The following is a 57,671-nucleotide window of genomic DNA, read 5'->3' as shown; positions in this document are numbered from 1 at the left end:
TCTCCGTGAACCCCACAAGAGATGATGATGTTCTTCGTATCCTGAGTATAATTCGCAGGGATTACTTCTAATACACCACGCTGATAGAGTTTAAGTTTTACACCGTTAGAAAGCACCTGCTCCGCTGGTGCAACATCAATATGAACATCTAACGTGTCAGTTAAAAACGATTGGCGAAAGAGAGACTTCGTCATGCGTTACTCCTTAATAGCACGGCGGATATGTTAATAAATTGTACAAAGGATTTTTGTTGCTGCGATCTCACTTATGAGTAGAAATCACTATTTCCCTCGAAAATCCGATGCCTTTTCGCGCCAGGCACTCAAATCAAGCATTGAGGCGTTTAATTTTCAAACAATTACAAAGTGTTAGGGCTGTGAACTTTACCACAGCCCTGATTAAGATCATTATGATTTGATCAAATTTTTGTAGCTATAAAGCAGATTATGCATCAACACTGCGAAAAACTTAGCCGCGCTGTGCGAGCAAACGCTCAAACTCATCGACTTTTTCACGCACTAGCTCAACACTCTGCTGCCAAAACGTTGGCTGGGTTAAATCCATCGACAGGTGCTTTTCGACGACATCTTCCGCCATCATGCAGCCTGTATCGCGCAGCAAATTGATGTAATCGGTGTAAAACGCTTCGCCTTTGGTTTCTCGCTGTGCATAGATACCCTTGCTAAACAAGAAACCAAATAGGTATGGGTAGTTATAAAAGCTCACGCTATCAATAGAAAAGTGCAGCTTGCTTGCCCAGAAGTACGGATCCGGTTCGCTCATTACGTCGCCATACCATTCTTTCCAAGTTTCTGACATCAACTCACAGAATTCATCTGCGGTTAACTCTCCATCCTGGCGGCGTTCATAAAACGATTTTTCAAACTCGTAGCGAACCGGAATGTTGATCATTATAGCTAGCGCAGATGACAACTCTTCCCACAACATCTCGAGCTTTTCATCAACGCTCTCAGCTTTCGAAATCAAATGATCACGAACGATGTTTTCTGCAAAGATAGAGGCGGTTTCTGCTAACGTCATTGGGTAGTAAGTTTGGCAAAGTGGCAAATCACGAATAACCCAGTTATGGAACGCATGGCCAAGTTCATGTGCCAGAGTCATAAGGTCTGAACGGCTGCCACTCCAAGTCATAAACACAAGTGGTGTTCGCGTTGCTGGCAGTTTGGTGCAGTATGCGCCAAGACGCTTGTTAGCATTTGGCGCGGCATCAATCCAACCATTTTGTACCATCAAACGGACAAATTCCGACATCTCAGAGTTTACTGTTTCAAATGCTTCACAAATAACCTCAATCGCTTCATCAAAGTCGTAGACCTTCGCTTCACCGCTCAAGGCGGGCATAGCTGCCAGATGATTCCAAGGTTTCATCTCATCCAGACCATGTACTTGCGCCATCAATAAACCCGCTTTCTGACCAATAGCTCGACTGTCTTTGGCTACGGTCATCATCGCATTTAAAGTTTCAGCTTGGATTCGGCTACCATGCAAACTCGGCTCTAGGAAGTGAACTTCACGCTTCGTAGAACGCTTTTTGTTTTCAGTTAAGCGCCATCCTGCTAATGCATTCAAAATCGCAGCGAATGATTCTTGGTGCGTTTGCATTGCATCTTGTACGCCTCGCCACGCGGCTTCTTGACGCTCGAATTCAGAACCATAAAGAATGCTTACCGCTTGAGAAAACCCAAGCTCTTCACTATTACCATCTGTGTACTCAAGCTTCACTTTCAATGAGCCAGTCAGGTTATCGTATAGGTTACCCCAAGCCGATTTGCCATCCACACTCATCGCAGCCAGTAACTGTTCTTCTGCGTTGCTAAGACGAGTATCCGCCAACTTTCTAGAATTCAAGATAGAAAAAGCTTGCCCACTGATATCAGGATTCTCATGGTCTAACACGCGCAAGATAAACTCTTCGTCGGCATACGTTAGTGTCAAATCAAAGGGACTGAACGCTTGGGAAAGCTCCGAAAAGATGCGGGTCATTTTACCAAGTAACGATTTCGCTTCGGCGTTTGTTGCATCAACAGAAGCATAACAACTCGCAAAATTTGCAACTGTACCCGCTAAACGACTCGCGGCTTCATTGGTTAAAATCGCATTTTGCATGATCTCTACGTTGCCACAATCTGCTGATTGTTTATTCAAAAGATCAATACATTGTTCCACAAGAGCAATATCGTCTTGAATTCGTGGGTCAGAAAGGTCGTTATAAACGATGGACAAATCCCAACTCGGCGTTGTCATTTCTATATTTCCTTTTTATGTAACTGAGTCAATTTTCGCTTCCTGCACCTAGCAGATGGGCTTCCACTGACATCTTCCGTGACTATGCCCGTAAGCAATATCGTTCTGGGCATTTTAATATTTATAAATTAACGAGTTAAAAGAGGTACGCCAATCGAACGCACCGAGGCGTAAATTTGCTCATCTATGGTAATTGTTACATGCGTGACAGAAGCGTTTCCTATCGACAACGTCGAATACCACTTTGGGTTACGCCAATCTAACTCCAATACATGAGCAAGAATCATACGAATGACGCCACCATGCGTGACGATAAGGAGATTGTCATTGATATCGTTGATGATTTGAGACCAAACGCGACATATGCGCTCAGAAAATGTGCTTAAGCTCTCAGCATTCGGCAACGTATGTTGTGCTGGCGATTGCCAAAAAGCATCTAGCTTTTTCCACTGCTCAGTGAGCAGATCAAAAGGCATACCATCAAAATCACCAAATGCCATCTCTTGTAAAGATTCATCCGTCATTACTGGTAATAATTGCTGTTCAGCAATGATGTTTGCCAGTTCTTGACAGCGTGAAAGTGGAGAAGAAATTATTCCACCCACACCTCGTCCACTCTCAGCCCAAGCCCGAGCAATACTCTCTTGATCAGCAGGCGTAACTTTTACATCTGTTTGGCCATGGAGTCCTGGTGGAGCGTCTACTTTTCCATGACGCACAAGATAGATATTGAGTGTTTTCATTTTGTTCCATCCTACTCTTTAAGAACCAACGGCAAACCAGCAGCAACCAAGGTAACGCGATGGCAAACACTGGCTAGTTTTTGATTCATCCGTCCTGCATTATCCACAAAATAACGACTAACCGCCCCCAAAGGTACAATGCCCATTCCAACCTCGTTAGAGACGAATATTAACGTCGCATCTGAGCCACGCACCACCTGTATAAGCTTTTCAATTTCTGCTTCTAGCTTCTCATTGGAACATTCATCACCTAACTCAAATATCCAATTGTTGAGCCACAAGGTTAAACAATCGACCAATACAACATCGGTGGTAGAGAAATTTGTCAGTAACTCAGATAAATGAAGGGGGCATTCATGCTCTTGCCACTCGCCCCCGCGTTGCTTTTGATGATGCGCTATTCGCTCTCGCATTTCTTGGTCAAATGGCAGCGCGGTTGCAACATAGTGTAATGATCGATGAGAAGCGATCGATAATTGCTTAGCTGTTTTTTCTGCCAAATGCGACTTCCCAGAGCGCGCGCCACCGAGTATCAATTGCTTCATGAGGAGTGATACAACCCAATCATAGTGAGATAAATAAGCAGTTCCGACAACTGTTGCGCTGCGCCAAGGCAATCCCCCGTAAAGCCGCCAATTCTCTTGGTTAACCAACGTTTGAACATCAAACGAAATACCACGAGAACAAGCGATATCAAGATCGCATCCGCGATACCAAGCACAAGCAATGTTACGCCACCAGTAAACAACAAAATGGAGACTTCTAGAGAAGACTGGCGACTTGCTAGCGGTTTACTTTTCGACGTATCACTGTCACTAACATAAGGCATGTCATAAATAAGCGTCGCAGCTAGTGCTCGGCTTACGGTGTAAGCGACGACAATGACCAACCAAAAGTGCGGCAAGTTAGCCAATTCACTCCAAAAAACATACTTAGCCAATAACGCCATAATGAGAGTGGCGGCACCATAAGTGCCAATACGACTGTCTTTCATAATAGAGAGGCGTCGCTCTACGGTCATGCCACCGCCAATGCCATCCGCCATATCGGTCAAGCCGTCTTCGTGAAAAGCCCCAGTTAACAATAAGCTAAACACCATCGTTAATACTATGGCAACCGACTCTGGGAAAAGAATTGAGGTGAGCGAGAATACCAAAGCGCAAAGCGCTCCAAGCACGAGACCAACTAACGCGAAGTAACGGCCTGCCTGATTCATGCGTTCTTCACTGTAAGGCAACGCTTGGGGCACGGGTAAGCGGCTAAAAAAACTGGTAGCTAATAGAAATAACTCCCACTGGTATCTTAACGATGACGGCGTGACTTTCTCAGAATTATCAGGGACTGACACTAAACTGTAACTCCTGCACTCTCGAAGCTCGCCATTTTGTTGTAAAACTGGGCGGCAGCTTTTAACAACGGTAAGGCAAGAGCGGCTCCTGTTCCCTCCCCTAGCCGTAAACCAAGGTCGAGCAGAGGTTCTGCTTTAAGATGTTCCAATACAAATTTATGTCCATTTTCTTCAGAGCGATGGGCAAACAACATGTATTCACGCGTTTCTTCGTCTAACAACGTCGCAATATAAGCCGCTACCGATACGATAAACCCATCCACTAAAACTGGAGTTTTAAGCCGCTTGGCTTCTAAAAAAGCGCCCACCATTTGTACGATTTCAAAGCCCCCAACCTGTGCGAGAATCGCTTTGGTATCAAGACCTCGACATCGGTTTACCCCCTGTGCTACCAGTTTATATTTGCGGCTCAACTGCTGTTGATTGATTCCGGTGCCAACGCCAACACAATAATCAATATCTAATGAGCTCAGCGCCGATAACAGTGCTGAGGCCGAACTGGTATTACCGATGCCCATCTCGCCGAACATCAAGAGGTTTGAACCATGCAAAATGGTATGCTCAGCAATCTTCGCACCATATTCTAAACCTAACGCCACTTGTTCTGGGGACATCGCTGATTGTTTAGAAAAATTAGCCGTACCGTTACCCAACCGTTGTTCAACCAAGTTGGGATGGGATTTAAATTCTGGAACCAGCACATCGATAGGAGCCAACATGCCGCAATCTATTACTTTGAGTTGAATGCCATTAATGTCGCAAAAACAGTTGATGGCTGCGCCGCCAGCGAGAAAGTTAGCCACCATTTGCTGAGTGACTTCGCTTGGCGCAATGCTCACGCCCTCCTCTGCAACGCCGTGATCTCCAGCAAATACCAGCATGCTTGGTTTGCAGATAGCGATGGAATCAACTGGCTGAGGTTTATTCTGACTTTGAATAAGAGCTAACTGCAGTGCCACCTTTTCCAATAAGCCTAAAGAACCGACGGGTTTGGTTTTGTTATCTATGCGTGCTTGTATCTCCGCAGCAAAAGAGTCATCCATTTTTTACGTTCCTTTGATGTTGTCTGGGTGAGAGGTGTTCTGTTGTTCAAGAGGTCTTGTTCAGCGACAGTTTTTGCGCGCCCACTATTGTATACACTTGCATCCAATTGGGGCAGCGCTAATCAAGTTTATCTCAGGATAGTCTGCCGAGTTCGCAGAGCGTCTCACCTTTCTTGCACGAGATTATAAGTAACTCGTTGAAATCCGCTACAATAGCTTAGACTATGTTCCCATATAGGAGAAAAGATATGGATAACAACACCTGCGCAATCATCGCCGGTGCAACTGGCTTAGTAGGCTCAAAAGTCATTGCAAACCTCATAAATCAATCAGGTGTTGGAACATTATATTATCTTTCTCGCCGCCCACTCGATGGCGTCCTGGATGTGGACAACAAGCTTATTCCTCTCATTGATGCAGACCTTTCTATCCACCAATGGGATGAGAACCAACCAACACCAACCATCGGCTTTATCTGTTTAGGTACGACCCTTAAGCAAGCTGGTAGTAAGGATAATTTGCGTAGAGTAGATGTTGATCTGGTGTGTAAAGTCGCCCAACAGATGAAAACAATCGGAGTCAAACGCCTTGCGGTTGTTTCTAGCCTCGGTGCAAATAGTAAATCGCCATCCCATTACTTAGCTTGTAAAGGACAAATGGAGCAACGAATCGAAGCTATGGATTTTGAGGAAATCGTATTTGTTCGCCCAGGCCCGCTTGTTGGTCAACGTCAAAACCCAAGAATGGACGAGAAGTTAGTACAAACTCTGTTTAAGGTAATTCGCCCACTTATGCTTGGCAAACTGTCCAACTTTTTACCGATTCGAGCAGAAGATGTCGCCAAAGCGATGATTTATCAACTTTTCAGTTATCAAGAAGACTCGGTGGTTTACTTACAAAGGAAAGAAATGCGTGACTTACTGCATCACTACGAATAACCATTTTGTACAATTAACGTGCTAATTCACGCTCTCACGCGACTAAGATCTCGTTTTTATATTCATTTTAGATCTAGCTAATACCCGTTTGTCATTTTTAAAGTTATATCACGAGCGTTATCTTACGCTCCATAAATAAATCCGTATAAAACCCCGTATAAAAAACAACCGCCACTTCGGTTGGTTGATAAGGTCAAATTATGAATTTTGCAGTGATAGCCTCTCTAGCCGTCTTTGTTGGAATATTGTTCTTTCTATTTAATCAACAACAAAAGAAACACACTCTTTCACGTCTCGTTTTGATCGGTCTTGTTACCGGTTCTCTTTTTGGTCTTGCTTTGCAACTCATTCACGGTGAAGGTAACAGCGCAATTGCTCAAACACTTGAATGGGTAGGCATTGTAGGCAGTGGCTACGTTGGTCTACTGAAAATGGTCATCATGCCACTAGTATTGGTATCGATGATCTCTGCAGTTGTTAAGTTGGAGAAAGGTGGATCTTTAGGTAAAATTTCTGGCCTGACCATCTCTGTTCTTCTAGTAACGACTGCAATTGCTGCACTTATCGGTATTTTGGTGACAACGACATTTGGCCTGTCAGCAGAAGGGTTAACTGAAGGTGCGCGTGAAACCGCTCGTATCGCCGTTTTAGAAAGCCGTGCCGGTACAGTAAGTGACTTAACTATTCCTCAAATGCTAGTTAGCTTCATTCCAACCAACCCATTTGCTGATCTAACAGGTGCTCGCTCGACATCAATTATCGCTGTTGTGATTTTCGGCGTGTTAACTGGTATCGCCGCTCGTAAAGTGATGATGGAAAAAGCAGAGTTGGAATCACCGATTCGTACTTTCGTAGAAGCAGCTCAATCTATCGTTATGCGACTAGTGAAGATGATCATGGCCCTAACGCCATACGGCATCGCAGCACTGATGGCAAAAGTGGTAGCGACATCAAGCGCAGGCGACATCCTAAACCTACTTGGCTTTATTGTGGCGTCTTATGTTGCTATCGCACTGATGTTTGTTGTTCATGGCGTATTAGTCTCTTTTGTCGGCGTTAGCCCTGCGGAATACTTTAAGAAAATCTGGCCTGTACTGACCTTCGCGTTTACATCTCGTAGCTCAGCAGCAACAATTCCACTAAACGTAGAAGCGCAAATCACGAAGCTTAACGTACCACCAGCGATTGCAAACCTATCAGCATCGTTTGGTGCCACTATCGGCCAAAACGGCTGTGCGGGTATCTATCCTGCAATGCTTGCAGTGATGGTAGCTCCGACAATGGGCATCAACCCACTTGATCTACACTTTATCCTGTCATTGATTGCGATTATCACCATCAGCTCATTTGGTATTGCAGGTGTCGGCGGCGGTGCGACGTTTGCAGCCTTGATTGTTCTTCCTGCAATGGGCTTACCTGTGACCATCGCGGCACTGCTTATCTCTATTGAACCACTGATTGACATGGCACGTACCGCACTAAACGTTTCAGGCTCAATGACTGCGGGTACAATTGCTAGCCGAGTGCTGAAGTCACCAGAAAGTGAAGCAACATTGGAAGAAACACGAGCATAGAACTCAAATTCCTTCCAAAGCGATAAAACGTAAAATATCAAGCCGATGGTTCGCCATCGGCTTTTTTCATTTTCAAAAATTCAACTTGCATCTTTCGTTGCTAGTCAAGGCGTTGAATGGTCTAATACTGTCATCGGTTTTGTAAACGGTAAGCAGAATGCACCAAGATAATCAGCCCACTTTTTTCTTCTTTGATTATGAGACATGGGGAACCAACCCCGCGAAAGATCGCCCAAGCCAGTTTGCTGGTGTTCGTACAGATGAAAACTTTAATATCATCGGCGAGCCTTTAGTCATGTACTGCCAGCCACCTGCTGATTATCTTCCGTCTCCTGAAGCTGCACTTATTACTGGTATTACTCCGCAAAAAACGGTTCAAGAAGGCCTTTCTGAGCCAGAGTTTATCGCTAAGATTCACGCTGAACTCGCGAAACCCAATACTACCAGTTTAGGCTACAACAGCATTCGCTTTGATGACGAAGTGACCCGTTATACTTGTTATCGCAACTTTATCGATCCATACGCATGGAGTTGGCAAAACGGTAACTCACGTTGGGATTTACTCGATGTACTACGCGCGTGCCATGCCCTTCGCCCAGAAGGCGTAGAATGGCCAGAAAACGAAGATGGCTTCACTAGCTTTAAATTAGAACACTTGTCTGTGGCTAACGGCATAGAACATAGTAACGCGCACGATGCCATGGCAGATGTGGTTGCGACTATCGAAATGGCAAAGAAAGTAAAATCAGCGCAACCAAAATTGTTTGATTACTTTTTTTCTATGCGCCAAAAGCGCAAGCTCAATGATTTAGTCGACATCGTCAACATGACACCGTTGATGCACGTTTCAGGCATGCTAGGGCGCGAATGCCAGTACACTAGCTGGATTGTGCCTGTTGCTTGGCATCCAACCAATAATAACGCCGTTATCACCATCGATTTAGCGAAAGACCCTCAACCTATTCTTGAGCTATCCGCAGAAGAGCTGCACGAAAGACTCTACACGAAGCGCGAAGATCTTGGTGAATTGCTACCAGTGCCAGTTAAACTAGTTCATTTGAACAAATGCCCTATTCTCGCCCCTGCAAAAACGTTAACGGCTGAAAATGCAGAGTCTATTGGCATTGATCGCCAACAATGTCTCGCCAATCTCGCTTTGTTGCGCCAACATCCTGAAATTAGAGAAAAGCTGATTAGCCTCTTTTCAGTCGAGCGCAAATTCGATAAAAGTGATGACGTCGATACACAACTTTACGACGGGTTCTTTTCTCCAGCCGATCGCGCAGCTATGGATATCATTCGCGAAACCGATCCGAATAATCTTGCTGCATTAGACATTGAATTTGATGACAAGCGCATTAAACCTCTATTGTTCCGCTATCGTGCGCGTAACTTCCCAGGCACATTAGACGAGCAAGAACAAAGACGCTGGGCACTACACTGTCGAGAAGTGTTTGAAAGCCAAATTGAAGAGTACATGCTGAATTTAGAAAACTTAGTTCACGAACATGAAAGTGACGAAAAGAAGATTGCGATATTAAAATCCGTGTACCGTTATGTAGAGAGCTTAGCTTCCTAACTCCTCCTAATACAAGCGCACCTTATGGTGTGCTTGTTGTTTATATACTGTCAAAATGATTAAAGAACGATTCTTACAACTGATCCAACTGCTCATTTCAATCTTCCTCATCATGGGAGCACTTGGCATCGGAATTACCATTCAAAAGTTCACTGGCGTTTCCGTTCCAGGAAGTGTCATCGGTATGCTCGTACTGTTTTTCTCCATGACTCTTGGGCTTGTAAAAGTCGACTGGGTCAAACCGGGCGCCACGCTATTTATACGCTATATGATCTTATTGTTCGTTCCTATCAGCGTCGGATTAATGCAGCATTTCGATTTACTACTCGCCAATGCGCTCCCTATCATCGCTAGCGCGGTTGGCGGTTCACTCATTGTACTGGTCAGCCTCGCTTGGCTGCTGGATTACTTGCTACAGGAGAAACACTGATATGTGGTTAGTTGTTACCATTGCGGTTTTTCTTATCGCTCGCCAAATCGCAATCAAAGTGAACAATCCTCTAGCAAACCCTTTGCTGTTCAGTATCGCAGTGCTCATTCCTTTGCTTACTTACTTAAATGTGCCATTTGAAACGTATTATGCGGATAACGAAGGAATTAGCTTTTTGCTTCAACCTGCTGTAGTTGCTCTGGCTTATCCACTATATGAACAACTACCACAAATTAAAGCAAACTGGCGAATCATCACTTTCGCTTGCACAGTAGGCAGTGTGATGTCGATGATGACAACCACCTTGATCGCAGTCGCTTTCAAAGCGGATATCAGTTTAATCGCGAGTCTAGTGGGTAAATCCGTCACGACACCAATAGCGATGGAAATATCGAGTCACCTCGGTGGTGAAGCCGCCGTTGCAGCGATCTTGGTTCTGATTGTCGGTTTATTGGGCGCAATTTTGGCATACCCAATTTACAATTTGATTGGAATTAAACACCCGATTGCACGTGGTCTGACAATGGGTACAGTCTCTCATGCCTTAGGCACCGCTACTTGTGCAGAGAAACAGCCCATAGATGCCGCGTTCTCATCACTCGCATTGGTTTTATGTGGGATCATAACTTCTATTTTGGCTCCAAGCTTTTTTGCTTTGGCTGTCTGGCTATATCAATAGTTAAGCGCTCTCGGTCTGCCCTCCTTCCGGCAGGCCGTAGCCTTTCCGCTTCTTCCTTACCCTTTTCAAAACCCTATCTTATCTATCAACCTCACCCAGTAATATCGTGAAGGGACTTGATCGAGATATACATTCATAGCATTAGCATTCTAGGTGCTACCACTCGCTCTAGATTACGTAGGTATAAAGTAGCATAGCGGTAAAAGTCGCGTTAGTAACATACTCCTGCTCCTTGGTCATATGAATATATACTGATATGGTTAATTGTGAGACGGAGATAACGCTTCACACCTGTGCAATCGAATACATGTGTGAGCTCACTCTAATTATGTAACAGAATTATCAATTGCATTATTTATCGTGATCTAACGCACGGAACATTTCTATCTTTCACATAGAATAACTGTCCATGCAATAACAAGGATTCAACATGAAAAGTCGCATTGAACAGGCGCTAGCAGGCGCTCCAGAAGCACTTTCCAAACAACTTGCTCCTATCATCCAAGCTGATGATTTTGATGCTACGCTTTCAGTTCAACAATTTGAGCAGTTGCTTTCAGCTACCGGTCTATCAGACAAAGAGCTTCGTGTTGCGCTACTTCCTTTTGCCGCAGCGTACTCCTATGCTCCCCTTTCTGACTTTTATGTCGGCGCTATCGTTCGTGGTCTTTCAGGTCGCCTTTACTTCGGTGCCAACATGGAATTCTTTGGTGTACAGTTGGGCCAAACGGTTCACGCAGAGCAGTCTGCGATTAGCCATGCTTGGATGAAAGGCGAACGTGGTGTTAAGGATATCACTATCAACTTCAGCCCATGTGGTCACTGCCGCCAGTTCATGAATGAGTTATCTACCGCAAACGAGCTTAAAATCCAGCTCCCAGAACGTGAAGAAAAGTCACTTCATGAATACCTGCCTGAAGCCTTTGGACCAAACGATCTCGGTATCGAGTCCGGCTTAATGGCAGAAGTTAAACACCAATTCTCATGTGATGATGAAGACGCACTCATCCAAAGTGCAGTTGAAGCGATGAACATGAGCCACTCTCCATACACCAACAACTTGAGTGGTTTAGCATTAGAGATGACTAGCGGCCGTGTATTCCAAGGCGCTTATGCAGAAAATGCAGCGTTTAATCCTAGCTTGCCACCGCTACAAGTTGCGCTAATCCAAGTTTTACTTGCGGGTGAAACCTTTGACAGCATCAAAGCCGCTGCATTGGTAGAAAACTCTGAAGGTAAGATCAGTCACTTAGCCGATACGCAATCAACGTTGGAAGCGTTGAATCCAGATATTCCGCTTAGTTTTGTCAACGTATAAACGACAAATTCAACAAAAAGCTCTACAACATGTAGAGCTTTTTTATTACCTAAAAACCAAAAGCAAACGTTTGCTTTGTCATAAAACTTCAGTATGATCTCCTGCAATTTCTGTCTCATCACTCTATTTTGTAAGGGAACACTATGTTTGGCACTGCAACTAGCGCAAATGCTACCCGTGTATTACTTTTAGGCTCTGGCGAACTCGGTAAAGAAGTCGCCATTGAATGCCAGAGACTTGGTTTAGAAGTGATTGCTTGTGATCGCTATGCCAATGCTCCAGCGATGCAAGTCGCTCACCGTAGTTATGTTATCGACATGTTAGATGGGAACGCCTTAGAAGAAGTTATTACGAAGGAACAACCTACTTACGTCGTACCAGAAATTGAAGCCATCGCAACCGGCAAACTGGTAGAGCTTGAAGAAAAAGGACTGAATGTTGTTCCAACCGCTAAGGCAACCAGGCTAACAATGAATCGTGAAGGTATCCGACGTTTGGCAGCAGAAGAACTGGAATTGACGACTTCACCTTATCGTTTTGCAGATAACTTTGAAGACTTCAAAGCCGCGGTTGAACATGTGGGTATTCCGTGCGTGGTGAAGCCAGTGATGAGCTCTTCCGGTAAAGGGCAAAGTGTTATCAAGACTGAAGACGACGTTACAAAAGCATGGGATTACGCTCAGGAAGGCGGACGTACGGGTGCAGGTCGCGTTATCGTGGAAGGTTTTATCGACTTCGATTACGAAATCACTTTATTGACCATCAGAGCCGTTGACGGTGTGCATTTCTGTGCTCCAATTGGTCATCGTCAGGAAGATGGCGACTACCGCGAATCATGGCAACCGCAAGCTATGTCAGAAAAAGCAGTAAAAGCAGCTGAATACACGGCTGAGAAAGTGGTAAACGCGCTCGGTGGCTACGGCATCTTTGGTGTAGAGCTGTTTGTCAAAGGCGATAAAGTCATTTTCAATGAGGTCTCTCCTCGCCCTCACGATACGGGTATGGTTACAATGATTTCGCAGGAAATGTCTGAGTTTGCTCTCCACGTGCGCGCGTTTACCGGAATGCCAATTAATAATATTGTGCAATATGGCCCATCTGCGTCTGCTGTTATTCTTGGACAAGGGACTTCCACAAACATTCGCTTTGAAAACCTAAGCAAAGCTTTAGCTCAACCTCAAACACAAGTTCGTCTATTCGGTAAGCCAGAAATCGATGGTCGCCGCCGTTTAGGTGTTGTCCTTACGCGACGAAAAACCACCGAAGAAGCCGTTCAAGATGCTGTTGAAAGTGCTTCAAAAGTGAATATCATTTATTAAATACGAACCACTCATACAAAAATAGCGCAGCTCAAATTGCTGCGCTATTTCGTGTTCCAAACCGAAGAGAGCCTATTCACTCTCGATTAAGTACACTTCTTCAGAGAAGCGACTTAAGCCTTTTTTCGCAATTTTAGGATGATTCTCGTCAGCTTCATCTACGTTCAAACAAGTAACTTTGTAACCTGAAAATAACTGCTCAATCTCTTCGACCGGCACGCTAAATGGAGGCCCCGCCATCTCTTCTTGAGGATAGTTGAGTGTAACAAGCAAAATACGACCGCCTGGGTTCAAAAGTTGCTTGAGACGCTCTACATACTCCTCTCGCATATCTTGCGGTAAAGCAACCAACGCGGCGCGATCATAAATGATATCGGCTTGAGATACTGGTGCAGTGAAAAAGTCCCCAGTATAAATAGAGAGCTCATCAAATTGATAAAGCTCGTGCATGCCATTAAGAGGCGTTACCGTTGGCGTGTAAAAATGTTCAGCAAAAAAGGCACGCACAGCAATATGGCTTAGCTCAACGCCTTCAACCGAATCATGCTTCATCGCTAGCCAAATCAAGTCTTCTGACTTTCCACATAAAGGAACTAACACTTTATCTTCACGCTTTGGATTAGTGTGTTTCCAATATACTGGTAATAGCGGGTTTACATCTTCCAAGTGAAATCCGATTTGATTGCTGGCCCATTTGTTATGCCAAAATTCTTGGTCTCTCATTTTACTTTCTACTTGTCGGCTGTTTTCATTTTGAGAGGTAAGACTAACGTTTTTTTTCAATTTGTCTATGCCGTTCATCTTTGGTTAATACTGCGGTGATAGGATGTAATCGGTCTCATAGGAGACGCGCCTTTATCTGATAATCAGAATAAAGAAAAGAGAAATGGTGATCTAACGCACGATTCTACTTCAAGATAAAACTGAAACCTTGGAATCTTTCGTAATGGCCCCATTTATAAGTTAGTACCTGATTTGCCGAACTTAGCGACCTTTATGTTCCCTATTTTCTAAGTACAAGCAAGTTAAGGAGAGTGAATGAGCTTATTTCTTCGTACTACAGCATTGATGCTTTTGGTACTTAGCCGTGCACCGGCATTTGCCGCACTTCCAATTACCCCTGCGCCTAGTGGCGAACAAAATCGTTCAACCAGCCAAAACGAAGTTTGTTCGAAACTTTTTAAACACAGCCTTAGCGGTTTATATGGCATTCAGTCAATCGACACCACACCAACTCAGCCATATTCTGACTTCGACATTCTTTACAGCAAAGCTCACCAAGCACAATTTGAACTTGAAACTATCTGTAAGAGTACCGCACTTCTTAATGACGCTCAGCCATACTTCGCAGGCGTGAAATCCAAACAACGAGCAGAAGAAAAGATAGCTTTAGAGTTAGATGGGAAAGTTGAACGTATTACTGACCTAGCACGTGCAACGATTGTAGCTGAAGACGTCGCGAGCTTAGTCTCCATTTATGAAACGTTAGAGCGTGAAACAACGATTGTGAAAGTAAAAAATCGATTCAAAAAACCTGGCCCTTCAGGATATAGAGACTTGAACTTGCTCGTTCGTTTACCAAAAACAAACCTAGTAGCCGAAGTTCAACTGCACTTGAAAGCAATCGCAGATGTAAAAAGCGGTCCCGAACACGACCTATACGAAAAAATCCAGAAACTAGAACGTCAAGCGATGTTGGAAAAACGTGAGCTAAGCGAAATAGAGCTTGCCTCTATTCGCAACATGCGTACACAGTCTAAGAACTTGTACCAACAAGCATGGCAACCATACTTAACAACGCATCTAGAAGCGGCGTAACCGATATCATTAAGCGTCTCTCATAAACAGAAAAACCACCGCATTGCGGTGGTTTTCATTTGTATGCACACGAATTTTACGCAAAAAAAGACCACGCCTTAGCGTGATCCATTTATTCGGCTTACTGTACTTTCTTCAGGTTTTCTACACGAGCTTTTAACTTCTGACCCGGGCGAAAAGTCACTACACGTCGAGCAGTAATTGGAATATCTTCACCAGTTTTCGGGTTACGACCAGGTCGTTCATTCTTGTCACGAAGATCAAAGTTACCAAAACCTGACAGTTTTACCTGTTCGCCACTTTCCAGTGCCTTACGAATCTCTTCAAAGAACACTTCCACCGTTTCCTTGGCGTCCCGCTTACTAAATCCTAATTTATCAAACAGGTTTTCTGCCAGTTCGGCTTTTGTGAGCGCCATAAAACTTTCCTCAAAGCTATGTTAAACAATGCTACGTTAGTGTAGCGCCAGAGCAGTTTTACCCTACCAATTCAACAACATATCGGGGTTACATCAGGAAGTGTATGACAAGCTTATGATTTTCGCCAACTTTTTTCTTGGCGAACAAAAGGAATAGCACTACGTAAATTATTGTTAAACGCCAGAAATTTGATATTTTTGTTTTTGTTTCATCTTTATCAGGAAAAACATCCAGATTATAAAACTAAAAGTAGTTTAAATATCAACATTAAAAACTATTTAATAAAAATATCAGATATTGGTTATTTAACAGACACTTGACATAGAACTTGTCGTAAATTCAGTGATTTGTATGTAACTCGATACGTAACAATTAGATTAAAAGGTATGACCACCTGTACTTTGCAACTGTGCTTTGAAAGCTTGATTAAACCCACGCTTCTCGCTGTTTAACGATGACGCCATATATAAAGATTGATAATGTGGAAGTTCGTGTATTTCCTCATTGGCTTCTTACACTGCTTCTAGGCGACCATGATTAATCAAATCATAAATATTCTTTTCCCTGTTTTTGCTCTTGTCGGAGTTGGCTATTTGGTCGGTCGTTACATCAAGCCTGACTTTCGCCCAATAAACCGCATTAATATTGAGGTGTTTACGCCAGCACTGGTATTTTCGTCACTCGTTAGCATGCCGCTCGATTCAAATCAGGGGCCGCTTCTTTTGGCGGCAATTGTTGCGGTTTTAATTCCCGCACTACTCATGATCCCGGTATGTCGATGGACGTCACTCTCGTTTAAAACCTGGGCGCCACCACATATGTTTCGGAATAGCGGAAATCTAGCTATTCCTTTGTTTACCTATACGTTTGGAGAAATTGCGCTGTCGTCAGCAGTGCTTTTATTTGTCGTGTCAGCATGCTTGCATATCAGCTTAGGCGTAATGCTGCTTAGTCATGGCAACCCTTTTAAGCAAATAGTCAAGATGCCAATCTTTTTAGCAGCGTCGTTGGCTCTGTTTCTCAACGTGTCAAATGTGGGTGCATGGGCGCCTTTATACGAAGCCACTGCTCTACTTGGGCAAGCGGCCGTACCCGTGATGCTTTTATCTCTGGGGGCACAAATGTGTCATTTACGGTTGGACGGTTTAAAGATTGGTGTGTTGTGTACCGTGCAGTCACTGGCAACTGGTGCTGTCGCTTTTGCACTTATTTATTGGTTAATTCCCCTTCCAACGATGCAATTGCAAATGATGGTGCTCTTCACAATGCTGCCGCCAGCCGTCATGAATTACCTATTTGCGGAAAGACTGAATATAGAACCCATGAAGGTGGCGTCAATGGTACTATTTGGCAACTTTTTCAGCATTCTTACGCTGCCTCTTCTGCTTAGCTATACCCTCTCACTCGCTGCCTAACCGCCAATAAGCTATCGTTAGCGTGTATTAGCTGAAAAACAATACGTTCCTAATCTCGGGTAAGGGCCATCCCTAGTTTGGTCTAGTATTTTAAAATAATGAGGGGTGGTGCGAGCAGTAAGGAACTTGAACAACGATAAGGTAATCCTAAAAATAAAAAAACCCTGCCAAACTGGCAGGGTTTTCATTTCTTAAGAAGATACGTTACGCGAGATTAGTCACGTAGAGACGCACCAAACTTCTCAGAAACGTGAGCAACGATAGCGTCAACCGCACCAGCGATATCTGCATCTTCAAGCGTACGCTCAAGTGACTGTAGAGTCAGAGCGATTGCTAGGCTCTTCTTACCTTCTTCAACGCCTTTACCTACGTAAACGTCGAACAGTTTTGCATCTTTAAGGAACTCGCCACCTTGCTCTAGACAAGCGTTAACAATGTCACCAGATGCAACAGCTTCATCCACTACTACCGCGATATCACGACGGTTTGAAGGGAATTTAGAAAGTGCTACCGCTTCTGGGATCACTTTGCTGTTAATTGCAGACCATTCGATTTCGAATACGATAGTACGACCATTTAGACCGAACTTACGCTCAAGCTCAGGGTGAACGGTACCGATCACGCCCACTTCTTTGCCATCTACGATGATTGCCGCAGATTGACCTGGGTGAAGTGCTGGGTTAGCTTTTTTGCTTTCAGGTGACAGTGCAGCGAAAGAGTACGCTTTTTCGTTCGCAGATAGCTCTAGAATCGCTTCTAGATCGCCTTTAAGGTCGAAGAAATCAACCGTGTTAGTTTCGATATCCCAATGTTCTTCACCGCGAGTACCAGCGATAACACCCGCTAGCATAGGCTCTTGGCGCATGCCGTTTTCTGCAGATTCACATGGGATGAAACGTAGGCCGTATTCGAATAGACGAACGCGTGGCTGTTGACGCTTCTGGTTGTGAACAACCGTGTTCAGCAGACCTTGGATAAGACCAAGACGCATTGCTGACATGTCTGCAGAAATTGGGTTTGGAAGTACTAGAGGCTCAACACCAGGTACAACTAGCTTTTGCTGCTCAGGCTCAACGAAGCTGTATGTGATTGCTTCGTGGTAACCACGGTCAACAAGAAGATCACGAACGCGTTTCAGTGGAAGATCCGCTTCAACGTGGTTGTGCATCTTAAGTGCTGCTGCTGGGTGTTGGTTAGGAATGTTGTCATAACCGTAGATACGGCCAACTTCTTCAATCAGGTCTTGCTCGATAGCGATATCGAAACGCCATGTTGGCGCTACTGCCATCCAACCTTCTTCTGAAGCTTCAACAGTCAAACCTAGACGCTCTAGGATTTCTACTACGTCGCTATCTGCAATGTGGTGACCTAGCAGGTTGTCTAGCTTAGTACGACGTAGAGCAACTTTGTTTGGCTTAGGTAAGTCTGCTTCAGACTCTACTGCAACAACAGGTGCTACTTCACCGCCACAAATTTCAACAAGAAGCTGTGTTGCACGCTCCATTGCGCTTACTTGAAGTGCGTAATCTACACCACGCTCGAAACGCATTGAAGAGTCAGTGTGCAGACCGTAGCTGCGTGCGCGACCACGGATGTGGTCAGGTGCAAAGAATGCACACTCTAGTAGAACGTCTTTAGTCTCAGTTGTTACACCAGACTCTTCACCACCAAAGATACCTGCGATTGCAAGTGCTTTGTTGTGATCAGCAACAACTAGTGTATCTGCGTTTAGCTCTGCTTCGCTGCCGTCAAGAAGTGTTAGCTTCTCACCTTGCTCAGCCATACGAACTACGATGCCACCTTCGATCTTCGCTAGATCGAATGCGTGCATTGGTTGGCCTTGCTCTAGAAGAACGTAGTTAGTGATGTCTACTACAGGGTCGATAGAGCGAATACCACAACGACGCAGTTTCTCTTGCATCCATAGTGGCGTTTCAGCTTGAACGTTTACGTTCTTAACTACACGACCTAGGTAACGAGGACACGCAGCTGGCGCTTTCACTTCGATAGACACTTTATCGTCGATTGAAGGGGCAACTGCTTCTACTGATGGCTCAGTCACGTCAGCGCGGTTAAGTACGCCAACTTCACGAGCTAGACCACGAATGCTGAAACAGTCTGCGCGGTTTGCTGTTAGGTCTACGTCTACTGTTACGTCGTCTAGACCTAGGAATTCACGGAAATCAGTACCGATTACTGCGTCTTCTGCTAGTTCCATGATGCCGTCTGACTCAACGTCGATACCTAGTTCGGTGAATGAACAAAGCATGCCGTGAGAAGGCTGGCCGCGTAGTTTCGCTTTTTTGATTTTGAAATCGCCTGGAAGAACAGCACCAACTGTTGCTACTGCTACTTTCAGACCTTGGCGACAGTTAGGTGCGCCACAAACAATGTCTAGAAGCTCTTCTTCACCCACGTCAACTTTAGTTACGCGCAGTTTGTCTGCATCTGGGTGTTGACCACATTCAACAACGTGACCGACTTTAACGCCAGTAAAAGAACCAGCTACAGGAAGAACGTCGTCTACCTCTAGGCCGGCCATTGTAATTTGGTGAGTTAGCTCGTCAGTAGTAACCGCAGGGTTTACCCACTCACGAAGCCATGATTCGCTGAATTTCATGTTGATGAACCCTCTGGATTACTTGAACTGTTTTAGGAAACGAAGATCGTTCTCGAAGAACGCACGTAGATCGTTCACGCCGTAACGAAGCATTGTTAGACGCTCAACACCCATACCGAATGCGAAACCAGAGTATTTTTCAGGATCGATACCTACGCTACGTAGCACGTTCGGGTGAACCATACCGCAGCCTAGTACTTCTAACCATTTACCGTTTTTGCCTTTCACGTCTACTTCAGCTGAAGGCTCAGTGAATGGGAAGTAAGATGGACGGAAACGTACTTCTACTTCTTCTTCGAAGAAGTTACATAGGAAATCGTGCAGGATGCCTTTCAGCTGAGCAAAGTTTACGTTCTCATCAACCAGCATGCCTTCCACTTGGTGGAACATTGGCGTGTGAGTTTGGTCGTAGTCGTTACGGTATACACGGCCTGGTGCGATGAAACGGAATGGTGGTTTACCATTTTCCATCGTACGGATCTGTACGCCTGACGTATGAGTACGAAGCATCAAGTCTGGGTTGAAGAAGAAAGTATCGTGGTCAGTACGCGCTGGGTGATCAGCTGCGATGTTTAGCGCATCGAAGTTGTGGAATGCATCTTCGATCTCTGGTCCAGCCTCGGTGTTAAAACCAAGTTCGCCAAAGAACTTCTCAATACGCTCTACAGTACGAGTTACTGGGTGTAAACCACCGTTTTCAATACGACGACCTGGTAGTGTTACGTCGATTGTTTCTGCTGCTAGTTTTGCTTCAAGCTCAGCACGTTGTAGTGCATCTTTACGAGCTGCGATAGCTTGCTGAACTACGCCTTTCGCTTTATTGATCTCTTGACCAGCTTCACGGCGTTCTTCTGGTGGTAGTTTGCCTAGGCTTTGAAGTTGAGCAGTTAGCTCACCTTTTTTACCCAGATACTGAACACGCACTTCATCAAGTGCGACTAGCGATTCGGCAGCTTCAATTGCAGTGCTCGCGCTAGCAATGATCTCTTCTAGATGTTGCATCGTTTCCTCATCTACCTGTAGGTAGTGTCCATAAGGGAGTGATTGGTTTTTTGATAGCTGTACATAGTAGCCAAACCGGGCACCAATGCCAAATTGAATTACGAAAAGAAGAGGTTATTGAATAAAAAGAGCACAAAAACGTCAAAAATGTCATCTTTAGTTAATCTGCCGTTTAGTTGTGCCCTTTTGTTTTAGAAATAGTATTGAATAGATAGCTCGATAAAATCGTCATCTCTAGCGAAGTAGAGCAAATCATTTGGTGTTTCATTTTTAAACAACCAAGCATCAATTTGCCACTTAACGTGATTCGATATTCGGCTCGATGCTTCTAACTTAGCATTGTAAACATCATCGTTATCTAAATCCTTCGTAATTCCCGTCAATACTTCCGTTCCGTCCTCATCATTGAGCGCCCAACGAATACCTGCAAACACATCATTTTGACCGATAGTTTGTGCGTTGTTCCCACGACTGTCATAGAGGTACTCACCAATAACCCCCACATCCCAAACCGTGTCAAATGCACCGACGAAGGTATACTCAAAGCCCGTCACAAGACCGACATGATTATCAGCACTATCTCGATAAATACTTTCCAGTTTCCATAACCAATCGCCAACGATTCCTTGCACATCCAGACCGACATGACTCATCAGAGCGTAGTAAGGCTTTAATTCTCCGTACTCTAAACGAAAGTAAGGATCCCGGTTTGTTCCATATAAATAGCTTAGGCCTACGTCCCAATCGCCAAGCATTTTCGAATATCGAAAAGCCACATCTACGTGCTTCTCTTCTCTGCTTGATTCATAGATAGCATCATCAGAGACAACGGGTTCGGTTCGCAAGCGGCCATCTGTACCCGCAAACGTTCGTTCCCTAAAGTAAGGTAACAACATTGCGTGGACGGTGCCCCAGTCTTTGAAAGAGGTAAAATGTAACATCGGCTGACCGAGTTTATCTTCACCATCGACAGCTTCAATGGCATCTGTTTGGTTTACTACATCAACTAAATGGGCTGATTCAGTCACTCCCCAAAAGACCTTACTAATCCCAACTCGAAGCTCATAATCATCCCAATAAGTCAGATAAAGTGCCTCTCGTATGTCACCATGACTTCGCTCATCGTCTAGACCATCCAGACGATAGAAAGGTGTGAAAGTAAAGTTTGCATCACCATTTTGCATCTCCCAGTAAAATTCTGGCTGCAAAACCAATGACGTTTGCGCTTTGCTCTGACCCTGAGAGCCCATTTTAAAAAACTGACGATGCTCAATATTGACTTGTCCTGCGAGCTCGACGGCAGTCAGAGGCATCGAGTAAAAAAAGGCTGCTGCACTAAGCAACAACCCAGCATTTAATCGCTTCATTTTTCCTCCACTACCTCACTCGCTTCAACACATTCTTATGAAAGTCATTGTCTTGTAATCCAGTGTTAAAACGCATTTCGCTAGTCGTTAGCTCAGTACTTTTTCCTGTTTGATGGTTTGTCATCGCCATAGTGTGCGCTCGCCAATATTGGTTGAGATATTGCTTGTAATCGGAAAAAGAAAGCGTTTTTAACAAAGAGCCTTTGCGGTCGTAAAACTCAACTTTAAGTGGACGATAATGCGCTTTATCTAACCATACCGTTTGCTTGGTATAACCTGAATTCTTATCGGTCGGAATTTGCTCTACGACGAAAACATCTTGCCCGTTTATGCTGTCATCTTTTAGGTAGTTGAAACGGTATTTTTCAATCTCAAAGGAACTGAGATCCTCATACGCGAATTCACTGCCCATAAAAGGACCTGATTTGTTACGCGAGGAAATACGTTTCACACGTTTCAGTGCAGGAAGGTAAAGCCATTGGTCATCGGCACCCACCGTATGAGAATGGTTAAGAAACGCCGTGCCTTTTACATCTCTCGGTTCATCAAATATCGTGAGCCCTTTGTCACCATCACCATCAACTTCGAGTGATTGTAAGCGCATTAAACGTGTGCTGCTTTCTCCTTGCGCGTTTCGCAGAATCATTTGCATCGTAGCAACAGAATCCCCCCACCCTTCATCACGGGCTTTGCGCTCTTGAGCAATCTCTAATCCTTTCGCTTCATCCGCTAACACCGCATGACTCATAAAAAGCGAGACAGAAAGTGCAGATACTTTTAAGGCATTTTTTAGTAAATTCATGTTCAATCCTTTAATTCGTTATGACTGAGTAACAGTCTTGGTTTGAGAGTCAGTTGATTTAAGCTTATTTCGGCGCTCCACCTCGTCGTAGACGCCTTTGTCAAACAACATCAGTAGAGTCGGTAGAAAGATGAAATCCACAACAAGGGCAATAAAGATGACAATGGCACTCAGCTGTCCCATATCGGCATTTAAACGGAAGCTCGACATCGCCAGAACAGAGAAACCAGCAACAAGCACGACCGTCGTAATCCAGAGAGCGCGCCCCACGGTACGAAAGGCGTAGCGAACCGCTTGCTCCGCACTGTGGCCATCTTTACGAGCGTGTTGATATTTAGAAAGAAAGTGAACGGCGTCATCGACAACAACACCAAGCGTTAATGTCACAACGACAGACAATCCCAAGTTAATCTCGCCAGAAACCAGCGCCCAAATACCAAAACCAATAAGCGCAGGAGCAATATTCGGGACAAGACTAATTAAGCCAAGCTTGAACGAACGCAAGGCAAAGATCAGTAATGCAGAGATTAAGACAAGAGTAATGGGCAAGGTTGACAGCATGCTGGCCATATTCGTTTCACCAATATGCGCAAACATCAATGAAGGACTAGACGCAACAACATCATATTGAGGCGCGTTTTCGTTAAACCATTGGTAAATGCGATTTTCCAAATCAACAAGCTCGACGCTGCCCAAGTTCTCCACGGTGAGAACCATCTTGATCGACGACTTATCTACATTGATTTGGTTGTTCAAATCTAAACCATACGGTAGTGACATTTCATAAAGCAGCAGATATTGAGCCGCTAATTCTCTGTCTTGAGGGAGCGAGTAATAAGCCTGATCATCTCCATGCATGTTCTTGTTTAGGCGCTTATAAACATCGCTCAAGGTCGCAACATGGTCCGTTTCTGGCTGCAACCTTAGCCAGTCAGTAAATTTACCCACGGAATTGAGAAAATTAGGATCGGCAATGCCCTGCGATTCGTTGGTTTTTATCGCGATACTGATGTTCGCCATGCCACTGATTCGCTCTTCCATAAAATCAGCCGCTCGGCGAAATTCATTGCTATGGCCAAAGTACTCGACGGATTCATCATTGACTTTGTTCAGCGGAATCAAGCTCGCACTCGCGACAATAACAAGCACCGACAACGGCAATAAAGCATGTCGCTTTGACACCACGAAATCTCCTAAATGATCCATAAAGTGCTTTCTTTCATCAGAAGTATCCGACTTCACCGTAACCGGAAGGATATTAAGCAAGGCGGGAAGTAACGTGATGGAAAGGAAACAAGCAACCATGACGCCAAGGGCTGATAGGTTGCCGAAATCTCGCAGGATTGGAGAATCCGACATATTCATCATTAAAAAGCCGATCGCGGTGGTAATGGAGGTAATCAAGATAGGCATGAAATTGAGCGCAATACTTCGCTCAATAGAGTGGGCTTTACTAAAGCCGTTTTGCATAGACTGACGCATTGTCGCGATGATGTGTACACAGTCTGCGACGGCAAGCGTCATCACCAAGGTAGGCACATTAACGGTCGCCGTGCTTAAGAACATACCAGCCCATCCTGACAAGCCCATTGTAACCATAACCGAGCCGATAATAACGATGAGCGTCGCGATGACGCTAAGCAATGAGCGCAACATGATGGTCAGAAACACCAATATCACTAGTAACATAGTAGGCACTAATGTTGCGCTATCATCTTGGGCTGCGGTCATAAACGCGTAGTTCATTGCAATAATACCAGCCTTGTGGAATTCCGTGTCTGGGTACACTTGCTGATAACGTTCAATCATTCCGTTTATGTAAGCAACCACCTCTTGTACTTCAGCAGTTTTATCTATTTCAGGGAGTTGGACCGTAATGTTTACGACCGTGACATCTCCTTTTTCAGAAATCAGTGAACTTTTCAAAACCGGCTCACTCAACGCAATACTTTTGACTTTCTCTATTCGTTGAGGTGTCAATTCATATTCGCTATACAGTAAGTCTTCGACAAGAAGATCATCTTCAAACGCTTCGGTATGCTGGTAGTTGGCGAGGGAATCAACGCGGGTGGAGTATGGAACTTGCCACGCCTCGTCAGTGATCTGCTGAATAAGAGATAATGTGCTAGGAGTAAAAACAGTGCCGCTCTTTGGCGCTATAACCAAAGCAAGACTGTCAGATTTTGCAAAGGTGGTTTGAATTTCATCAAACGCAAGTAACTGCTCATTTGTTCCATCAAAGAAGATGTCGTAATCTCCTCTAAAGTAAAGATTTTTTCCTCCAATAGTTGCTATGACAATCAATAAAACGGTAGCAAGCATCACCAATACACTGTAATTCGTTGGTAGCTTACCCCACCCTGAACGGGCGTATTGTTGAACGTTGTGATGTGGCATCACACTCTCCTTTTGTGACGTTTCGTCAAGTTTAAAAACTAAAAAAACAGCAAATGCTGTAAATAACCAGACAAACTCGACATGCAAACTTTATATCGAATGAATTTGGCTACATAAGTCAGTTTTTAGTAACTTCCTATGCTTCTCGTGATCATTGGCTGAACGCCAACCTTCGAGATTTAATGACGATTCGTCACAATAGTGCGATAAAAAAGCCAACCATAACGTCAGATTGGCCTTTCCAGTTTATTAGCGATTCACTGACTCTAAATAAGCAAGCTCTTCACTAAATAACTCCTGCTCCACTCGACGCCAGGTTTTACGGTAGTCCCATTCTGTAGATAAAGGCGACCAACCTAAACCATCAAGTAACATATTCGCGTTGTGCAGTACTGAGAATGGGTCTTGAATTCGCTGAATACATCGACTGTTCGATGCATTTTGCGCCAAAGCGTTTGAACCGAATGCAATAGACCAGTTGGCGAATACAATAGCATCAGAACCAATTGCGGGAGAAAACTTAAGATCACCACATTCCACCGCATTGTTCACCAGCGCATCAGCACCATCTATTACTTGTTCTTCCAAGTTATTCAGTTCATTCACACGTTTAGGCGAAGCCTTCTCTAGAACCCAAGGCGTCTTTGCAACAATCGCACAAGTTGATAGTACTGGCTCCATACGAGCGTAAATACGATAACCTACATGCATCGCAATGATTTTTTCTCTGGTATTGCCATTAAATTTGGCGGTACGTTCGAAAAATATTGCTTCGCTTTTCAGCGAATGAATACAAAGCGCAAGAATCACATCTTCTTTGCTGCAAAAATGATTGTAGATCGTCCCTTTAGAATAAGGGCTTGACGCTGTAAGCTTGTCCATCGTTAAGTTGGCAAAGCCTTGCTCTTGAACTAAAGACTTAGCTAATTGAATAAGCTCTATCTCACGATCAGCAATCGCCTGTTGCTTTTTTGTTAGCCCTGAAGACACACGACATCCGTCTTGCTTGCTATATTTTTTACAGCGAAAGTTAAACATAATCCTTTGATCCGTATAACAACACACTCCCAATAATTGTAACACGATTCTTTAATACAGGAACGCAACTAAAGTTGACGAATCGTCATAAATGACACTTCGTCATAATAGATCAAAAAACAAACATTTCAAGTATGAATTTATAATTAGAAGATAAATAGCTACCAATTATGCATACCCAAGTAGCTACAGGATGCTTGGTTCAACGAGAATGGTTTCTTTGTAGAGGAAGCGAGAGAGGCTTTGGGAGGAACAACGAAGGAAATCAGCATGTTAAAAATAACGAAAGTAGATGCTGAACAGGTATTATTCGAAATAAGCCCAACACACTTTAAGTCTGAATTAAGAGCAAACACCGCTGAATGCCCTACTTACAAAGTATTTGCTGTCTTAGGCTTTTTCTTTTGCAACGCCCTTTCAGAAACTCTCTTCAAAAAAGGCTCAAAATCTATATAGATAGGCTTGGCTTATCACCTGCAGCTGCGATGGCATAACGAATATCATCAATAAATCGCCCCTCTGTCTCAATAATGCCGTCAGAGAATGTGACTGGCTGATGTGGCCCAGCAAGTAGAACAATATTAGTAAAATCAGAGACATTAAAGTTCTCTGCTACAACATTTTTGGAATGAAAATCAATGACGGTCTTTGCAACTTGATCTTCCAGTAACAAAAGCTGTTCTTCAGTAATTTTCATACGCGCCAAAGCAACGCGAACACACTTATCGTGGGTAGTCGTCTGCTCTTTTATGATTTCGGTATATTTGTCGTTGAGCTTGGAGTTCTCTGCATAGCTATAATATAAAGGCCCGTGCAGCGTTATATTTTTATCTTCATCAACGTAAACGAGATCCAACAACTCTAATGCTTTTAAGTAATCAGACATGCTCTGCTCAGACAAGTCATACTTTTTCTTTAAAATAGAATAACCGTCTTTACCTCGAAGCATTCTCAATTCACGATAAAAGTCGTAAAGGTGAGGGAATTGAAAGAATACCTCATCCTGCGTACGACTAAAGTAATCCTCGTCTTCACCTTGCAATTGATTTGCGAGCTTTTGTAGTTCATCTAACGTGCAATCAACCGCTCTACAATATTCCAGCAACTTATCTAAAGCGAGATTCGTGCTTGTAAGATGTCTCTTAAAGGTAGATAGTGGCATACCCATTTTCTCAGATAGCTCTCGATATGTTAGCCCTTTTGTTTTAATCGCTTGGCGTAATGCGGCTAGCAAGTATTCGGGAGTCAGATCTCTCATCTACAATTCCTTTTGGCAATGTTACAGCTGTATAGTATTTGTAACAATTTAGAACCGCTTGGCAAGGTATAAGTTCATATTTTTATAAGAAAAACATGAATTAATATACTGAAAGGAGAATTCACACAACAAATGAAAAATTCAATATGAATTCAATTTCATTATAGGTATAAAATAATATGCAAAATAAAAGTAAAGCAATCACTCTAAATTATCGTGATTAGTTTTAATAGTAACGTAAAGTTGAGAATATAAATCCATTCGCTCTGCAAAAATCTAGAATAATTAACCTAAAAGGAACAGAACGGTAAATGCATAATAATTCACCGCTCTCTATTAGCATTTTTGCAATGCTATTCAAGTAGACTAGTCCGCTAGTTTCACTGCAGTACCAAATGCCAAAATTTCCGAAGAACCATCTACGATTGAGCTTGTGGTAAATCGAATCCCTACAATTGCATCGGCACCTTTAGATTCAGCGTCCGCCACCATGCGCTGTATAGCAATATCACGCGCGTCGGTCATCATTTCCGTGTAACCACGAATTTCGCCGCCAACAATGCTCTTGATACCCGCCATGAGGTCACGGCCAATATGTTTTGATTGAACAACATTACCAGTTACAACCCCTCTGATTTCAGAGATCTGCTTGCCAGGAATGCTTTCGGTCGTTGTGTAGATCATTTTTAATCCCTTATAAACGTAAAAATTTATACCCAAGCTACCTTATAACTAACATAAGATGCTAACCAATAAATTTTGAGGAGACTGATAAACAATACTCTAAATAGCCAAGCTAAAAGTCATTTGGGTATAAATTTTAGCAATAAAAAAGGAGAGCTAATGCTCTCCTTCTCTTAATCCTAAACTGCTAATTAAAGAGCAGCTTTCGCTTTTTCAACTAGAACTGCAAATGCAGCTTTGTCGAATACTGCGATGTCCGCAAGGATCTTACGGTCGATCTCGATAGATGCTTTCTTAAGACCGTTGATGAAACGGCTGTAAGATAGACCATTTTGACGAGATGCCGCATTGATACGTGCAATCCATAGTTGACGGAATTGACGTTTCTTAGCGCGACGGTCACGGTAAGCGTATTGACCAGCTTTAGTAACTGCTTGGAAAGCTACGCGGTAAACGCGTGAACGCGCACCGTAGTAACCTTTAGCTTGTTTTAGAACTTTCTTATGACGTGCACGAGCTTGTACACCACGTTTTACGCGAGGCATTATGCTTCTCCTAAACTAAACGATTGATAACTAAAAAGAATTAAGCGTATGGCAACATACGGATTACTGCAGCCACTTCACATTTTGGAAGGATTGCATTCGGACGTAGTTGACGCTTGTTCTTAGTAGTACGCTTAGTCAGGATGTGACGTTTTGTAGCGTGCTTGTACTTAATACCACCAGCAGTTTTCTTAAAACGCTTAGCAGCACCTTTGTTGGTTTTCATCTTAGGCATGATGAATAACTCCGCATTGAGTAGGTTTAATAAACAACGTAATTAGGGCGAACAAAACCCAGCCATATGCCTTTATATAAAGGAAAGCGGCTAGGTTTTAATTACTTGATGAGCCGTTAATTACTTCTTTTTAGGGGCTAGCACCATGATCATCTGGCGACCTTCAATCTTCTTAGGGAAAGATTCAACTACAGCAATTTCTGCAGTATCTTCCTTAAGACGATTTAGAACGTCAACACCGATGTCTTGGTGTGCCATCTCTCGGCCACGGAAGCGAATTGTTACTTTCACTTTGTTGCCTTCTTCAAGGAAACGCGTCAGGTTGCGTAGTTTTACCTGATAGTCTCCAATATCAGTTCCAGGACGGAATTTTACTTCCTTGATCTGGACCTGCTTTTGCTTCTTCTTCTGCTCTTTAGCAGTTTTGCTCTTCTCGAAGAGGAACTTACCATAGTCCATCACACGACAAACAGGTGGCTCGGCGTTAGGACTGATCTCAACGAGATCCATACCAGCTTCTTCAGCAGCTGCAATGGCTTCTTGAATCGATACAACACCAACTGATTCACCGTCAGCGCCTGTTAGTCGAACTTCACGAATACCACGAATTTCACCGTTGATACGGTGCGGGTTTTGTTTTACCGGCTGTTGGCCACGTCTTCCGCCTTTAATAGCTTATTCCTCCAGATTGAGCTTACGGCTAGAGATCTCGTCTTGGATGTATGCAATAAAATCATCCACTTTAAATTTACCAAGATCTTTACCTTTACGAGTACGCACTGCAATTTCGCCAGCTTCCATTTCTTGGTCACCAACAACAAGCATATACGGTACACGCTTCAAAGTATGTTCGCGGATTTTAAAGCCAATCTTCTCATTTCTCAAGTCCGCTTTAGCTCTAATTCCACTTTTTTGTAGTTTTTGTACTATTTCTTGAACATAACCTGACTGTTTATCAGTAATGTTCATAAGAACTGCTTGTTCTGGCGCCAACCAAGTTGGGAAGAAACCAGCATATTCTTCGATAAGGATACCGATGAAGCGCTCTAGTGAACCTAGAATCGCACGGTGAATCATTACCGGTACAAGACGTTCATTGTTTTCACCTACATAAGTTGCACCTAAGCGACCTGGTAGGTTGAAGTCTAGCTGGACAGTACCACACTGCCACGCACGGTCTAGACAATCGTATAGTGTGAATTCAATCTTAGGACCGTAGAACGCACCCTCGCCTTCTTGAATTTCGTATGGGATATCCATCGATTCAAGAGACTGCTTCAATGCTTCTTCAGATTGATCCCAGATTTCATCTGAACCTACACGTTTCTCTGGACGAGTAGACAGTTTCACTACGATGTTGTCGAAACCAAATGTTTGGTACGTATCGTACACCATCTTGATACAGTTTGTTACTTCTTCTTGAATTTGGCTCTCAGTACAGAAAATGTGAGCGTCATCCTGAGTAAAGCCACGTACACGCATAATACCGTGTAGTGCACCAGATGGTTCGTTACGGTGACATGAGCCAAACTCAGCCATACGTAGCGGTAGGTCGCGGTACGATTTTAGACCTTGGTTGAAGATCTGTACGTGACCTGGACAGTTCATTGGCTTAATCGCGTATTCACGGTTCTCAGAAGAAGTTGTGAACATTGCATCAGCGTATTTGTCCCAGTGCCCAGAGCGTTCCCAAAGAACACGGTCCATCATAAGTGGACCTTTCACTTCTTGGTAACCGTACTCATCTAGCTTAGCGCGGATGAATACTTCTAGATCACGGAAGATAGACCAACCATTGTGATGCCAGAACACCATACCCGGTGCTTCTTGCTGCATGTGGAATAGGTCTAGTTGCTTACCAATCTTACGGTGATCACGCTTCGCCGCTTCTTCTAGGCGAGTTAGGTGCGCTTTCAGTGCTTTCTTGTCGTGGAAAGCCGTACCGTAGATACGTTGAAGCATTTTGTTGTCGCTGTTACCACGCCAGTAAGCACCTGCAACATTCAGCAAAGTGAAGTGTTGACAGAAGCTCATGTTAGGAACGTGAGGACCACGACACATGTCGATGTATTCTTCATGGTGGTAAAGGCCTGGACGATCATCACGAGATACGTTTTCGTCTAGGATTTCCACTTTGTATGGTTCGCCACGTGATTCAAACGTATCACGCGCTTCCTGCCAGCTTACTTTTTTCTTAACCACTTCGTACTTGGTTTTCGCTAGCTCTTTCATACGCTTTTCAATCTTTTCAAGATCTTCTTGCGTTAGAGATTCGTCTAAGTCGATATCGTAGTAGAAGCCATTGTCGATGGTTGGACCGATCGCCATTTTAGCTTGAGGGTAAAGCTGCTTAAGAGCGTGACCAAGAAGGTGAGCACAAGAGTGACGAACGATTTCTAGACCGTCTACTTCATCTTTAACTGTGATGATTTCAAGGCTTGCGTCTTCTTCAATTAGATCACACGCATCAACGCGGTTACCGTTTACACGACCAGCGATAGTTGCTTTTGCAAGACCAGGACCGATCGATTGCGCAACTTCCATAGTAGAAACTGGGTTGTCAAATTGACGCTGACTGCCGTCAGGAAGAGTAATAATAGGCATGCTATGTCCTTTACAGTGGTGTTGCACACCAAGCAACACATGTTATTCAAATTAGAAGCTATTTGTTGAAAATAGTTGAGAGTCAATAAAGGCCTCTCGGTAACACGAATACCGGACCGTTATCGAAAATGGGATTGTACCTAGCTCACATTTAGAATGCAAAGCGCGATTTTGTTTTGCCATAAGAACTTAACCGCAGACCCGTCACGACAATCTGATCATGCTTTTTTAAGAGACCGCATAGCTGATGAATGGAATTGCCCCTCAATGAACTTACACAACAAATTACAATATCCCCTATTACGTGTGAACCGATACAAAGCCTAACACGTTGGGCGAGAGCTCAACGTGCGATTTAGGTATATAGTTGTTTTATAGAGTAGTTTGTATGTAGGTATTCATCATGGTCTATTTCAAATCGCGCTTTATGGTGCTTCTAAGCACCTCGATATGTTCTTTGCAAGCCTTCGCATCAAATGACTTATATGGCCCGCTGCGTTCTTACGCACAATCCCCAATGCAAGTGGTTAGTCACACCAACATACTGCGTTCAGGACATAGTCTGCCCTATGGTTTTGTCGAAGCCTATGGTTCAGGAACCGTGGCAAGTGTTTGGGCTCATACTGATGAATACGCACTGGATTATTACCACAATCAAATCGAATTAGGCAGCAAATGGCAAGTCAGCAACCGTTGGCAGTTGGAGCTCAACTATCGATGGGTCTTTGCCGCTGACAACCATTTAGATGGACTGACGAAAAGCTTCCATAAACTTTTCGGTATCGGACAAAATGGGCGGGATAAAGTAGACAGAGATCGTTTTTACATTTCAATGCCGCAATATGATGTGCTTGAAGATGATTTCGAAGGACAAACACTGGCCAATAACCTATCTACTTACTTACAGTATCAAGTGTTCCAAAATGAACATCACGGCCTATCGATTGGCGGCAGTTTGTATTTTAACGATGTGGCTCACGGCACTTTTCAAGGTAGCAGTTTCGAGCAAGGCTTCCAATTAAACTACAGCTACTTAAGTGATGCTCATGCATTTTATTCGATGATTGGCATGACTTTTCGCTCGGATGACCGTGCCTTGCTCGATCTGCCCTATCGACATAATACGATTGCCATTGCGGGTGGGTACCGTTATGCCTTAGAAGATAACCATCACCTGATGTTGGAATATCATTGGTATCAAGGGTCAACAGAAGGACCCACAGAGTTTGCTGATGCCTCTAATGAACTGGTATTGGGCTATCGATATCTAATGGAAAATTCAGCGCTTGAGTTTTTAGCCGTAGAGAACGCAAGAAACATGGATAACAGTACCGATATCGCTTTCACAATAGGATATCGGTACATATTTTCATCAAGGTGATGAGAGCTATAGATTTAGCGTTGGTGCAACTGCGGCTGCGACTTGAGCATCGGTTGCATTGATCGGCAACGTAAACGAGCGATATTGGTCACCAGCCAAGCTGAGCGAACGGTCAATCTCTGCCAAACAATGCATGACCTGCCCTTCCAGAATAAAAGAGAGCTCAATTTCTTTTGATGAGATAAAGCCGCTGTTACGGAACTCTAGCTCTTGATAAATACCAGAGCGAGAGGCAAACGAGCCACCGCGCAAAAAGCCTTTTTCAACATCGGCTTTAACCATAGTGAAGCCAGCTTGCTCGATCGCTTGAATAACCCGAGATGCTACTGGTAGTGGTTTCACTTCAATATAGTCACGGTCACGCGGATCAATTGCAAAATCAATATCTAACGTCGTCTCGACCCAAACATGACATTGATTCTTAAGTGCGCTAACCGCAGTAATTGGTGTTTCGTCATGCAGTTTTAGCTCAAACGGAACCTGCTTTTCTTCATTAGGTTGAATCACAAAAGGGTCAACTGCTTTCAATTGATCAATAGTGAAGGTTTGGTAACTTACGCTATCACCCACTTCGACTTTCATTTCCGTGTTCAATTTAATCGTAATAGCATCAATTTGTTGTTCGACGTCTCCGCCTTTGATATGAACCTGCCCTTTCAGCGGCGCTCCTTGAAACACGCTCATTTCGTCCAAAATGGTATCTACTTTTGCAGAGCCGATCCCCAGTGATGCTTTCAATTTTTTAAACATATTTTTCCTTTTTTAGCGACTTTTCTTCTAATAATCGTTTGTTTACACAATTGTTTTCTGCTGTGCAAGCAATAGACCACAAGAAAATGCTTGAATTCAATCATCAAGCCAAATAATGCTCAACAGCAAGAGTCATTCAGCCCTGCAATAGGATTGTTCGGTCACTAAGCGGTACATTCGTCGAGAAATGTTTGCAATTTGTACCTAAATTAAGCAGTATTTGTATAGTCAAATAAAGGAAAATGATTATGTCTGCACCACTCTACATTCAAATTAAACAATTTATCCTGGATAAAATTGAGGCTGGAGAGTGGGTAGTTGGTCATCGCATCGCCACCGAGATTGAGCTTACCGAGCAATTTGGTGTCAGTAGAATGACAGTGAACAAAGCAATTCGGGATTTAGTTAATGAGGGCCGATTACAACGTCGCCCACGCTTAGGCACGTTCGTGTGTGATCCTGGTGAAAAGTCAGAATCTCCCCTGCTAGACATTCGAAACATTGCCGAAGAAGTCAGCGATAGAGGGCGAAAGTATGGCAGTAAAGTGCTCAAACAGATTGCTATAAAAGCAGATGACAACATTGCGACAAAACTCGGCGTTATGTTAGGCACGACAGTGTTTTACAGTGAAATTATTCACTATGAAGACCAAACGCCGATTCAATTGGAGCTCCGCTGGGTGAATAGCCAATATGCCCCGAGTTATTTAAATCAAGACTTCACACAAATCACTCCAAATCAATACCTGTCAGATAATTGCCCACTCAGCGCGATAGAACATACTGTAGAGGCAATTGTGCCTGAAAGCCGTATTAAGCAAGACTTAAAAATGCAAGCCAATGAACCTTGCCTTCTCTTGAATCGCAGAACGTGGAGCCAAGATAAGTTAGTCAGTACCGCCCTACTTTATCACCCTGGTAACAAATATAAGCTGAGCTCAAAAGTGCTCATTTAAGGACAAGATTTGTCCTCTAGATCTACGTTTTGATCACATTTTAGCAACATCAATCTTGTCAGTGTTCTTATTTTGCTCTATTTATTTGTATATACATTTAATGATACAAATAAACACAGGGACACAAACATGGATTTGCTGATTGAAAACGCACGTCTAGTTACCATGCAATCGGGAGAATGCGGATACCTTCCAACGCCTCCAACGCCTCCAGCGCGCATTGGTATTCAATCTGGAAAAATCGTTGCGATCAGTACTTGTGCCATTGGTGAAGACGCACCGCAAACCGAGTCTCTGCTGTCTGCCCAACATTACCCTCAGAGTATCGACCTTCAAGGCAAGTTAATTCTGCCAGGTTTGATCGACTGCCACACTCATCTTATTTACGCGGGCAATCGTGCCAACGAATTTGAAATGCGCTTAAACGGCGTGCCATATCAAGAAATTTCCAAACAAGGCGGTGGGATACTTTCAACGGTGCATGCGACGCGTTCAGCAACCGAAGCGCAATTAGTTGAGTTAGCGTTGCCACGTTTAGACGGGCTACTCGCGAGCGGCGTCACTTCTGTCGAAGTGAAATCAGGCTACGGATTGACACTGAATGATGAAGTAAAAATGCTCCGTGCAGCCAAAATGCTTGAACAAGAGCGCAAAGTTAAAATCACGACTACACTTCTCGCCGCTCACGCCATTCCGCCAGAGTTTCAAGGTCGTGCAGATGATTATATTGAGCACATTTGTCAGGACATAATCCCTGTTGTCGCAAAGGAAGAATTAGCTACGAGTGTCGATGTTTTTTGTGAATCGATTGGTTTCAATCTTGAACAAACAGAAAAAGTGTTTGTAGCTGCAAAACGTCACGGCTTAAAGGTTAAAGGGCATACTGAGCAGCTTTCTAATCTCGGTGGTACAGCCCTCACTGCGCAATACAACGGTCTGTCAGCGGATCACATCGAGTTTTTAGATGAGCAAGGTGTTAAAGCACTTGCTCGATCAAACACTGTCGCCACTCTATTGCCTGGCGCTTTTTATTTTCTAAGAGAAACTCAGTTACCACCGATTGAGTTGTTGAGAGAGCATAACGTGCCGATGGCAATTGCTACGGACGTCAACCCAGGTACATCACCATTTTCTGATCTCACACTCATGCTGAATATGGCGTGCACGCTATTTCGCCTTACACCGCAAGAAGCACTGCGTGGTGTAACGCAACATGCAGCCAAAGCTCTGGGTTATCAAAACTCACGTGGCGAAATCAAAGTAGGGTTTGATGCGGACTTCTCTATATGGGATATCGAAAGCCCTGCGGATTTAAGCTATCAAGTCGGAGCAAAACGTCTGGTAGGTCGTATAGTAAATGGTGAATACATTTCACACGGAGGCCAATAATATGTCTCAATTCGACCTACACTCTCCCCTATTTCATTGGCAAGGCCGTCATGATGCCGAGGACGGCAAGCTTGGTCAGCGAATTCATCACGTTGTTCAACGCCAAAAAGCAGATGAGTTGAGTGCCGTTGCGCATGGCGTCTCATTACTCGGTTTTGCTACCGACGCTGGCGTTGCGAGAAACAAAGGACGCATTGGCGCGAAAAAAGCGCCAGACTTAATCCGACGAGCACTCGCTAATTTAGCATGGCACCAAGACGCCCCACTATATGACTTAGGTACTGTGGTGTGTGAAGACGACTTACTGGAAGAGAGCCAAGCTCTATGTGCAGCAACCATTTCAAGCGCACTGCCCCATACGCCAGTCATCGTGCTGGGTGGTGGGCATGAGATTGCGTGGGCCTCGTTTTCCGGCTTAGCGGAATATTTTAAAGCGCACCATCCAGAGAAGAAGCCTAAAATCGGCATTATCAATTTCGATGCGCATTTCGATTTGCGCGCATTCGAGAGTAACCTCGCCGACATAAGACCGAGCTCTGGTACACCCTTCAACCAAATTCACCATTTTTGTCAACGTAACGATTGGGACTTTCATTACGCTTGTATTGGTGTAAGCCGCAGTAGCAACACTAAAGCGCTATTTGAAAAAGCAGATGCGTTAAATGTTTGGTATGTAGAGGACAATCAGCTCTGCTACTTAAACCACAGTTATCACTTAACTCAGCTTCAGCATTTTATTGACGACTGTGACTACCTCTATTTGACTATTGATCTGGATGTATTCCCTGCTGCAACCGCACCTGGAGTCAGCGCACCAGCAGCTCGGGGAGTGAGTTACGACACAATTGCCCCCTTTTTAGATCGAATTCTTCATTACAAAAATAAGTTAATGCTGGCTGATATCGCCGAATACAACCCAAATTATGACGTCGATAGTCAAACAGCACGATTAGCTGCCCGTTTGTGTTGGGATATCGCCAACGCAATGGCGGAAAAACAGCACAAACCATAATGCATCCCAGATGCCACTGATTATTACGACCAAGCAAGTACTTGGTCATCACGAGAAACTAAAGGAGTCTGAAATGACACAGCGCCAGGGACAAGATCCACGACTTGATACAAGCAGAACAATTCGTGCACCTCACGGAGATAAACTGCGCGCAAAATCTTGGCTAACCGAAGCCCCTCTTCGTATGCTGATGAACAACCTTGATCCTGATGTTGCAGAACATCCACATTCACTGGTTGTATATGGCGGCATTGGCCGAGCAGCGCGAAACTGGGAATGTTACGACAAGATTGTTGAAGTACTTGAAAGACTCGAAGATGACCAAACGCTTTTAGTTCAATCAGGCAAGCCTGTTGGTGTTTTCCCTACTCATAAAAATGCCCCACGCGTGCTTATCGCAAACTCAAACCTTGTTCCGCATTGGGCAAACTGGGAACACTTCAACGAGCTCGATAAACAAGGCTTGATGATGTACGGCCAAATGACCGCTGGCAGCTGGATATACATTGGCTCGCAAGGTATCGTACAAGGCACATACGAAACGTTCGTATCTGTTGCAAAAAAACACTTTGACGGTGATGCAAATGGCCGTTGGATTCTAACGGGTGGTCTTGGTGGCATGGGTGGTGCTCAACCTCTCGCTGGTACAATGGCGGGCTTCTCCATGATTGCAGTAGAGTGTGATGAATCACGTATCGATTACCGCCTACGTACAGGCTATGTCGATAAGAAAGCGACTTCTTTAGATGAAGCGCTAGCTATCATTAAAGAGTCAGACACACCAGTATCGGTTGGTCTACTAGGTAATGCAGCAGACGTTTTCTCTGAGCTGGTAGAACGTAATATCACGCCTGATGTAGTAACAGACCAAACGTCTGCACACGACCCGCTCAATGGCTATTTACCACAAGGCTGGAGCATGTCTCACGCAGCAGAAATGCGTTTGCAAGATGAAGCAATGGTCGTAAAAGCAGCGAAAAAATCCATGGCTGTGCAAGTTCAAGCGATGTTAGAGCTGCAAAATCGCGGCGCCGCAACACTCGACTACGGTAACAACATCCGCCAGATGGCCTTGGAAGAAGGCGTAGAAAACGCATTCGATTTCCCTGGCTTCGTTCCAGCCTACATTCGTCCTCTATTCTGTGAAGGTATCGGTCCTTTCCGTTGGGCTGCTCTCTCTGGCGATCCTGAGGACATTTATAAAACCGACCAAAAAGTAAAAGAGCTAATTCCAGATAATCCGCACTTACATAACTGGCTAGATATGGCTCGCGAACGCATCCAGTTCCAAGGTTTACCTGCGCGTATTTGCTGGGTTGGTCTTAAAGATCGTGAGCGTCTTGGTCAAGCATTCAACGAAATGGTGAAAAATGGCGAACTTAAGGCGCCCGTTGTCATTGGTCGAGACCACTTAGACTCTGGCTCTGTAGCAAGCCCGAACCGTGAAACCGAAGGTATGATGGACGGTTCTGACGCAGTATCAGACTGGCCATTATTAAACGCGCTACTCAACACGGCGGGCGGCGCAACTTGGGTTTCACTACACCACGGTGGTGGCGTAGGTATGGGTTTCTCGCAACACTCAGGTATGGTTATCTGCTGTGACGGCAGTGAAGATGCCTCACAACGTATTGCCCGCGTGCTGCATAACGACCCAGCAACAGGCGTGATGCGTCATGCTGATGCGGGATACGATATCGCTAAACAATGTGCAGCAGAGCAAGGGCTAGATTTGCCAATGCTCAACGAAGAACTGAAGAAGCTCAAGTAAGGATGAAAGAGATGTTAAATTTAACGCTAAAGCCGGGTCATATTAGCTTAAACGAACTACGCCAAGTGAGCCGTTCACCAGTCAACCTTACTTTGGATCCTGAAGCCATTCCGGCCATTGAAGAAAGCACGCAAGTCGTAGACCGAGTCATCGCGGAAGATAGAACGGTTTACGGAATTAACACTGGTTTTGGGCTATTGGCTAACACACGAATAGCACCAGAAGATTTAGAAACACTTCAACGCAGTATCGTTCTTTCTCATGCGGCAGGTATCGGTGAGTTTATGTCAGATGAAACGGTTCGTCTGATGATGGTATTAAAAATCAATAGTCTGTCTCGTGGCTTTTCTGGGATTCGCCTAAAAGTCATTAATATGCTGACCGACCTAGTCAACGCACAAGTTTACCCTTGCGTACCAAAAAAGGGCTCTGTTGGCGCATCAGGTGACTTAGCTCCTCTAGCCCATATGAGCACAGTATTACTGGGAGAAGGACAAGCTCGCCACAACGGTAATATTATTTCCGGGCAAGAAGCATTAAAAATTGCAGGTCTAGAGCCTATCACTCTGGCGCCAAAAGAAGGCTTGGCGCTACTAAATGGGACTCAGGCATCAACAGCGTTCGCATTGGAAGGCCTGTTTATCGCGGAAGACCTTTTCGCGTCAGCAACCGTTTGTGGTGCAATGTCTGTTGAAGCCGCTCTCGGCAGCCGACGTCCATTCGATCCGCGCATTCACCGTGTACGTGGTCATCGCAGCCAAATGGACGCAGCACTCGCATACCGTCATTTGTTAGACACATCGAGTGAAATAGGTGACTCGCACACTAACTGTGAAAAAGTGCAAGACCCGTATTCTTTGCGCTGTCAGCCTCAAGTGATGGGCGCGTGTTTACAGCAAATCCGCAATGCGGCGGAAGTATTACAAGTAGAAGCGAACTCCGTATCAGATAATCCGTTGGTGTTTGCTGAAGATGGTGACATCATCTCTGGCGGTAACTTCCACGCGGAGCCTGTTGCAATGGCAGCCGACAACCTAGCACTTGCGATTGCCGAGATCGGCAGCTTGTCTGAACGTCGTATGGCATTACTTATCGATAGCGCGCTATCAAAACTGCCACCGTTCTTAGTCGACAATGGTGGTGTGAACTCTGGTTTCATGATCGCTCAGGTGACCTCTGCTGCGTTAGCAAGTGAAAACAAAACGCTCGCTCACCCAGCGTCAGTAGACAGCTTGCCAACATCTGCAAACCAAGAAGATCACGTGTCAATGGCAACATTCGCGGCTCGCAGATTGAAAGAAATGGGCGAAAACACTCGCGGTATTCTGGCTGTCGAATACCTCTCAGCAGCACAAGGCCTAGACTTTAGAGCGCCAAACAAGTCCTCTGAGCGTATTGAGATTGCGAAACAAATGTTGCGTGAAAAAGTATCGTTCTACGATAAAGATCGCTACTTTGCTCCAGACATTGAACAGGCAAATACTCTGCTTAAGCTGGCTATTCACAACACGCTCATGCCAGAGAGCTTGTTACCAAGTGTTCAATAACCAAGCATAACTGGCATTTCATCGAATAAACAGATAATGACTTGAAGGCTCTACGTTCTGCGTGGAGCCTTTTTATATACGATTAAACATATTGATGGCACTATTTATGAACGCCTGTCTACTTTGATGGCTATACTTTAAAAGATAGGCGAGCGAAAAGGTCGTTGTTTATTGTTTTCACAAATAAAAGCGTTGCTAAAGTATGCGTTTTTAACGGTTTATCCGCCGAAATAGTGTCTTATTGTTAGGATACGGTGAAGTTTTCACTGGATGGACCATTGCTACGCAGATATTCGCATATAATCCCACACAGTTTTGGTTACTACGTAAAAATTATGTTTCTAACACCTTATTTTTCAAACACTAATCACCAGTTTCAGTTCACTCGCGAACAAGCAAGCCACTTTGCAAAACGTGTCGCAGGTGACTACAACCCAATTCATGATGAAGACAACAAACGCTTTTGTGTCCCTGGGGATTTACTTTTCGCTGTGCTTCTTAGTAAAGAAGGCGTTAGCCAAAAGATGCGTTTTAACTTCTCTGGCATGGTAAACGATGGTGTAGCACTTCATATTGAAAATAAGTGTGACAAAGAAAGCGCTGTTGTTGACGAGGCAGGTAAAGAATACTTACACATGTCCCGTGAAGGTGAAACTAACCACGATCCGGCATTTATTGAGCATGTAGTGACAAATTACGTGCAATTTTCTGGTATGAACTTCCCTCACATCATGGTTCCTCTTATGGAAGAGAAGCAAATGATGATCAACTGCCAGCGTCCATTAGTTATTTATGAAAGCATGGAAGTCGAATTTTCACGCTTAGACCTTACGCATCCAGAGGTGGATTTCACTGGCGCAACATTCGACGTAGAAGGAAAACGAGGTGTAGTCACCTTAAACTTTGCGTTTAAAGAAGACGGTGAAGTCGTTGGTAAAGGTATTAAGCGCATGGTTGCAAGTGGCTTGAAGCCATATGACCAAGAAGCGGTTGATGACCTTGTACGCCGCTTTAATGGACGTAAGGATGCATTCCTAGCAAAGTTCGTTAAGGCAGCCTAGTCGACTGCCCTATCAGAAGCGCACAAAAAACGTGTTTACTAAAAGAAAGCCCAACGTCGACCGTTGGGCTTTCTTTTTATGTCTCATCCAAACAAAACTAAACGCAATGCTTAGAGCCAACGACGAACATGATTTTTATAATCCACATACTCCTCACCAAACAATCGCTCTAGAACGCGTTCCTCAGGCTTGATTTGAAACCGATTCATATAACTGACAAATATCACGCCACAAAGCACCACACTCAAGTGCTGCCACCACAAACCAGTTGCTATGATTAGGAGCAGTAATGCCGTGTACATAGGGTTGCGTGAAAAGGCAAACACACCAGTTCTTACAACAGAAGATGCCGCTTCAGGTTTTACTGGGTTCACTGTGGTTTTTACTTTGCGAAATTCATACACGCCAGCAATGCCCATGTAGCCAGACAACAAAGTTAATACACCTACTACAAATTCAACAAAGGGTACTCGAATGTTCATGCTCGGCGTCAAAACTTTAAGTCCGTACATCAAAAGTATGACTAGCAAAAACACCACAACAGGTGGGACTTTGAGTTCAAGTTTTCTCAAGATTCATATCCTTTGAAAGGGTCTAAATACGGTTTCTAAAAAGCCCAGTAAAACTAGGCTTGATCTAGTCCGATTACAACAAAGTTAACAATGCCTGAACGGGATGCTTGGGCTTCGTTCCTTCAAAGCGTTTAACTTGGCTGCGGCAAGAATAGCCTGTAATCAAACATCTCTCGTTATCCAACTTATCTAAGCTCGGCTTCCAGCTTAAATTGTAAATGTCTTTCGACATCGACAACTTATCAACCTCATGACCAAACGTACCCGCCATACCACAACAACCAACAGGTACCGTATTCAAAACTGCACCAAAGTGAGCAAAAATAGCGCCCCACTCTTTTTCCGCATTTGGCATTTTGGTTTTCTCAGTACAGTGCGCAAACAGATACCAAGGTTCCTGCGCCTTATGCTCTCCGCTTTCAAACGCTTCTAATCTTGGGTAAAGCCATTCGTGGGCCGTCAGTACATCGAAATCACCTCGCTTACTGCCAAGCACTTCAGCGTATTCATCTCGATAACACAGCACCAATGCAGGGTCGACACCAACTAATGGGATATCCAAATCCGCTACCATCGCCAAGAACTTCGCTGTGTCGGCTGCTGTGCCCTTAAACTGACGTAAAAACCCTTTAATGTGTTGTGCTTTACCATTCGGCTTAAACGGCAGAAGTACCGGATGCATACCCAGCTTTTTCAATAACTTAACGAAGTCTTCAACGACATCAGCGTCGTAGTAGCTAGTGAATGGGTCTTGAACAATTAAAACATGCTTGCTCTTTTCAGACGAAGACAAACCACTGAGCGCTTGCAGATCATAAGGCGTTGTCAGCGACTCTACTCGTTGTTTCAAGGTGGGTACTGATAACAACGGCGCATCGACATACCCGACCGTAGATGCCGTTAAACTTTTCACCCACGACTGCTTCAAAACACCATTTACGACACCTGGCGCTTTTGCCATCATCGGCAGCATAGTCTCAATGTTGGCAACCAGATAGTCTTTTGCAGGACGTTGATAACGAGAGTGATAGATGTTTAAAAAGCGTGAGCGAAAGCTCGGAACATCGACTTTAATCGGACACTGACTCGCACACGCTTTACACGCCAAACAACCATTCATCGCTTCATACACTTCGTGAGAGAAGTCATACTCGTGACGACGATTGATAGAATGACGTACGCGGTCAATCATGGTTTTGATTGATGTTTTGTTTTCTAGTGTTTGCTTTTCTAAGTCAAGAATATCAATGCCTTGCTCAGTAAGCTGACGCAACCACTCGCGAACCAAACCCGCACGACCTTTTGGTGAATGACGACGATCGGCTGTTACTTTCATCGATGGACACATTGGCGAGCTGGTATCGTAGTTAAAACACAAACCGTTACCGTTACATTCCATCGCTTGTTTAAAGCTGTCACGTACTTGAACGTCAATCTGACGGTCATAGTAACCACGTTTGGTATCGGTAACTTTGACAAGCTCTGCATCACTATCCAGCGGTGTACAGATTTTGCCCGGGTTCATTTTGTTGTGTGGATCGAATGCCGCTTTCACACGTCTCAGTTCAGTAAACAACTCGTCGCCGAAAAACTCAGGGCCATATTCTGAACGGAAACCTTTGCCGTGTTCACCCCACATCAAACCGCCGTATTTCGCCACCAGCTTGACCACTTCATCAGAAACTTCGTGCATCAATGCTTCTTGGTGCGGGTCACACAAATCCAACGCAGGACGTACGTGAAGCACCCCAGCATCGACGTGACCAAACATGCCGTAATTCAGAGACTTGCTGTCTAACAGTTCTCGAAACTCCACAATGAAGTCCGCCAGGTTTTCTGGTGGCACACAAGTATCTTCAGCGAATGCGACCGGTTTAGCACGACCTTTTGCTGCGCCTAACAAACCCACCGCTTTTTTACGCATGTTGTAAATACGCCCAATGCTCGCTACATCGTTACAAACTTGGTAGCCGATAATGCCCGCTTCTTCTGTTTCCAACATGGTATCGAGCTTGGCGGTCAACGCTGCAACCTGAGCAGCAACTTCCTCTTCGTCCTGACCTGCGTATTCCACCATATTGATGCCAAGCATCTCTTTATTTGGAACATCGGTAAGTAAATCGCTCACGGTGTGCCAAACGATATCTTGCTTCGCGAGATTAAGCACTTTCGAGTCAACGGTTTCTACAGATAGCGCTTTCGCTTCGACCATCAACGGTGCATTACGCAGCGCAGAGTCAAAGCTGTTGTATTTAACGTTAACCAACGTACGCGCTTTCGGAATTGGCGTCAGGTTAAGCTTTGCTTCGGTAATAAATGCCAATGAACCTTCAGCGCCGCACAGTACTCGTGTGATATCGAAACGGTCACCGTCTTCATTCAAGGCATTTTTTAAATCGTAGCCCGTTAAAAAGCGGTTAAGAGGAGGAAACTTATCTACGATCTGCTGGCGTTTTTCACGACATACGGATTCCGTTACACGTAGCGCCTTGGCAGCAAACTCATCTTCTTTTGGGTAGCCGTTGGACAGGTCTGATTCTAAAACTGAGCCATCAGCAAACACCGCTTGTAGCGACAAAACATGATCGGATGTTTTTCCGTATTTCAGAGAACCTTGACCAGAAGCATCGGTGTTGACCATGCCGCCAATCGTTGCACGGTTACTGGTAGATAAGTCTGGAGAGAAGAAGTAGCCATAAGGGCGAACAGCGTCATTTAACTGGTCTTTCACTACACCAGTTTGTACACGAACCCAGCCTTCTTTCTCATTAATCTCAAGCACTTTGTTCATGTGGCGAGACATATCCACCACAATACCTTTGGTTAGCGACTGACCATTGGTCCCTGTGCCACCACCACGAGGTGAAAAGGTAATTCGTTCGTACTTTTCTTTATTGCTCAGTTTCCCGAGGAGAGAAACATCTTCTGTCGTTTTGGGATGAACGACAGACTGAGGAAGTTGCTGGTAAACACTGTTGTCAGTGGCAACCGCTAGTCGGCTTGAATATTGGCTTTCGATATCACCAGTGAATCCGGCGTGCTCAAGCTCTTTCAGAAAACTAAGAACAAGAGGATCGACATCAGTTTGCGAGTGTAATCTTGGTAACATTTGCTTCCTGCCCCTACGACGCTGATCCGATCAGCTGCGGGTTGTGTAATTATTTGCTCACTTCTCATACAAATTGGCGCTAAGCGAAAAAAAACACCACAAAAGAGTTAGTGAAGTAATATTCTTTGAATTTCGTCACTTTACAACATTTAAAAAGACGAGCAAATCAGAATCTCGATACAATAATTAAACTTATGCTTTATTTTTTCACGCTTGATGCCTTACATTGGGGAACGAATCGCGTTTCTAGATGAGTTTTCAGAATGAAAAAAAATAAAATTGTGACCACTGAAGATATCCTTCTCAAACTTTGCCAGTCTGTTTCTGGCGTACTTACTTCGGCGACATCTTCTCAAGTAAATTATTCAGCAATGGTGCAAAAAATCCACAAGACTAGCCTCAAACCAGATTTTGGCTGTTTTGTTCTGTTTGATGGCGGATTTACCGGGCTAGTTGTGATTAATTTTACGGCAAAAGCCGCACTGGAGATCTACACCAACTACATGCGTAATATGGGCATGCCAGAAGAAGAACTGGCAATATCTCATACTTCTGACGAGGTAGGCGATGTTCTGGGTGAACTCATGAATCAACTGGTCGGAGACTTCACTAATAAAATTCGTAAAGACCTGCAAACGAACATCACACAAAACCAACCAAAAATGCTGGCGCTGAATAAGCAAGTTATCTTACAAGTTGATACCAACCTTGACCGCCCTCAAGCGCGCAGAGTGACGTTCTCCACCGAAAACAACAATATTTTCTATCTCGAACTAGCAATGGATAAAACTGAGTTCATCCAACTGGAAGAGTTTGAAGTTGCTGAAGACGAAAACCCAGACGACATTTTAGAGGCCACACGTAAACAGTTGGCTGAGAAAGAATCTAAATCGTCGGGATCAAACGATGATGCCGATGACTTGCTCAACCAGCTCGGGTTGTAATTCTAACGAATCTTAATGAAGAATGGCTTCTTAGACACAAGTACGACTTCATACTGATTACGACGAACTAAAACGCCAGCCTCGCTTAATGCGAGGCTTCTTTTTATGTGCTGAAATTATCTTCAGTCCCACCTTGTATTTCGTTTTTATGTCAAAAAAGGTAATATGTCTGACTTCATAAATTTTCTGCTTTCGTTACTGGTTGTCGATGGATAAACAAAAAGCTCTGAAAAAAATCGCCAAGTGCTTAGAACTGGGCAATTCCGCTAATGTTAATGAGGCTGCCAATGCTATCAAAATGGCACATCGCCTCATGCTTAAATATGGTCTCGATAAAGACGATATTGAGTTCATCAGAATGGGAAAAACACAATCTTCTCATCTGCTACCAGCGAACATCAGTTCTACCATATTGCGAGTGATTCGCGGCATTAACACAAAATTCGGTGTCGAAGCAGTATTGTTGAATCACAAAGGGCTCAAACGTGTCGAATTTATCGGTGAAGCAGATCGCGCTATTTTTGCTGCATTTGCTTTCGATATTGTTTATCGCGAGATGAACGAAAGTACCGGACAATTCCGAAACAGCTTTGCTGGCACCGGCACCTCTTCTCAGGAAGTGACTCGCCGTGTGAACTCATTTGTATCTGGCTGGGTGGAAGGCGCGATTGAAAAATTGCCAATTATTTCTCCAGATGAAGAGTCGGCCAATAAAATTAATGACTATATTGATAAAGAATTCCAAAACATTGACCGCGAAACGTTCAAGAAGCAATTGAAAGAAGCAATGAAAAACCTAACTGAAGACTACGAAGTGGGCTTAAAGAAAGGTAGAAAGGTTTCAGTTAACCGTGGAGTGGGCGGCGAACAAGCACGCAAAATGTTGGGCGATTCATCGAAATAGCCAGAATAGTAAAGGATTCACATAAGCAGCAATGACTTCGATGTCGATGGGGCTTACTTTGAGAGCTTTGGCAGTATTGGTAGGAATTTTCTTACAGAAACTCTTATCAATCTTACTTTCTCATAACAAATATTAATGCTTGTTTATTCATAATTCGCATCCCATTATGAGGCATGGTTTCGCCTCAGTTTTATACGGAGATTTTCCCTTGAAAAAGATGCCTATTGCACTAGCTCTAGTGCTAGCTCTTACTGGCTGTCAAGCCACTCAACGCCAAAATGCAACAACGGGTGAATACGAAACTAACTCCACCACGCAAGGAGCGCTTATTGGTGCGATCGCTGGCGCAGCAATCGGCCTAGCAACGGGTGATGATGCTAAAGAACGTCGTCAGCATGCACTCATTGGTGCAGCCGCAGGCGGGGCGACTGGCGCTGGCGTTGGTTACTACTTTGACCAACAAGAAGCGGAATTACGTCGCGCTTTGCTAAACTCTGGCGTACAAGTTCAGCGTGTTGGTGAAAATCAGCTTTTACTGCGTATGGAAAACGGTATCGGCTTCTCTTCAAGCTCTTACCAACTTGATGCTAGTATCCATAATACTCTACGCGGTGTTGCTCGCATCCTAGTTGAGTACCCAGATACCAGTCTCGTTATTGATGGTTACACGGATAGCACAGGCAGTGAGTCATACAACCAAACGTTGTCAGAGCGCCGTGCAGAGTCCGTACGTCAATTCCTAGTATCTCAAAACGTTGCACCTGGTCGTGCAATTGCACGCGGCTACGGCGAACGTAACCCAATTTGCTCAAACCAAACTTCTGAAGGTCGTGCGTGCAACCGTCGTGTTGAAATCCAGATCTTGCCACTGAAGTAATTTGGTTGCACCATAACGGTAATAATAAAAAATTACCGGAGCAGGCCTAACCATTATCGTTAGGCCTGACATATTAATGTCTGTCAAAACGTCTGCCCTACTCTGCTTATTTAGCCTCAGCTTTTCTGGCTACTCACTTGCCTCTCAAGCTCCAAATGACCCCATCGAACAATACGAGTACGCACAACAATTATTGGCATCAAACGAAGCTGAAGCCTCACCAGAAACGCGCTACTGGCTAGAGCAATCCGCCAACCAAGGTTACCTCCCTGCGCAAAAACAGCTCGCGAACGACTTTGCTAAAGGGATAAATGGCGAAAAAAATGAAACACAAGCGTTATATTGGCTAACCTCTATCGCACTCAATGACCCAACCGATCGGGGCTTTCTTCTCGCTAACTTTATTCAGCGCAATCAAGATAAGGTCACAGCATCTCAATTGACTGAAGCTTTGTATCAAATGGCTTCTCAGCATAATCCAGCAGCAGAACAGGCTTATAATCAACTGTTAGAGCAGCGCTTCAACCAACTGCGAGCTAAACAAGTTTCGCAAATAAAGTCGCTCGATAAAAAGGCTGAGCAAGCACAGGAAGAGAAAAGCACAGTTGCAAACCCCAAAGTAGAACACTCGCCGTTTCTATGGCTGATTTGGCTAGCGGCGATACTCATCATCAGCGGCTTAAGTTTCCTCGTGATCAAAAAACTCAAGCAGAATAGAAAAGCGCGTGAAGCCAAAGAGGAAAGCCAAAATCAACGAATGGCGGAAAAAATAAAAGAGCTAGAGTTTACGAACAAGCAACTGAAGCGTCAGTTAGAGAAAGTATTCAGAGAATTTAAGAAATCCAAAACTCAGGCAGAAAACCATAAGCTAAGCGTCGCGTGTGCTATGTTTGGCTACACACCACAAACCATCCCTGATTTACAGGCAATCAAGCTACGCTATAGACAGTTATCAAAGCTTTATCATCCTGACACAAGGGGCAGTGAAGAAGAAATGAAGCGACTCAATCATGCCTTTAAGCTCGTCTCACAAAATGTTACAAAACAGTAAAAATAGGTCAGGATACTTTGGCTACCATGCTTTTATTCCCATATAATCAAACACCGCAATCGATCTCCCTCTCAAAGAAATTAACAGACATTTAACTTAAGTCGCGCTTTTATGCCATAATGCCCGGCGCAAAATAACACCTAACGACTCAAATTAATCTAGGTGGGGAGAAAATCAATGTTCACTGAAGAAGGCACCTGTGATTGGTGTAAAAAACCTAGTCTTGTAACTCGTCACGATTATTTAGATGGCAAGCACCATTACTCATGTAAAGCTTGTTACGACATGGCAAAAATCGACGTGCGCCTATTTAACCAAGGCGAATTGCAAATGCGCGAACGCTTGCAACGAGCGAGCTAAGCAAGACGGAATCAATGGAACTGATTTTCAAAGGCGCCTTTTAAGGCGCTTTTTTGATCGGCCAAGCCTATTTCCAATTTCTATCTCGTATTCCCTCCTATCCTACATAGCACGTCGCATCGGTTATCAGCCCTCTCTTACTGTATACAAACCACTGTCCATGAAACAACACCTGTATATACAGTAGTAACCCCCTGTATGTCTCTCGTCCAACTTTCTACTCACCTCACATTTTTAAATTGATGTTAGACATATCAGAAATGAAAAATAAACAAATAAATTCAATTACTTAAAATAAAATCCTTTTATTTCCTTCTCAAAAAACCGCAAATAACTTTTGAGAAACTTGTTGATCAGGTCGCCAAAACAAACTACTGTATAGGCATACAGCATGTATAAAGGAACAGTAAGATGCAGTTACAAAGTCAATCTCATACATACTCTCGCTACAACGTATTGGCACAAGCAACTAAGCCCATGGCCGTTTCGGATCGGCTTCTATCTAAGCTGGCTGTTTTATCGCAGCAGAAACAATGGATTTTGTTTACAGCAGACTGCCCTCGTCCAGACTTTGAACAACTCACTGCTTCTAATATTTGCTGTAAAAACGTTATTCAAATGAAGCCCTCTCAACAGCTTTCAGAAGTCGAGATCGTGATCAAAGCCATCCGATCAGGTAATGCCAGTGCTGTTGTCGCATCAAATAAAATTGCACTTATGAATCAATCGATGTTGCGCGACATGGCGCAACGCTATCAGTGTGAAGTCTTTTTCGTCGAAGGCAGAGTTAATAAGTACCACTAATAAGTTCGACGTTATCCATCCTGCATCTCGCCTCCTTTTTAAGGGGGCTTTTTTTGTATTAAAGAAAAAAGGCAAACGTTTGCTTTTTCTCTGGCGAGTTAAAATAGTTCTGGTATGATGCCCACATTCGATTTATTCAGCGCCCACATTTTGCTGAATATCTTCTCTTTCTGACGTTTGATTAAGATGATAGGAATGTCGCAATGAGCCTTGCTAATCAAGTACTTGCCGTCAATGACGACCTGCCAATTCGCACCCATAAACCCGTTCATAGTGGAAAAGTTCGTTCAGTTTACTGGTTAACTGATGAAGACAGCGCCCGACTGATCAAAGAAAAAGGATACAATGTCGCGCCAGATGCGCCTTTGGCTATCATGGTGATTAGCGACCGAATCTCTGCGTTCGATTGTATTTGGCATGCTGAAGGTGGTCTTAATGGTGTCCCGGGTAAAGGGGCTGCGCTTAATGCGATTTCTAATCACTGGTTCAAACTGTTCAAAGAAAATGGCTTAGCAGATAGCCATATTCTAGACATTCCTCACCCTTTTGTTTGGATTGTACAAAAAGCCAAACCGGTAAAAATCGAAGCCATCTGCCGCAAATACATCACGGGTTCGATGTGGCGCGCTTACGCAAATGGCGAGCGCGAGTTTTGTGGAATCCAACTTCCTGAAGGGTTAGAAAAAGACAAAGCACTGCCAGAGTTGCTAATGACCCCATCCACAAAAGGCATTCTAAAAGGCATTCCCGGTGTGCCAGAAGCGGATGACGTGAATATTACTCGTCAAAACATCGTAGACAACTACGAAGCATTTAACTTCTCAAGCGCTGACGATATCGCACTCTACGAAAAATTGCTGAAAGAAGGCTTTAACGTTATCAGCCAAGCGTTAGAAGAAATCGACCAAATCTTTGTCGATACCAAATTCGAATTTGGTTATGTTCATGATGCTGCTGGCAATGAAAAGCTGATTTACATGGATGAAGTGGGTACACCAGACTCGTCTCGTATATGGGATGCTAAAGAGTACCAAGCAGGTCACATCGTAGAGAACTCAAAAGAAGGTTTCCGCCAGTTCCTACTTAACCACTTCCCTGACCCAGATATCTTGCTAAACAAAGAACGTATGCCTGAGCGCGAAGCTCTCGCTCGTGATAATGCTTTGCCCGTCGAATCTTTAATGGCGATTTCGAGCACTTACATTGGTATTGCCGAGAAGATTACAGGCAAGCCGATTCATTTGAGTGAGAATCCGAAAGCGGAAATCATCGAGGTTCTGAGCAAAGAATACGGATTGATTGACTAGCACTGTCGCTAGATTGCTAAACGCTTTCCAATAAAAAGTCCGCACTAGCCTGCGGACTTTTTTCGTATTAGGCTCACCTTAGCCGATATTTAACGTAGTGCCATCGGTTGTGGAAGCTGACTTGGTCGTCACCTGATATGTTTTGTCTTTAATCGTTGATACGAAATACCAGGTCGACTCTGCCTTGTCGGGCGTAAAAGTAACGCGCATAAAGCCACGCTGTTTGATGTCTGCCCACTGTAATTCTGACACTAAGTGCGGCAGCGTGTATTCCATTTGAGCGATCGCGACAGGGTCTAACGCGAGGTAGGCCTCTAAGCCAGGGGAACTCACAGAGCTAGTCGCAAACTCTACCCCGATAGGATGCTTAGATACGTCTTTAAGCTCACTTGCCCATGCGTTGTGCGTATCTCCGGCCAAGCAGACAAAGTTACCACTGCTGGCTTTGACCAGTTGATAAACTTTCTCTCGCTCAACGTAGTAGCCATCCCATGCATCTAGGTTATATGGCAAAGCAATGGTATCTAAACTTGGGTCAGAGAGATAACCCGTAATCGCAGAGTTTACCGCTAATAACGCCTCTGTTTTTTGTTCTTCAGTGGCAGTAAACAATTGAAACATCGCGGTCATAACCGAACTTGGCAACTCCATACGAGACATTAACACTTGTTGCCCTAGCACATTCCAAGTTGCGTCGTGCGTACTGAACGCATCCATCAGCCAAGCGAGTTGGTCACCGCCTAACAGCTCTCGGTCTTGACTGCGCGACTGGGCAACTAAACCGCCAATAGCTTCCATCGTTGGTGAGCTGAGCGAGAAATAATCCAACGGTTTATCACGCCCCACAAGTCGCGTGTCGAGCATCATCAAATTGACTAAACTTCCAAACGAAAACTGACGGTAAATCAGCATGTTTGAGAAAGTGTTTTCACGAACGGGCAACCATTCTGTCCACGCGGCAGCCGCAGCTGCACGACGATCATTAAAGCTGCCTTCCTCTTCTTGATGGTTTTCCGCACCATTTTTCCAACTATCATTTGCAAGCTCATGGTCATCCCAGACTGCAATCATTGGTAGGCTCGCATGTAACGCTTGCAGATCAGCATCTTGGCGATATTGCGCATACCGTTTTCGGTAATCATCTAAGGTAATGCATTCAGTGCCTTTGCTTGGCTCTCGCCCTAGTGCCTCAGCATCTTCACTAGCGTAGCCACCAGCACCATACTCATAAATGTAATCACCGAGATGAAGCACCACATCAAACGGGTCTTGCTCATGTTGATTTAAAATCTCTCGATACACATGGAAATAGCCAGCAGGATAGTTTGCACAAGAAACAACCGCCATGGATGCCTTTTCTACACCATCCTCTGGTAATGTTTGAGTTTGCCCGACTTCGCTAGTGACATCTCCAACCATGAATCGATAGTAGTAGCGAGAATTTGCGTTGAGATTTTGAACATCGACTTTTACCGTGAAATCTCGGCTCGTGTCTGTGGCAAAAGTGCCACTTTGCACGATATCAGTAAAATTTTCGTTAGATGAAACTTGCCAGCTTACATCTGCGTAGCTTGCTGAGGTCGTAACACGAGTCCAAATGATTACTTGTGTTTGAGTAGGATCTCCACTCGCCACTCCGTGCTCAAAGGTAACCGCAACAGATTCACTAGCATCGCTACCACAGCCCACCAGCCCGGTAACAATCGCCGTTGAAGAGGCAGCTTTCATAAAGTCTCGACGAGACAAAGACATATTGACTTCCTTTCTTATTGTGTTTGTTTTTATGCCCAAATGACGTGGTGACTCAATCATCCTTGTATGCCAATAAGGGACGTTAATTCGAACTTACAGTACCAACCACTTAGTCGGTAATTTGTCCTAAAAACACAAAGTTAGAAGCTAGTTATGACAATTGCATTTCCAAACGTTACATTTTTGTTAATTTAAGTGCAAATACTCTATATTCATCACACTTCCTAAGACCTGTGACAAAAACCTCAAAATAAAAAAGCGACCTACTTTGAGGTCGCTTTTCATTGCACTATTGTTAAGTAGTACATCGATGAAGTGGAAATACTCAGCCTAAAACTTGATGTTAAGAACATCTTGTTCTGACGTGTCCACTTTCAACTGACTGCGAGATTCTATGTACTCGATTTGCTGAACATCGAGCGAATATGGCATAACGACTCGCAATTCATTGATCCCTTCATGTTTAGCTAACTGGGTTAAGCGGACCAAATTGGATTCATCACTTTTACGAGAAGACATCGATTTTAATGCGGCATCCCACAACCGATCTTCAGGCTTGCTCAATTCCGCAATGTTCTGTTTCCACATCAAACCGAAAATAGGCGCGATGGTGGCAAATGCCTCTAAAAAGGTCCATTTTTTACTACCTGTCGCTCCTAAAAAGCTAGTGTAGTCGAATTCAATGCACGTCTTTCCTTGTTGATCCATTCTATGCCCCCGACACTCGAAAATGAGATATACCAAATATCGTTCAACTGTTTTGATATAGCAATGGGATATAAAACATTCGTCTTTTATGCCCTAATTTACATACAAAAGGAAATATTAAAACCAGCTTTGTAACAACTGATGTACAGCTTCGCCATATATAAGCATTCAATTGATTAATATTTCAATTAAGAAACTAAAAACAACACGCAAGTAACGCTATCAATATGAAATCATTATAGATTCACCAAGAAAATATCAATTCTTGTCACAACGTCATCCGCCGACCTACTTTACATCAATCACTCGACTGGCCTTTTTATACTGTATCTTCCAACCAGCCCAACGTGGCAGCTCCCAACGCTTCGGGTCCCCCTTACGGTTTCCCTCTCGATAAACGACCTGTACCAGCTTGCGAGACGCGTAATACTCAACATCCAGTTGGAGTTCTGGCAGCGAAAGTTCTAAAGGGTACTGCTCCGTGAAATCGTCGTATTCCCATTCTGGAACACCGTTAAATGTTAAGTCTTCCGGTTCAAATAACGCCATATCATCGACATTTTCAACGCCTAATGTTTCCAACTGATCCTTTAACCAGCTAGAAAATGTCAAGGAGGCCAAGTCGTTAACCTCTTCTCCTTCGACATTAAGGCCCAATGCGTTGTAGAGTTTCCAGTGTTGGATTTGCTGTTTTCTTTGAGAAGCAAAACCTGGTAACAGTGTCTCGTCTTCTATCATTTCGACAATAGACTGAACAGCAACATCACCTTTTAACGCTTGATGTTCAGTACAGATTGTTCGTCCGGCGTAGACCAGGTGCATTGTTGCTCTTGGCGTCTCTTCTTCATAATTCGTCTCACCTTGTTGCCACTCCCCAAATTCAAGTTCGCGTAATAATGTCAGCGGGATAGGCATCATAACCGATGCGAGGTTCAGTGTTTGCTTAACGCCTCGTCCTGGCACGCTATGGCTATCTAGCACGATGGCCGCTTCTTCTTTATCAGGAAAGCGGCTGTTACGCCCAACCAGCATCTCGACTACGCCATTTCCTAGGGCATCTCTTCGACGAGCTCGTCGGACAAACACAAGCTCAGGGTGCAATGAGGCGATGGAGAAAAAGAGCGCTTCACGTTTATATCGAGAGGCAACGTCAAGTTCCGGTAATTCAAATACTTCTCGCATTTGTTTCGCTAAACCTTGTGCCTCTTCGAGTGCGCTGGCATCAATGACAATGCCCGGAAGTCGCTCCCCCCGAACCAAACGGATCAACAAAGAGGCATCACATCCGCATGGCTCCTCTTGAGATAGAAGCTCAGCAACTTCACCACTTTGTCGCTGATAGAGCTGCGCAGGCACAGATAAGGCGGCAGCCAAATCAATCATTGCTTCCTTCTCTGGCTTCGCTTGAATTCTGGTAACGAGATCGGCAAACAGTGCATCAATGGGTAGTGGATATACTTTTCTCCCGTGCTGCGTGACATTGCCATCCTCATCAATCGCTTCCATGGATAACAACGTCGAATGAGATGCCTCTAGCGACTTTTCTGGAATTGAGTCGAGAAAATCGAGTGTTGAGAGACGGTACCCACAACAAGCCGCTGCCAGCATGGGCTCGACGAGCTCTTCTCTGTGTAATTCTGGAGGCGTCACTAATTCTAAAGGCGCGTGCTCACCATATAGACGAATACAAGCCCCTTCGGTAACGCGACCTGCTCGCCCCATTCGCTGCGCGGCACTGGCCTTAGAAATGTTGGTTAACGTCAGTGCTGTACGTCCATTTCGTTGTACAGTTCTGCGCTCTAAGCCGCTATCGATTACCACCCGGATATTAGGAATGGTCAGAGAGGTTTCTGCGACATTGGTTGCCAATACGACTTTCCGTTGCTTTTGTACCGTCAACGCACGATGTCGTTCTTCATCACTGACCGAGGCATGAAGTTTAACCACCATGACATCGCCACAACTTTGTAGCATCTGAGCACATTGGGTGATCTCTTTGCGTCCAGGCATGAAAACAAGAATATCGCCATCTTCATCTTCCAGTGCTTCTTTTACCGCTCCGACAACCTCCTGTTCACATCCCTTTTTGTTCGGTAAATAGCGGCTGTCTGTAGAACGATGTGTCACCGTGACTGGAAAGCAACGTCCCTCCGAACTCAGGCGCTTAGCATTCAGGTAACGAGCAAGCTTTTCGCCTTCTAAGGTAGCGGAAGTGACGATCAATCGATGTTGATTTTCTTGCTTCAAAATGGCGGTTAATAGATCAATATCCCAGCGTCGCTCGTGAAATTCGTCCACTATCACGACATCAAAGTCTGCTAGCTTGTTTTCCGAAAACCAACGCAGTGCAACCCCCGGAGTCACAAATACAACTTCGGTTTTTTCATCAAAGTAGGCATGAAGCTTGATCGCGTAACCGACTTTGCGACCTATTGGCTCTCCAGATTGCTCCGCAAGAAATTCAGCCAGCGAGGTACAAGCAATTCGACGTGGTTCAATAACCAGAACGCGTCCGTGCTTTGCCGCCCACATGGGCAAGCGGGTAGATTTACCCGACCCGGTTTCGGCTTCCACCACAAGATGGTTAAGGCTTACATGATGGTCAAACTCGGCTTGCAGGCTGTCGATAGGTAGTTGAAACATAGAAATTGGATTTGATTTGATGATGCAAAACATTATACCCAAGTAAAAAAATCCTGCTTTAGGTATCTCTAAACAACCAATATTGCCGATATTTTCGTCGGTATCTGAATTTTTTTGCGACATTACATTGATGTGCATCAACGCATGTTTACAACTAAATAGTGAACCCGTTAAAATTTGGTGCGCATCCTTCAACCCTACATAAGGCACCCAATGAACAACGATAAACGCCCACTATATATTCCATATGCGGGTCCGGCTCTTTTAGCAACCCCTCTTTTGAACAAAGGCAGTGCATTCTCTGCTGAAGAACGTAGTTCATTCAACTTAGAAGGTCTGCTTCCAGAGTCGACCGAAACTATCCAAGAGCAGGTGGAACGTGCCTACCAGCAATACAAAAGTTTCGAAAGCGATATGGATAAGCACATTTATCTGCGTAATATCCAAGACACCAACGAAACATTGTATTACCGCCTAGTGCAAAATCACATTTCTGAGATGATGCCTATCATCTACACACCGACTGTTGGCGCAGCATGTGAAAACTTCTCTAACATTTACCGTCGTGGTCGTGGTCTGTTCATTTCATACCCAAACCGTGACCGTATTGACGACTTGCTGAACAACGCAGCAAACCACAACGTTAAAGTGATTGTTGTGACAGATGGAGAACGTATCCTTGGCTTGGGTGACCAAGGTATCGGCGGCATGGGTATTCCTATCGGTAAACTGTCACTATATACCGCGTGTGGTGGTATCAGCCCTGCTTACACGCTACCAATCGTGCTTGATGTGGGTACCAATAACCCGCAACGCTTAGCTGATCCGATGTACATGGGTTGGCGTCATCCTCGTATTACGGGTGCAGAATACGATGCATTTGTAGAAGAGTTTATCCAAGCGGTACAGCGCCGTTGGCCTGATGCTTTGATCCAGTTCGAAGACTTTGCTCAGAAAAATGCGATGCCTCTTCTAGAGCGTTACAAAGACCGCGTGTGTTGCTTCAATGATGATATTCAGGGTACTGCAGCTGTTACTGTTGGCTCTCTACTTGCCGCCTGTAAAGCAGCAGGAACTCAGCTTTCTAAACAACGTATTACCTTCCTAGGCGCAGGGTCTGCTGGTTGTGGTATCGCAGAAGCGATCATCGCACAAATGGTATCGGAAGGAATTTCTGACGAGCAAGCTCGCTCACAAGTTTACATGGTTGACCGTTGGGGTCTGTTACAAGAAGGCATGCCTAACCTTCTTGATTTCCAACAACGCTTGGTGCAAAAGCATACCAATACGAAAGAGTGGGAAAATGAAGGAAATGGCTTCTCACTACTCGATG

The 57,671-nt window shown here is 44.3% G+C and carries 51 protein-coding genes (2 of these 51 cut by a window edge); 25 read left to right on the top strand and 26 right to left on the bottom strand.

Going from position 1 to position 57,671, the window contains the following annotated elements; all coding sequences use genetic code 11:
* The 6 genes from R7O03_RS07035 to cobT form a co-directional block, all read right to left on the bottom strand.
* Positions 1 to 194, bottom strand: the start of a protein-coding gene (locus R7O03_RS07035; protein WP_005377878.1) for a succinylglutamate desuccinylase. Its footprint begins 835 nt before the window's first position; the window shows 194 of its 1,029 coding nt (coding positions 1–194); the start codon lies at positions 192 to 194; its stop codon lies off the left edge, out of view.
* Positions 195 to 468: 274 nt separating this feature from the next.
* Positions 469 to 2,265: a M3 family oligoendopeptidase gene (locus R7O03_RS07030; RefSeq protein ID WP_318131611.1), complete on the bottom strand. Its 1,797-nt coding sequence runs from the start codon at positions 2,263 to 2,265 to the stop codon at positions 469 to 471.
* A 128-nt stretch (positions 2,266 to 2,393) separates the two neighbouring features.
* Positions 2,394 to 3,008, bottom strand: a complete 615-nt coding sequence (gene cobC / locus R7O03_RS07025) for an alpha-ribazole phosphatase (protein WP_115385893.1) — start codon at positions 3,006 to 3,008, stop codon at positions 2,394 to 2,396.
* A gap of 11 nt (positions 3,009 to 3,019) precedes the next feature.
* Entirely contained in the window at positions 3,020 to 3,553 is a 534-nt protein-coding gene (gene cobU / locus R7O03_RS07020) for a bifunctional adenosylcobinamide kinase/adenosylcobinamide-phosphate guanylyltransferase (RefSeq protein ID WP_137281904.1), read from the bottom strand.
* The gene (locus R7O03_RS07015) at positions 3,550 to 4,356 is read right to left on the bottom strand and encodes an adenosylcobinamide-GDP ribazoletransferase (RefSeq protein ID WP_137281903.1); all 807 of its coding nucleotides are present in this window, start codon (positions 4,354 to 4,356) and stop codon (positions 3,550 to 3,552) included. Before R7O03_RS07015 ends, cobU begins: the two co-directional genes overlap by 4 nt.
* Positions 4,356 to 5,399 carry a nicotinate-nucleotide--dimethylbenzimidazole phosphoribosyltransferase gene (gene cobT / locus R7O03_RS07010; protein ID WP_005377883.1) on the bottom strand — a complete coding sequence of 348 codons (1,044 nt, stop codon included), beginning with the start codon at positions 5,397 to 5,399 and terminating at the stop codon, positions 4,356 to 4,358. The genes R7O03_RS07015 and cobT overlap by 1 nt, the downstream gene beginning before the upstream one ends.
* A gap of 248 nt (positions 5,400 to 5,647) precedes the next feature.
* On the opposite strand from cobT, the gene R7O03_RS07005 reads away from it, so the two are divergent.
* From R7O03_RS07005 to purT, 7 genes are all read left to right on the top strand, one after another.
* The gene (locus R7O03_RS07005) at positions 5,648 to 6,337 is read left to right on the top strand and encodes an NAD(P)H-binding protein (protein WP_053350419.1); all 690 of its coding nucleotides are present in this window, start codon (positions 5,648 to 5,650) and stop codon (positions 6,335 to 6,337) included.
* Positions 6,338 to 6,537: 200 nt separating this feature from the next.
* Positions 6,538 to 7,911, top strand: a complete 1,374-nt coding sequence (locus tag R7O03_RS07000; RefSeq protein ID WP_005377885.1) for an L-cystine transporter — start codon at positions 6,538 to 6,540, stop codon at positions 7,909 to 7,911.
* 157 nt (positions 7,912 to 8,068) lie between these two features.
* Complete coding sequence (gene sbcB / locus R7O03_RS06995; RefSeq protein WP_318131610.1) at positions 8,069 to 9,490, top strand: exodeoxyribonuclease I; 1,422 nt, start codon at positions 8,069 to 8,071, stop codon at positions 9,488 to 9,490.
* A 55-nt stretch (positions 9,491 to 9,545) separates the two neighbouring features.
* Complete coding sequence (locus tag R7O03_RS06990; RefSeq protein WP_005377887.1) at positions 9,546 to 9,920, top strand: CidA/LrgA family protein; 375 nt, start codon at positions 9,546 to 9,548, stop codon at positions 9,918 to 9,920.
* Position 9,921: 1 nt separating this feature from the next.
* Entirely contained in the window at positions 9,922 to 10,599 is a 678-nt protein-coding gene (locus R7O03_RS06985) for an LrgB family protein (RefSeq protein WP_151514709.1), read from the top strand.
* Between the two features lie 430 nt (positions 10,600 to 11,029).
* The gene (gene cdd / locus R7O03_RS06980; RefSeq protein ID WP_005377892.1) at positions 11,030 to 11,917 is read left to right on the top strand and encodes a cytidine deaminase; all 888 of its coding nucleotides are present in this window, start codon (positions 11,030 to 11,032) and stop codon (positions 11,915 to 11,917) included.
* Positions 11,918 to 12,060: 143 nt separating this feature from the next.
* Positions 12,061 to 13,236 carry a formate-dependent phosphoribosylglycinamide formyltransferase gene (gene purT / locus R7O03_RS06975; protein WP_151514708.1) on the top strand — a complete coding sequence of 392 codons (1,176 nt, stop codon included), beginning with the start codon at positions 12,061 to 12,063 and terminating at the stop codon, positions 13,234 to 13,236.
* A 72-nt stretch (positions 13,237 to 13,308) separates the two neighbouring features.
* Here the strand turns inward: purT and R7O03_RS06970 are convergent, their stop codons facing one another.
* A complete protein-coding gene (locus R7O03_RS06970) occupies positions 13,309 to 13,959 on the bottom strand; it encodes a thiopurine S-methyltransferase (RefSeq protein ID WP_021707633.1) in 651 nt (216 codons plus the stop codon).
* 315 nt (positions 13,960 to 14,274) lie between these two features.
* Here R7O03_RS06970 and R7O03_RS06965 point away from each other — a divergent pair, with 315 nt between their 5' ends.
* Positions 14,275 to 15,054 carry a phosphoribosylglycinamide formyltransferase gene (locus tag R7O03_RS06965; RefSeq protein ID WP_025766820.1) on the top strand — a complete coding sequence of 260 codons (780 nt, stop codon included), beginning with the start codon at positions 14,275 to 14,277 and terminating at the stop codon, positions 15,052 to 15,054.
* A gap of 121 nt (positions 15,055 to 15,175) precedes the next feature.
* Here the strand turns inward: R7O03_RS06965 and ihfA are convergent, their stop codons facing one another.
* Positions 15,176 to 15,472, bottom strand: a complete 297-nt coding sequence (ihfA, locus tag R7O03_RS06960) for an integration host factor subunit alpha (protein ID WP_005377899.1) — start codon at positions 15,470 to 15,472, stop codon at positions 15,176 to 15,178.
* A 534-nt stretch (positions 15,473 to 16,006) separates the two neighbouring features.
* Here ihfA and R7O03_RS06955 point away from each other — a divergent pair.
* On the top strand, positions 16,007 to 16,888 hold the full coding sequence (locus R7O03_RS06955; protein ID WP_005377901.1) for an AEC family transporter: 882 nt from the start codon (positions 16,007 to 16,009) through the stop codon (positions 16,886 to 16,888).
* Between the two features lie 214 nt (positions 16,889 to 17,102).
* Here R7O03_RS06955 and pheT read toward each other — a convergent pair whose 3' ends face one another.
* The 6 genes from pheT to R7O03_RS06925 all read right to left on the bottom strand — a co-directional run bounded on the left by pheT (position 17,103) and on the right by R7O03_RS06925 (position 26,114).
* Positions 17,103 to 19,508 (bottom strand): phenylalanine--tRNA ligase subunit beta, encoded by a 2,406-nt coding sequence (pheT, locus tag R7O03_RS06950; RefSeq protein ID WP_318131609.1) that lies wholly within the window; start codon positions 19,506 to 19,508, stop codon positions 17,103 to 17,105.
* Between the two features lie 18 nt (positions 19,509 to 19,526).
* Positions 19,527 to 20,510: a phenylalanine--tRNA ligase subunit alpha gene (pheS, locus tag R7O03_RS06945; protein WP_005385470.1), complete on the bottom strand. Its 984-nt coding sequence runs from the start codon at positions 20,508 to 20,510 to the stop codon at positions 19,527 to 19,529.
* A 191-nt stretch (positions 20,511 to 20,701) separates the two neighbouring features.
* Positions 20,702 to 21,877 (bottom strand): hypothetical protein, encoded by a 1,176-nt coding sequence (locus R7O03_RS06940; RefSeq protein WP_411977468.1) that lies wholly within the window; start codon positions 21,875 to 21,877, stop codon positions 20,702 to 20,704.
* A 10-nt stretch (positions 21,878 to 21,887) separates the two neighbouring features.
* Positions 21,888 to 22,679: an outer membrane lipoprotein-sorting protein gene (locus R7O03_RS06935; RefSeq protein WP_005385474.1), complete on the bottom strand. Its 792-nt coding sequence runs from the start codon at positions 22,677 to 22,679 to the stop codon at positions 21,888 to 21,890.
* A gap of 18 nt (positions 22,680 to 22,697) precedes the next feature.
* A complete protein-coding gene (locus R7O03_RS06930; RefSeq protein ID WP_064353837.1) occupies positions 22,698 to 25,076 on the bottom strand; it encodes an efflux RND transporter permease subunit in 2,379 nt (792 codons plus the stop codon).
* A gap of 249 nt (positions 25,077 to 25,325) precedes the next feature.
* Positions 25,326 to 26,114, bottom strand: coding sequence for a TetR/AcrR family transcriptional regulator (locus tag R7O03_RS06925; protein ID WP_005377913.1), 789 nt, complete (start codon positions 26,112 to 26,114; stop codon positions 25,326 to 25,328).
* Positions 26,115 to 26,384: 270 nt separating this feature from the next.
* Between R7O03_RS06925 and R7O03_RS06920 the strand changes: the two genes are divergently transcribed.
* Positions 26,385 to 26,570: a hypothetical protein gene (locus tag R7O03_RS06920; protein ID WP_031780965.1), complete on the top strand. Its 186-nt coding sequence runs from the start codon at positions 26,385 to 26,387 to the stop codon at positions 26,568 to 26,570.
* Here the strand turns inward: R7O03_RS06920 and R7O03_RS06915 are convergent.
* The 6 genes from R7O03_RS06915 to thrS form a co-directional block, all read right to left on the bottom strand.
* Positions 26,563 to 27,372, bottom strand: a complete 810-nt coding sequence (locus R7O03_RS06915) for a helix-turn-helix domain-containing protein (RefSeq protein ID WP_005385480.1) — start codon at positions 27,370 to 27,372, stop codon at positions 26,563 to 26,565. The genes R7O03_RS06920 and R7O03_RS06915 overlap by 8 nt on opposite strands.
* 366 nt (positions 27,373 to 27,738) lie before the next feature.
* A complete protein-coding gene (locus tag R7O03_RS06910) occupies positions 27,739 to 28,056 on the bottom strand; it encodes a heavy metal-binding domain-containing protein (RefSeq protein WP_005377919.1) in 318 nt (105 codons plus the stop codon).
* Positions 28,057 to 28,247: 191 nt separating this feature from the next.
* Positions 28,248 to 28,601: a 50S ribosomal protein L20 gene (gene rplT / locus R7O03_RS06905; protein WP_004727974.1), complete on the bottom strand. Its 354-nt coding sequence runs from the start codon at positions 28,599 to 28,601 to the stop codon at positions 28,248 to 28,250.
* A 40-nt stretch (positions 28,602 to 28,641) separates the two neighbouring features.
* Positions 28,642 to 28,836, bottom strand: a complete 195-nt coding sequence (gene rpmI / locus R7O03_RS06900) for a 50S ribosomal protein L35 (RefSeq protein WP_005377932.1) — start codon at positions 28,834 to 28,836, stop codon at positions 28,642 to 28,644.
* A 120-nt stretch (positions 28,837 to 28,956) separates the two neighbouring features.
* On the bottom strand, positions 28,957 to 29,508 hold the full coding sequence (gene infC, locus R7O03_RS06895) for a translation initiation factor IF-3 (protein WP_080276913.1): 552 nt from the start codon (positions 29,506 to 29,508) through the stop codon (positions 28,957 to 28,959).
* A 3-nt stretch (positions 29,509 to 29,511) separates the two neighbouring features.
* Entirely contained in the window at positions 29,512 to 31,440 is a 1,929-nt protein-coding gene (thrS, locus tag R7O03_RS06890; RefSeq protein WP_005395892.1) for a threonine--tRNA ligase, read from the bottom strand.
* A gap of 403 nt (positions 31,441 to 31,843) precedes the next feature.
* On the opposite strand from thrS, the gene R7O03_RS06885 reads away from it, so the two are divergent.
* Positions 31,844 to 32,821 (top strand): DUF3187 family protein, encoded by a 978-nt coding sequence (locus R7O03_RS06885; protein ID WP_053303168.1) that lies wholly within the window; start codon positions 31,844 to 31,846, stop codon positions 32,819 to 32,821.
* A gap of 6 nt (positions 32,822 to 32,827) precedes the next feature.
* Here R7O03_RS06885 and R7O03_RS06880 read toward each other — a convergent pair whose 3' ends face one another.
* Positions 32,828 to 33,571 carry a sporulation protein gene (locus tag R7O03_RS06880; protein ID WP_318131608.1) on the bottom strand — a complete coding sequence of 248 codons (744 nt, stop codon included), beginning with the start codon at positions 33,569 to 33,571 and terminating at the stop codon, positions 32,828 to 32,830.
* 248 nt (positions 33,572 to 33,819) lie between these two features.
* Between R7O03_RS06880 and hutC the strand changes: the two genes are divergently transcribed.
* From hutC to R7O03_RS06850, 6 genes are all read left to right on the top strand, one after another.
* Positions 33,820 to 34,527: a histidine utilization repressor gene (hutC, locus tag R7O03_RS06875; protein ID WP_017634851.1), complete on the top strand. Its 708-nt coding sequence runs from the start codon at positions 33,820 to 33,822 to the stop codon at positions 34,525 to 34,527.
* A gap of 129 nt (positions 34,528 to 34,656) precedes the next feature.
* Entirely contained in the window at positions 34,657 to 35,916 is a 1,260-nt protein-coding gene (gene hutI / locus R7O03_RS06870; RefSeq protein WP_262627303.1) for an imidazolonepropionase, read from the top strand.
* A gap of 1 nt (position 35,917) precedes the next feature.
* Positions 35,918 to 36,928 (top strand): formimidoylglutamase, encoded by a 1,011-nt coding sequence (gene hutG / locus R7O03_RS06865; protein ID WP_033905138.1) that lies wholly within the window; start codon positions 35,918 to 35,920, stop codon positions 36,926 to 36,928.
* A gap of 73 nt (positions 36,929 to 37,001) precedes the next feature.
* Positions 37,002 to 38,699, top strand: coding sequence for a urocanate hydratase (hutU, locus tag R7O03_RS06860; RefSeq protein WP_025998636.1), 1,698 nt, complete (start codon positions 37,002 to 37,004; stop codon positions 38,697 to 38,699).
* An 11-nt stretch (positions 38,700 to 38,710) separates the two neighbouring features.
* Positions 38,711 to 40,246 carry a histidine ammonia-lyase gene (gene hutH, locus R7O03_RS06855; protein ID WP_017634855.1) on the top strand — a complete coding sequence of 512 codons (1,536 nt, stop codon included), beginning with the start codon at positions 38,711 to 38,713 and terminating at the stop codon, positions 40,244 to 40,246.
* A gap of 335 nt (positions 40,247 to 40,581) precedes the next feature.
* Positions 40,582 to 41,307: a DUF3581 domain-containing protein gene (locus R7O03_RS06850; protein WP_318131607.1), complete on the top strand. Its 726-nt coding sequence runs from the start codon at positions 40,582 to 40,584 to the stop codon at positions 41,305 to 41,307.
* A 110-nt stretch (positions 41,308 to 41,417) separates the two neighbouring features.
* On the opposite strand, the gene R7O03_RS06845 is transcribed toward R7O03_RS06850, so the two are convergent.
* The gene (locus R7O03_RS06845) at positions 41,418 to 41,879 is read right to left on the bottom strand and encodes a methyltransferase family protein (RefSeq protein ID WP_005377951.1); all 462 of its coding nucleotides are present in this window, start codon (positions 41,877 to 41,879) and stop codon (positions 41,418 to 41,420) included.
* 73 nt (positions 41,880 to 41,952) lie between these two features.
* Complete coding sequence (locus tag R7O03_RS06840) at positions 41,953 to 44,988, bottom strand: FAD-binding and (Fe-S)-binding domain-containing protein (RefSeq protein ID WP_318131606.1); 3,036 nt, start codon at positions 44,986 to 44,988, stop codon at positions 41,953 to 41,955.
* 263 nt (positions 44,989 to 45,251) lie between these two features.
* On the opposite strand from R7O03_RS06840, the gene R7O03_RS06835 reads away from it, so the two are divergent.
* The 7 genes from R7O03_RS06835 to R7O03_RS06805 all read left to right on the top strand — a co-directional run bounded on the left by R7O03_RS06835 (position 45,252) and on the right by R7O03_RS06805 (position 51,235).
* Positions 45,252 to 45,932 carry a DUF3334 family protein gene (locus tag R7O03_RS06835; protein ID WP_005388843.1) on the top strand — a complete coding sequence of 227 codons (681 nt, stop codon included), beginning with the start codon at positions 45,252 to 45,254 and terminating at the stop codon, positions 45,930 to 45,932.
* Between the two features lie 208 nt (positions 45,933 to 46,140).
* A complete protein-coding gene (locus tag R7O03_RS06830) occupies positions 46,141 to 46,836 on the top strand; it encodes a DUF2786 domain-containing protein (RefSeq protein WP_005377954.1) in 696 nt (231 codons plus the stop codon).
* A 217-nt stretch (positions 46,837 to 47,053) separates the two neighbouring features.
* Positions 47,054 to 47,713 (top strand): OmpA family protein, encoded by a 660-nt coding sequence (locus R7O03_RS06825; protein WP_005377956.1) that lies wholly within the window; start codon positions 47,054 to 47,056, stop codon positions 47,711 to 47,713.
* Between the two features lie 76 nt (positions 47,714 to 47,789).
* Positions 47,790 to 48,764, top strand: coding sequence for a J domain-containing protein (locus tag R7O03_RS06820; RefSeq protein WP_262627305.1), 975 nt, complete (start codon positions 47,790 to 47,792; stop codon positions 48,762 to 48,764).
* Between the two features lie 177 nt (positions 48,765 to 48,941).
* Positions 48,942 to 49,124 carry a hypothetical protein gene (locus R7O03_RS06815; protein ID WP_005377960.1) on the top strand — a complete coding sequence of 61 codons (183 nt, stop codon included), beginning with the start codon at positions 48,942 to 48,944 and terminating at the stop codon, positions 49,122 to 49,124.
* 411 nt (positions 49,125 to 49,535) lie between these two features.
* Positions 49,536 to 49,928, top strand: coding sequence for a SulA-like leucine-rich domain-containing protein (locus R7O03_RS06810; protein WP_262627306.1), 393 nt, complete (start codon positions 49,536 to 49,538; stop codon positions 49,926 to 49,928).
* 203 nt (positions 49,929 to 50,131) lie between these two features.
* The gene (locus R7O03_RS06805; protein WP_005388850.1) at positions 50,132 to 51,235 is read left to right on the top strand and encodes a phosphoribosylaminoimidazolesuccinocarboxamide synthase; all 1,104 of its coding nucleotides are present in this window, start codon (positions 50,132 to 50,134) and stop codon (positions 51,233 to 51,235) included.
* Positions 51,236 to 51,313: 78 nt separating this feature from the next.
* Here R7O03_RS06805 and R7O03_RS06800 read toward each other — a convergent pair whose 3' ends face one another.
* From R7O03_RS06800 to R7O03_RS06790, 3 genes are all read right to left on the bottom strand, one after another.
* A complete protein-coding gene (locus R7O03_RS06800) occupies positions 51,314 to 52,987 on the bottom strand; it encodes an alkaline phosphatase D family protein (RefSeq protein ID WP_238970275.1) in 1,674 nt (557 codons plus the stop codon).
* A 330-nt stretch (positions 52,988 to 53,317) separates the two neighbouring features.
* A complete protein-coding gene (locus R7O03_RS06795; protein ID WP_005377965.1) occupies positions 53,318 to 53,695 on the bottom strand; it encodes a hypothetical protein in 378 nt (125 codons plus the stop codon).
* 288 nt (positions 53,696 to 53,983) lie between these two features.
* Complete coding sequence (locus R7O03_RS06790) at positions 53,984 to 56,338, bottom strand: helicase-related protein (RefSeq protein ID WP_213969558.1); 2,355 nt, start codon at positions 56,336 to 56,338, stop codon at positions 53,984 to 53,986.
* A gap of 213 nt (positions 56,339 to 56,551) precedes the next feature.
* Here R7O03_RS06790 and R7O03_RS06785 point away from each other — a divergent pair, with 213 nt between their 5' ends.
* A protein-coding gene (locus R7O03_RS06785) for an NAD-dependent malic enzyme (RefSeq protein ID WP_005377977.1) crosses the window boundary here: on the top strand, positions 56,552 to 57,671 show its 5' portion. Its footprint extends 569 nt past the window's final position; 1,120 of the gene's 1,689 nt are visible here — the first part of the coding sequence; its start codon is at positions 56,552 to 56,554; the stop codon falls past the right edge of the window.

This window comes from Vibrio sp. Vb2960, from assembly GCF_033337665.1.
In the GTDB taxonomy this organism is placed as follows: Bacteria; Pseudomonadota; Gammaproteobacteria; order Enterobacterales; family Vibrionaceae; genus Vibrio; species Vibrio alginolyticus.
Note: the sequence above shows the minus strand (reverse complement) of the source record. Positions and strands in the feature narration are given on the sequence as shown.

Coding starts and splice junctions, on each gene's coding strand:
- R7O03_RS07030 (WP_318131611.1), bottom strand. CDS start 2,265: ATGACAACGCCGAGTTGGGATTTGTCCATCGTTTATAACGACCTTTCT.
- cobC (WP_115385893.1), bottom strand. CDS start 3,008: ATGAAAACACTCAATATCTATCTTGTGCGTCATGGAAAAGTAGACGCT.
- cobU (WP_137281904.1), bottom strand. CDS start 3,553: ATGAAGCAATTGATACTCGGTGGCGCGCGCTCTGGGAAGTCGCATTTG.
- cobT (WP_005377883.1), bottom strand. CDS start 5,399: ATGGATGACTCTTTTGCTGCGGAGATACAAGCACGCATAGATAACAAA.
- R7O03_RS07005 (WP_053350419.1), top strand. CDS start 5,648: ATGGATAACAACACCTGCGCAATCATCGCCGGTGCAACTGGCTTAGTA.
- R7O03_RS07000 (WP_005377885.1), top strand. CDS start 6,538: ATGAATTTTGCAGTGATAGCCTCTCTAGCCGTCTTTGTTGGAATATTG.
- sbcB (WP_318131610.1), top strand. CDS start 8,069: ATGCACCAAGATAATCAGCCCACTTTTTTCTTCTTTGATTATGAGACA.
- R7O03_RS06990 (WP_005377887.1), top strand. CDS start 9,546: ATGATTAAAGAACGATTCTTACAACTGATCCAACTGCTCATTTCAATC.
- R7O03_RS06985 (WP_151514709.1), top strand. CDS start 9,922: ATGTGGTTAGTTGTTACCATTGCGGTTTTTCTTATCGCTCGCCAAATC.
- cdd (WP_005377892.1), top strand. CDS start 11,030: ATGAAAAGTCGCATTGAACAGGCGCTAGCAGGCGCTCCAGAAGCACTT.
- purT (WP_151514708.1), top strand. CDS start 12,061: ATGTTTGGCACTGCAACTAGCGCAAATGCTACCCGTGTATTACTTTTA.
- R7O03_RS06970 (WP_021707633.1), bottom strand. CDS start 13,959: ATGAGAGACCAAGAATTTTGGCATAACAAATGGGCCAGCAATCAAATC.
- R7O03_RS06965 (WP_025766820.1), top strand. CDS start 14,275: ATGAGCTTATTTCTTCGTACTACAGCATTGATGCTTTTGGTACTTAGC.
- ihfA (WP_005377899.1), bottom strand. CDS start 15,472: ATGGCGCTCACAAAAGCCGAACTGGCAGAAAACCTGTTTGATAAATTA.
- R7O03_RS06955 (WP_005377901.1), top strand. CDS start 16,007: ATGATTAATCAAATCATAAATATTCTTTTCCCTGTTTTTGCTCTTGTC.
- pheT (WP_318131609.1), bottom strand. CDS start 19,508: ATGAAATTCAGCGAATCATGGCTTCGTGAGTGGGTAAACCCTGCGGTT.
- pheS (WP_005385470.1), bottom strand. CDS start 20,510: ATGCAACATCTAGAAGAGATCATTGCTAGCGCGAGCACTGCAATTGAA.
- R7O03_RS06940 (WP_411977468.1), bottom strand. CDS start 21,877: ATGAAGCGATTAAATGCTGGGTTGTTGCTTAGTGCAGCAGCCTTTTTT.
- R7O03_RS06935 (WP_005385474.1), bottom strand. CDS start 22,679: ATGAATTTACTAAAAAATGCCTTAAAAGTATCTGCACTTTCTGTCTCG.
- R7O03_RS06930 (WP_064353837.1), bottom strand. CDS start 25,076: ATGCCACATCACAACGTTCAACAATACGCCCGTTCAGGGTGGGGTAAG.
- R7O03_RS06925 (WP_005377913.1), bottom strand. CDS start 26,114: ATGTTTAACTTTCGCTGTAAAAAATATAGCAAGCAAGACGGATGTCGT.
- R7O03_RS06920 (WP_031780965.1), top strand. CDS start 26,385: ATGTTAAAAATAACGAAAGTAGATGCTGAACAGGTATTATTCGAAATA.
- R7O03_RS06915 (WP_005385480.1), bottom strand. CDS start 27,372: ATGAGAGATCTGACTCCCGAATACTTGCTAGCCGCATTACGCCAAGCG.
- R7O03_RS06910 (WP_005377919.1), bottom strand. CDS start 28,056: ATGATCTACACAACGACCGAAAGCATTCCTGGCAAGCAGATCTCTGAA.
- rplT (WP_004727974.1), bottom strand. CDS start 28,601: ATGCCTCGCGTAAAACGTGGTGTACAAGCTCGTGCACGTCATAAGAAA.
- rpmI (WP_005377932.1), bottom strand. CDS start 28,836: ATGCCTAAGATGAAAACCAACAAAGGTGCTGCTAAGCGTTTTAAGAAA.
- thrS (WP_005395892.1), bottom strand. CDS start 31,440: ATGCCTATTATTACTCTTCCTGACGGCAGTCAGCGTCAATTTGACAAC.
- R7O03_RS06885 (WP_053303168.1), top strand. CDS start 31,844: ATGGTCTATTTCAAATCGCGCTTTATGGTGCTTCTAAGCACCTCGATA.
- R7O03_RS06880 (WP_318131608.1), bottom strand. CDS start 33,571: ATGTTTAAAAAATTGAAAGCATCACTGGGGATCGGCTCTGCAAAAGTA.
- hutC (WP_017634851.1), top strand. CDS start 33,820: ATGTCTGCACCACTCTACATTCAAATTAAACAATTTATCCTGGATAAA.
- hutI (WP_262627303.1), top strand. CDS start 34,657: ATGGATTTGCTGATTGAAAACGCACGTCTAGTTACCATGCAATCGGGA.
- hutG (WP_033905138.1), top strand. CDS start 35,918: ATGTCTCAATTCGACCTACACTCTCCCCTATTTCATTGGCAAGGCCGT.
- hutU (WP_025998636.1), top strand. CDS start 37,002: ATGACACAGCGCCAGGGACAAGATCCACGACTTGATACAAGCAGAACA.
- hutH (WP_017634855.1), top strand. CDS start 38,711: ATGTTAAATTTAACGCTAAAGCCGGGTCATATTAGCTTAAACGAACTA.
- R7O03_RS06850 (WP_318131607.1), top strand. CDS start 40,582: ATGTTTCTAACACCTTATTTTTCAAACACTAATCACCAGTTTCAGTTC.
- R7O03_RS06840 (WP_318131606.1), bottom strand. CDS start 44,988: ATGTTACCAAGATTACACTCGCAAACTGATGTCGATCCTCTTGTTCTT.
- R7O03_RS06835 (WP_005388843.1), top strand. CDS start 45,252: ATGAAAAAAAATAAAATTGTGACCACTGAAGATATCCTTCTCAAACTT.
- R7O03_RS06830 (WP_005377954.1), top strand. CDS start 46,141: ATGGATAAACAAAAAGCTCTGAAAAAAATCGCCAAGTGCTTAGAACTG.
- R7O03_RS06825 (WP_005377956.1), top strand. CDS start 47,054: ATGCCTATTGCACTAGCTCTAGTGCTAGCTCTTACTGGCTGTCAAGCC.
- R7O03_RS06820 (WP_262627305.1), top strand. CDS start 47,790: ATGTCTGTCAAAACGTCTGCCCTACTCTGCTTATTTAGCCTCAGCTTT.
- R7O03_RS06815 (WP_005377960.1), top strand. CDS start 48,942: ATGTTCACTGAAGAAGGCACCTGTGATTGGTGTAAAAAACCTAGTCTT.
- R7O03_RS06810 (WP_262627306.1), top strand. CDS start 49,536: ATGCAGTTACAAAGTCAATCTCATACATACTCTCGCTACAACGTATTG.
- R7O03_RS06805 (WP_005388850.1), top strand. CDS start 50,132: ATGAGCCTTGCTAATCAAGTACTTGCCGTCAATGACGACCTGCCAATT.
- R7O03_RS06800 (WP_238970275.1), bottom strand. CDS start 52,987: ATGTCTTTGTCTCGTCGAGACTTTATGAAAGCTGCCTCTTCAACGGCG.
- R7O03_RS06795 (WP_005377965.1), bottom strand. CDS start 53,695: ATGGATCAACAAGGAAAGACGTGCATTGAATTCGACTACACTAGCTTT.
- R7O03_RS06790 (WP_213969558.1), bottom strand. CDS start 56,338: ATGTTTCAACTACCTATCGACAGCCTGCAAGCCGAGTTTGACCATCAT.